At 35.9% G+C, this 57,671-nt stretch carries 41 protein-coding genes (1 of these 41 cut by a window edge); 16 read left to right on the forward strand and 25 right to left on the reverse strand.

All coding sequences use genetic code 11. The features are described 5' to 3' along the window. Positions 1-43 carry the 3' portion of a radical SAM family heme chaperone HemW gene (gene hemW / locus ACN0U3_RS02185; protein WP_417264967.1) on the forward strand. Its footprint begins 1,079 nt before the window's first position, so 43 of the gene's 1,122 nt are visible here — the last part of the coding sequence; its start codon lies off the left edge, out of view; its stop codon occupies positions 41-43. 30 nt (positions 44-73) lie between these two features. On the opposite strand, the gene ACN0U3_RS02190 is transcribed toward hemW, so the two are convergent. Further along, positions 74-2,239: a PKD domain-containing protein gene (locus ACN0U3_RS02190; RefSeq protein ID WP_417264968.1), complete on the reverse strand. Its 2,166-nt coding sequence runs from the start codon at positions 2,237-2,239 to the stop codon at positions 74-76. A 399-nt stretch (positions 2,240-2,638) separates the two neighbouring features. Between ACN0U3_RS02190 and ACN0U3_RS02195 the strand changes: the two genes are divergently transcribed. From ACN0U3_RS02195 to ACN0U3_RS02205, 3 genes are read left to right on the forward strand one after another with little or no spacing between them, the layout of a single operon-like run. Further along, positions 2,639-3,976, forward strand: a complete 1,338-nt coding sequence (locus ACN0U3_RS02195) for a hypothetical protein (RefSeq protein WP_417264969.1) — start codon at positions 2,639-2,641, stop codon at positions 3,974-3,976. Further along, the gene (locus ACN0U3_RS02200; RefSeq protein ID WP_417264970.1) at positions 3,966-5,378 is read left to right on the forward strand and encodes a GDSL-type esterase/lipase family protein; all 1,413 of its coding nucleotides are present in this window, start codon (positions 3,966-3,968) and stop codon (positions 5,376-5,378) included. The genes ACN0U3_RS02195 and ACN0U3_RS02200 overlap by 11 nt, the downstream gene beginning before the upstream one ends. Beyond that, on the forward strand, positions 5,379-7,043 hold the full coding sequence (locus tag ACN0U3_RS02205; protein WP_417264971.1) for an MBOAT family O-acyltransferase: 1,665 nt from the start codon (positions 5,379-5,381) through the stop codon (positions 7,041-7,043). A 22-nt stretch (positions 7,044-7,065) separates the two neighbouring features. Here ACN0U3_RS02205 and ACN0U3_RS02210 read toward each other — a convergent pair whose 3' ends face one another. The 3 genes from ACN0U3_RS02210 to bcp form a co-directional block, all read right to left on the reverse strand. Beyond that, positions 7,066-7,863 carry a hypothetical protein gene (locus ACN0U3_RS02210; protein ID WP_417264972.1) on the reverse strand — a complete coding sequence of 266 codons (798 nt, stop codon included), beginning with the start codon at positions 7,861-7,863 and terminating at the stop codon, positions 7,066-7,068. A 75-nt stretch (positions 7,864-7,938) separates the two neighbouring features. Continuing rightward, positions 7,939-8,976 (reverse strand): recombinase RecA, encoded by a 1,038-nt coding sequence (recA, locus tag ACN0U3_RS02215; RefSeq protein ID WP_299202147.1) that lies wholly within the window; start codon positions 8,974-8,976, stop codon positions 7,939-7,941. Positions 8,977-9,055: 79 nt separating this feature from the next. Next, a complete protein-coding gene (gene bcp / locus ACN0U3_RS02220) occupies positions 9,056-9,520 on the reverse strand; it encodes a thioredoxin-dependent thiol peroxidase (protein ID WP_417264973.1) in 465 nt (154 codons plus the stop codon). A gap of 207 nt (positions 9,521-9,727) precedes the next feature. Between bcp and ACN0U3_RS02225 the strand changes: the two genes are divergently transcribed. Then, positions 9,728-10,876: a hypothetical protein gene (locus ACN0U3_RS02225; RefSeq protein WP_417264974.1), complete on the forward strand. Its 1,149-nt coding sequence runs from the start codon at positions 9,728-9,730 to the stop codon at positions 10,874-10,876. Between the two features lie 168 nt (positions 10,877-11,044). Continuing rightward, positions 11,045-12,874: a sodium:solute symporter family protein gene (locus ACN0U3_RS02230; protein ID WP_417264975.1), complete on the forward strand. Its 1,830-nt coding sequence runs from the start codon at positions 11,045-11,047 to the stop codon at positions 12,872-12,874. On the opposite strand, the gene ACN0U3_RS02235 is transcribed toward ACN0U3_RS02230, so the two are convergent. Further along, on the reverse strand, positions 12,871-13,791 hold the full coding sequence (locus ACN0U3_RS02235) for a TIGR01777 family oxidoreductase (RefSeq protein WP_417264976.1): 921 nt from the start codon (positions 13,789-13,791) through the stop codon (positions 12,871-12,873). The genes ACN0U3_RS02230 and ACN0U3_RS02235 overlap by 4 nt on opposite strands. A gap of 143 nt (positions 13,792-13,934) precedes the next feature. On the opposite strand from ACN0U3_RS02235, the gene ACN0U3_RS02240 reads away from it, so the two are divergent. Together ACN0U3_RS02240 and ACN0U3_RS02245 are read left to right on the forward strand one after the other, a co-directional pair. Next, entirely contained in the window at positions 13,935-14,309 is a 375-nt protein-coding gene (locus ACN0U3_RS02240) for a rhodanese-like domain-containing protein (protein ID WP_299202137.1), read from the forward strand. A gap of 126 nt (positions 14,310-14,435) precedes the next feature. Further along, entirely contained in the window at positions 14,436-15,119 is a 684-nt protein-coding gene (locus ACN0U3_RS02245; protein WP_299202136.1) for a lycopene cyclase domain-containing protein, read from the forward strand. 110 nt (positions 15,120-15,229) lie between these two features. Here ACN0U3_RS02245 and ACN0U3_RS02250 read toward each other — a convergent pair whose 3' ends face one another. The 3 genes from ACN0U3_RS02250 to ACN0U3_RS02260 all read right to left on the reverse strand — a co-directional run bounded on the left by ACN0U3_RS02250 (position 15,230) and on the right by ACN0U3_RS02260 (position 16,340). Then, positions 15,230-15,550, reverse strand: coding sequence for a single-stranded DNA-binding protein (locus ACN0U3_RS02250; RefSeq protein ID WP_299202133.1), 321 nt, complete (start codon positions 15,548-15,550; stop codon positions 15,230-15,232). 28 nt (positions 15,551-15,578) lie between these two features. After that, positions 15,579-15,905: a single-stranded DNA-binding protein gene (locus ACN0U3_RS02255; RefSeq protein WP_299202131.1), complete on the reverse strand. Its 327-nt coding sequence runs from the start codon at positions 15,903-15,905 to the stop codon at positions 15,579-15,581. Between the two features lie 78 nt (positions 15,906-15,983). Further along, a complete protein-coding gene (locus ACN0U3_RS02260) occupies positions 15,984-16,340 on the reverse strand; it encodes a single-stranded DNA-binding protein (RefSeq protein ID WP_417264977.1) in 357 nt (118 codons plus the stop codon). Positions 16,341-16,767: 427 nt separating this feature from the next. Between ACN0U3_RS02260 and ACN0U3_RS02265 the strand changes: the two genes are divergently transcribed. Together ACN0U3_RS02265 and trxA are read left to right on the forward strand one after the other, a co-directional pair. Next, positions 16,768-17,775 (forward strand): T9SS type A sorting domain-containing protein, encoded by a 1,008-nt coding sequence (locus ACN0U3_RS02265; RefSeq protein WP_417264978.1) that lies wholly within the window; start codon positions 16,768-16,770, stop codon positions 17,773-17,775. Between the two features lie 129 nt (positions 17,776-17,904). Then, positions 17,905-18,261: a thioredoxin gene (gene trxA, locus ACN0U3_RS02270; RefSeq protein WP_299202125.1), complete on the forward strand. Its 357-nt coding sequence runs from the start codon at positions 17,905-17,907 to the stop codon at positions 18,259-18,261. A gap of 86 nt (positions 18,262-18,347) precedes the next feature. Here the strand turns inward: trxA and mfd are convergent, their stop codons facing one another. Next, positions 18,348-21,704 (reverse strand): transcription-repair coupling factor, encoded by a 3,357-nt coding sequence (gene mfd / locus ACN0U3_RS02275; protein ID WP_417264979.1) that lies wholly within the window; start codon positions 21,702-21,704, stop codon positions 18,348-18,350. Between the two features lie 664 nt (positions 21,705-22,368). Here mfd and ACN0U3_RS02280 point away from each other — a divergent pair. Then, complete coding sequence (locus tag ACN0U3_RS02280) at positions 22,369-24,939, forward strand: adenosylcobalamin-dependent ribonucleoside-diphosphate reductase (protein ID WP_417264980.1); 2,571 nt, start codon at positions 22,369-22,371, stop codon at positions 24,937-24,939. Between the two features lie 704 nt (positions 24,940-25,643). After that, the gene (ileS, locus tag ACN0U3_RS02285; protein ID WP_417264981.1) at positions 25,644-29,054 is read left to right on the forward strand and encodes an isoleucine--tRNA ligase; all 3,411 of its coding nucleotides are present in this window, start codon (positions 25,644-25,646) and stop codon (positions 29,052-29,054) included. Between the two features lie 174 nt (positions 29,055-29,228). Here the strand turns inward: ileS and dusB are convergent, their stop codons facing one another. Continuing rightward, complete coding sequence (gene dusB, locus ACN0U3_RS02290; protein ID WP_299202114.1) at positions 29,229-30,224, reverse strand: tRNA dihydrouridine synthase DusB; 996 nt, start codon at positions 30,222-30,224, stop codon at positions 29,229-29,231. A 139-nt stretch (positions 30,225-30,363) separates the two neighbouring features. On the opposite strand from dusB, the gene ACN0U3_RS02295 reads away from it, so the two are divergent. Next, positions 30,364-30,996 (forward strand): hypothetical protein, encoded by a 633-nt coding sequence (locus ACN0U3_RS02295; RefSeq protein ID WP_299202112.1) that lies wholly within the window; start codon positions 30,364-30,366, stop codon positions 30,994-30,996. Between the two features lie 57 nt (positions 30,997-31,053). After that, positions 31,054-32,901, forward strand: a complete 1,848-nt coding sequence (gene asnB / locus ACN0U3_RS02300; RefSeq protein WP_417264982.1) for an asparagine synthase (glutamine-hydrolyzing) — start codon at positions 31,054-31,056, stop codon at positions 32,899-32,901. 312 nt (positions 32,902-33,213) lie between these two features. Here asnB and alr read toward each other — a convergent pair whose 3' ends face one another. From alr to ACN0U3_RS02320, 4 genes are all read right to left on the reverse strand, one after another. Continuing rightward, a complete protein-coding gene (gene alr, locus ACN0U3_RS02305; RefSeq protein ID WP_417264983.1) occupies positions 33,214-35,493 on the reverse strand; it encodes an alanine racemase in 2,280 nt (759 codons plus the stop codon). Continuing rightward, positions 35,490-36,065, reverse strand: a complete 576-nt coding sequence (locus tag ACN0U3_RS02310; protein WP_417264984.1) for a thymidine kinase — start codon at positions 36,063-36,065, stop codon at positions 35,490-35,492. The genes alr and ACN0U3_RS02310 overlap by 4 nt, the downstream gene beginning before the upstream one ends. Positions 36,066-36,369: 304 nt before the next feature. Then, a complete protein-coding gene (locus tag ACN0U3_RS02315; protein ID WP_417264985.1) occupies positions 36,370-38,025 on the reverse strand; it encodes an SBBP repeat-containing protein in 1,656 nt (551 codons plus the stop codon). 203 nt (positions 38,026-38,228) lie between these two features. Continuing rightward, complete coding sequence (locus ACN0U3_RS02320) at positions 38,229-41,384, reverse strand: ATP-binding protein (RefSeq protein ID WP_417264986.1); 3,156 nt, start codon at positions 41,382-41,384, stop codon at positions 38,229-38,231. 244 nt (positions 41,385-41,628) lie between these two features. On the opposite strand from ACN0U3_RS02320, the gene ACN0U3_RS02325 reads away from it, so the two are divergent. Then, positions 41,629-41,838 (forward strand): hypothetical protein, encoded by a 210-nt coding sequence (locus ACN0U3_RS02325; RefSeq protein ID WP_299202097.1) that lies wholly within the window; start codon positions 41,629-41,631, stop codon positions 41,836-41,838. A 280-nt stretch (positions 41,839-42,118) separates the two neighbouring features. On the opposite strand, the gene lysS is transcribed toward ACN0U3_RS02325, so the two are convergent. The 3 genes from lysS to fumC all read right to left on the reverse strand — a co-directional run bounded on the left by lysS (position 42,119) and on the right by fumC (position 48,061). Beyond that, positions 42,119-43,834 carry a lysine--tRNA ligase gene (lysS, locus tag ACN0U3_RS02330; protein WP_417264987.1) on the reverse strand — a complete coding sequence of 572 codons (1,716 nt, stop codon included), beginning with the start codon at positions 43,832-43,834 and terminating at the stop codon, positions 42,119-42,121. Positions 43,835-44,058: 224 nt separating this feature from the next. After that, a complete protein-coding gene (locus ACN0U3_RS02335; protein WP_417264988.1) occupies positions 44,059-46,176 on the reverse strand; it encodes a zinc-dependent metalloprotease in 2,118 nt (705 codons plus the stop codon). 487 nt (positions 46,177-46,663) lie between these two features. Continuing rightward, a complete protein-coding gene (gene fumC / locus ACN0U3_RS02340) occupies positions 46,664-48,061 on the reverse strand; it encodes a class II fumarate hydratase (RefSeq protein ID WP_417264989.1) in 1,398 nt (465 codons plus the stop codon). Positions 48,062-48,130: 69 nt separating this feature from the next. Here fumC and ACN0U3_RS02345 point away from each other — a divergent pair, with 69 nt between their 5' ends. Further along, entirely contained in the window at positions 48,131-48,292 is a 162-nt protein-coding gene (locus ACN0U3_RS02345) for a hypothetical protein (protein WP_299202086.1), read from the forward strand. Between the two features lie 119 nt (positions 48,293-48,411). Here ACN0U3_RS02345 and ACN0U3_RS02350 read toward each other — a convergent pair whose 3' ends face one another. The 8 genes from ACN0U3_RS02350 to ACN0U3_RS02385 all read right to left on the reverse strand — a co-directional run bounded on the left by ACN0U3_RS02350 (position 48,412) and on the right by ACN0U3_RS02385 (position 57,460). Beyond that, positions 48,412-49,713 carry a peptidoglycan DD-metalloendopeptidase family protein gene (locus tag ACN0U3_RS02350; protein ID WP_417264990.1) on the reverse strand — a complete coding sequence of 434 codons (1,302 nt, stop codon included), beginning with the start codon at positions 49,711-49,713 and terminating at the stop codon, positions 48,412-48,414. Then, positions 49,706-50,518 carry a DUF4292 domain-containing protein gene (locus ACN0U3_RS02355; RefSeq protein WP_417264991.1) on the reverse strand — a complete coding sequence of 271 codons (813 nt, stop codon included), beginning with the start codon at positions 50,516-50,518 and terminating at the stop codon, positions 49,706-49,708. Before ACN0U3_RS02355 ends, ACN0U3_RS02350 begins: the two co-directional genes overlap by 8 nt. Next, entirely contained in the window at positions 50,499-52,235 is a 1,737-nt protein-coding gene (locus tag ACN0U3_RS02360; RefSeq protein ID WP_417264992.1) for a tetratricopeptide repeat protein, read from the reverse strand. Before ACN0U3_RS02360 ends, ACN0U3_RS02355 begins: the two co-directional genes overlap by 20 nt. Then, positions 52,235-53,245 (reverse strand): sugar phosphate nucleotidyltransferase, encoded by a 1,011-nt coding sequence (locus ACN0U3_RS02365; protein ID WP_417264993.1) that lies wholly within the window; start codon positions 53,243-53,245, stop codon positions 52,235-52,237. The genes ACN0U3_RS02360 and ACN0U3_RS02365 overlap by 1 nt, the downstream gene beginning before the upstream one ends. Positions 53,246-53,248: 3 nt before the next feature. After that, a complete protein-coding gene (dut, locus tag ACN0U3_RS02370; protein WP_417265105.1) occupies positions 53,249-53,683 on the reverse strand; it encodes a dUTP diphosphatase in 435 nt (144 codons plus the stop codon). A 190-nt stretch (positions 53,684-53,873) separates the two neighbouring features. Then, complete coding sequence (locus tag ACN0U3_RS02375; protein WP_417264994.1) at positions 53,874-55,352, reverse strand: oligosaccharide flippase family protein; 1,479 nt, start codon at positions 55,350-55,352, stop codon at positions 53,874-53,876. An 84-nt stretch (positions 55,353-55,436) separates the two neighbouring features. Beyond that, positions 55,437-56,432, reverse strand: coding sequence for an LLM class flavin-dependent oxidoreductase (locus ACN0U3_RS02380; protein WP_417264995.1), 996 nt, complete (start codon positions 56,430-56,432; stop codon positions 55,437-55,439). A gap of 251 nt (positions 56,433-56,683) precedes the next feature. Continuing rightward, positions 56,684-57,460 (reverse strand): enoyl-CoA hydratase/isomerase family protein, encoded by a 777-nt coding sequence (locus ACN0U3_RS02385; RefSeq protein ID WP_299202069.1) that lies wholly within the window; start codon positions 57,458-57,460, stop codon positions 56,684-56,686. Positions 57,461-57,671 lie beyond the last annotated feature (211 nt).

Here is a 57,671-nt window from a genome sequence, read left to right on the forward strand (position 1 = left end):
ACTACAAGCCGATCACATTGCTGCAATGTTATTTATTGATTAATGAATACATGCAGTGTGCATTTGCATTCCATTAGCGCATTAAGCTAAAGTTTCCATGGTGTATCTCTCCAATACTCCGATGATTAACATATTCGATTCTCCAAAGATAAACACCGTCTGGTGACACTTGTCCACGGACCCTTCCATTCCATCCTTCTTTTGGATTGTTTGTTTTGAATATCACTTCTCCCCAACGATTGTAAATAGTGAATTCATACTCTGTAACATCCATGACAACAGGTTTGAAAATATCGTTGAATTTATTTCCATCTGGAGTAAATGCATTTGGAACATAAAGCGTTGTATAAGGCTCGACAAAAATCACTCTTGTGGCGGTATCTTTACACCCATGTTCATTGGTAACCACTTGGTACGGATAATGATTCCCTCCTTCTAAATAATGGAAAGTCAGATTGCGTTCAGTAGTGTCGACTGTTGGAGTTAATTGATAAAAATGTTCATCGCTATCGATACTTTGGTCTGTAAAAGTAATCTCGGTTTCAAAAACGTTGGTATGTGCAGGAGTAACAGTAAAATCAGCAACTGGAGAAGAAAAGACCTCTACTAAGTCCGGTTTGGTCATTGATAAGGCAGCTATACAGCCAACATCAGTTGATATGGATAAAGTAACGTCGTAGACTCCAGGGGTTTCATAAACATGAGTTGGATTTTGTTCGTTTGATGTATTACCATCACCAAAATCCCATAAATGAACCATTGTCGCATCTGCCGTGCTGCTATCAATAAACTGTACTTTTTTTGGAGCACAAAATAAACCAGGTTCTAAATCGAAGTTAATTATAGGAGGACTATGCACTTCTATTGTGTCGGTGTATTCATCTATACAATCATTCCATTGAACTGTATAGGTGACAGGATAAGAGCCCGGAGAATCAAAAACAACCCCATTAACATCTTCTGTTGTTACATTGTTTTGGTTTGCATTATCTCCAAACACCCAATTAAATGTAGATCCACTTTGATAATCACCTTCTCCCATGAAGTTAAAGGAGTTGTTGGTCACACATTGGGGGTCTTGAGGATCAAAGAACACGTTCAAATTTGAATACACATTGAAGATTTCAACTGAAGTATCTGCACAAGATGTATTGGGATTAACAATCATGGTAACAGTATAACTTCCTTCACTAGGGAAAGTATAAGTTGGATAATAAAATTCACTTGTAGCATCTGGGTCAGAAGGGACTCCAAAGTCCCAATAAAATGTGCTACCGCCAACACTATTGTTTTCGAAGTTTATTGTGAGTCCATCGCATAAGCTATTATAAGAGTACATGTCTTCTTGGGGAACAATTTCTGCGGTAACATTTACAATACAATCGAAAACAGTAAATAAAAAGTCACGACTTGTACTTCCAATAAGTACTCCATTTCTATATTCTTTAGCAACTATGCCGACTACAAATTTTCCCAGTAAACTAGGGTCGGCAATAAGTTCACCCGTATTTGGATCAATGGACGTAGGACCTAAAGCTCCAAAAGGTTGGTTCGGGCCGAAGCCAAGCTCCCAATTAATGTTGTCATAGGGTGGGAAGTTGGTTGGTACCGGCATAGGGTCGCCAGGAGACCCACCATTAAACGGTGTGTTGAATTCGTATACGAGTTGATCTCCATCTGGATCTGTTGCAGAATGATCAAAATATAAGGTTTCGTTATTACAAAGTAAAAGTGGAGGGTAGTTGTCAAAACGAGGACTGCTATTGCACACCACCCCACTATTTGTTCCAGGTATTGTTGTAGTAATTGTTAAACCCAAGCCTCCAGGGTTTAGTAGGTTTAAGATATCTGCTCCCCTACAACATCTTTCATAAGCTAAGATATATCCTTCAGGTAAGGGTGGAAGAGTAATTACTCTAGTATAAATTGCCTCCTGAACACAAATGTCTGTTGGTGCAGATACACATGGGTTGCTAAAAGTAACCGGTACAAAATCAATTTGTGGTTGAGTTATACCTTTGGTATCCACCCTTTCGTTGTTTAGCCTGTTAAAAATGCCTAAGATAATTTGATTATCAAACTCAGCTCCGTCACTATTACAATCCCGATAAACTTTTACAGTAATTTTATATTGGTCATTTCCTAAACAATCATAATACATCTCACCTCCAACTATATGAGAAGCCAAAAGCTGAAGCGGAAGAATGAGTATTAACAATATGGTTAGTAGCCTTATCATAAATCAAAAATACATAAAATGGTGTATTTGACCTAGTTTCATTTTTGAATAAATATATGGGTCTATTTTTTATTTATAGATAAACTGTATTGATTACACGAGATTGCAACGATTTTTTGGGAGTCTTAATGGCAGGAAGGTTAATCTTTGTAGATTCAGCTGAATATTAATAATTATAGTGTATTTGAGGTATGATGTAACCCAACAGAATACTGTTGAAAACTAAACGAATGGATAGAATAAACAGGTATTTCTTTACTAAATTTGTGGAGTATGCAAAAATCGTATAAGCCGTTTCATATTGTACTGTTCATTTTGGGCTGTCTCCTTATTTTGGGGCTCGTTTCATATGCAGTGCCTTCTGGGAAGAAGGATATCCTTGGATATGAATTTCGATTTTTGTCACAACACAAGTTGCTCAAAACAGAAACGCGTCAAGAAGTTAATGTAGATTCACTTTTCGCAGACATTGACACTTCAATAGTAGAAGATATCGATCTTTCTGACTCAATTGATGAACCCAAAGGGAAGATTAAAAACTATAAAGTAACGACAGAAGATCTGCTGGCTTTTTCTGAAGGAGGTAAAGAAAAGTTTAGACTTTTTTTCAATAAACTAAAGGCTATCGGTTCCCATAAAATAAGAATATTACATTATGGTGATTCTCAGATAGAAGGAGATAGGGTGACTTCTTTTTTAAGACAAAGGCTACAAACCCAATTTGGTGGATATGGCCCAGGATTTATTCCTGCAGTTAATGTTTACAATACCGTAACCTACACTCAAACCTATTCAGAAAACTTTCAGCGTTTCACCAATTTCGGTGGTCAGTCCTTATCCACGAAAAGATATGGGATTATGAACTCAGTAGGTCGTTTCACACCTGAGTACAGTGATTCAATCAACCTAGATAGTTTGGAGATAGTTAGTGCTTGGATGGAGGTTGAGCCTGGACCTTATGGTTATAGTAGGGCTAAAACCTACAAAAATATCATTGTACATTATAGTGATGCATTTACAGCTTGTGAAATTAGAGTATGGAAAAACGGAGAATTGGTCAAAACAGATTCTTTAATAGCAGATGGGAAATACCATAAGTTCAACTATGCTTTACCAGATTCACCAGGTAAAATTAAGATTGAATACTCTTCAAAAATAAGTCCGAATATATTGGGCTATTCTTTAGAAGGTAATGGAGGATTACAAGTAGACAATATTGCAATGCGTGGTTCAAGTGGAACTTTTTTTGGTAAAATTGATCAAGGTTTAGCAAAAAGAATTTACGATGAACAAAATGTAGAATTGTTCATTATGCAGTTTGGAGGGAACGCTGTTCCATACTTGAAAGATACGGCAGCAGTCGAAAGAGCCAGTAGGTATTTTAAAGGTCAACTGAATGTCATCAAACGACTAAGACCAAACGCTATGATCATTGTGATTGGCCCAAGTGATATGTCAACACTTATTGAAGAAGAATTTCGGACTTATCCATTATTGCCATTGTTTGTAGACCAGCTTCGTAAGGTAACCAAAGAGATTGATGGTGCATATTTTGATATGTATTCTGCCATGGGTGGAGAAGATGCAATGGCTGCTTGGGTAGAAAAAGGATTAGCAGGTCAAGATCATATACATTTCACCCCAAAAGGAGCAAGCATAGCTGCGCAGAAATTCTATGATGCCTTTATGACCACTTACAATAAACTAACGACAGTCAATGATTCAGATGAAGAGTAAAGTAAGCACGACAATTTTAATGTTCATTTTGATGTTCAATCTCTATGGGCAATCAACAACGGAAAGCATAAAGGACACTTTGTCCCTTCAAGTTCACGATTCTATTCAGGAAACACTTTTAAGCAGAACAAGTGATTCTTTAAATGGTTACCTCAATGAGCCTTTATTCGGAATTATTGATACTTCGGTGCAAAGTCAGTATCCATTTATTCACTTCGATCGAAATCACTATCAATTCTACACCAAGGAGAGTCCTCAGTTTGAACATTTGTTTTTTAAACTTCAACAAATGGTCAAAACAAAAAAGGGAAAATTAAACTTTTATCATATCGGTGGTTCGCATCTTCAGGCCGATATTTATTCTAACGATATGCGACAATACCTACAACGATATTGGGAAGGTTTGCCAGGAGAAAGAGGGTGGGTTTTTCCTTTTAAAATGGCCAGGACGAATAACCCTTGGAACTATGGTTTTACCTCAAGCAACGAATGGGAAGGATATCGTTCTGTAATTCATCGACCAGATTCAATTGAATATGGATTGTTGGGCGTTGCAATAGCCTCTTCAGATTCATTGATTAATTTGTCGTTTAATTATAAAGGAGCGAATGAAAACTCACCAATAGACCACATCAGGGTGTACCACAACAAAGGTGAATTTCCATATAAAATCACTTATGATTCGGTGAAAAACCCTGTTATTCGACAATTTACTAACGAACGACTCGGAATTACAGAGACCTACTTTAAAAAAGCTTTTACATCTTTCGATGTTCGATTTACAAAGATAGGTGACTCTACAGTTTCTGATTCTGTGCGTAATGCACCTCTTCAAATTTATGGTTTTGAGTTGAAAAATAACGAGCCAGGTATTGCATATACTTCCATTGGAGTAAATGGTGCAGGGTTATATACCTATAGAGACAATGAAAATTTTACAGAACAATTATCTCAATCTCCACCAGACTTTTTTGTTTTTTCTGTGGGGACCAATGATGGTAATGTTCCTTATGATCGTTTTAAGCCTGAGGAGTTTGAAGCTAATTTAGAAGGTTTAATGAAAAAGGTTTTGAGGGCTAATCCTAACTGTGCAATATTGTTAACTGTGCCAAATGACTCCTATTACAGACGCAGGTATTTAAACAAGAATATTGATAGAGAACGTACTGTGATGATGAGGTTAGCCAAGAAATATCAAATTCCAGTTTGGGACCTTTATGGAGTAATGGGAGAATTAGGTTCTTCTAAAACTTGGCAGTTGAATAAATTGATGAAAAGTGATTTGGTGCACTTTACAGTTGATGGATACCATTTAAAAGGTGATTTGTTCTTTGAAGCCTTTCTGAAATGGGTAGAGCAAATGGAAAACAAACCCCGAACAACGATTTTAAAACGAAATTAGATGCAACGCCTACTGGATGTTTTTTCTTTGGAACCTGTTGACTTTACCTTTTCAAGGTTAGATTTCTGGTTGTTCTTTTTGGTGGTGATGATTTTCTTTTCATTGCTACATAAAAATAAACTCGTACGTAGTATTTATTTGACTGCTGTGAGTTTGTTCTTTTATTATAAAACTTCTGGACTTTCTGTTTTTATTCTTGTTTTCACCTTGGCTACCAATTATAGTTTAGGCCATCTTATCGTCAGTCGAACAAAGCAAATCTCTCGAACAGCTTTGCTAACAGCAGGTGTTGTGTTGAATGTGCTGGTCTTGTCTTATTTCAAGTATGCCTATTTCTTTACGACTTCCTTCAATGAGTTTTTCCATACCAACTATGAAGTCTTTAATTTGATTTCGTATTTCCAAAATGGGTTTAGTTCTTATGGCCCAAACAATGTTTTTGACCGACTATTGCTTCCTGCAGGAGTTTCTTTCTTCACCTTTAGTTCTATCGGTTATATCGTAGATGTTTATCGGAAAGATGTGCCACCGATAAAAAATGTCTTTCATTATTCATTCTTTATCTCCTTTTTTCCGCACTTGATTTTAGGCCCCATTGTTAGAGCAAAGGAATTTGTTCCTCAAATCAACAAGCCTTATACTTTGACCAAACACGAGTTTGGGTGGGCGATCTTTCAAATACTAAAAGGAATTTTTAAGAAACTTGTTTTAGCAGATTACATTGCTGTACATTTTATCGATAAGATTGTAGATTCACCAGAAGCTTATCCAGGCTTTGTTAGTTTGGTGGCTATTTTTGCTTATTCATTACAAATTTATGGTGACTTCTCTGGGTATACAGACATGGCAGTTGGAGTTGCACGATTAATGGGTTTCAAGTTGATGAAAAACTTTGATTCGCCTTATAAGTCACTTAATACCGCTGAGTTTTGGAGAAGATGGCATGTTTCTCTTGGAACATGGTGGAAAAATTATCTTTACATTCCTTTAGGCGGAAATAGAACGGGTGGCTTTGCTTCGATTACTACTATTACAATAATTTTTATTTTCCTTTTCTTTTTCACCAAATGGTTCTGGTTGTTGTATGTACTTCTCGCATTCATCACGATTTATTTTACAATCATTTGGTTATTTCCCAAGGCAAAAAAAATTATTTATCGTGATATGAATCTTATGATTACGATGGTAGTTGGAGGACTTTGGCATAACCCGAATCAAAATTATTTAATTTGGGGAGCGCTCAATGGACTGGGATTGGTTTTTTATAATCATTGGAAAAAAATATCTCCTTATGAGAATTCTAATCATTGGATGGTTAGGGTTTGGAAAATATTCTCCACCTTCACCTTTATGACGATTGCAAGGATATGGTTTAGAGTTGAGGGAAAATCAGAACCTTTCGATTACTTTAATCATATGGTGACAAAATTTGAATGGAGCACATCGTCTTTTATTTTAATGTGTAGTACCTTTTCTATACCGCTGATTATTCTTGTTTTGGGACTGGTGTTGCATTGGCTACCTGATAGAAATGAAACCTGGTTAGAAAACAAATTTTCTAAAACTCCTTTTGCGATTCAGATGGTAGCCAGCTGTGTTTTTGTGATAGGTGTATATCAGCTCGTTGCGGATACTTCTAAACACTTTGTTTACTTTTATTTTTAAAACAAAATAAGCTTGTATTTGTTTACAAAGGGAAATGAAACGGAGAATGGTATTTAAATTCGTAACCATATTCCTTGATTAATTTTTCGCATTCAATGGTTTTGTAAGGTTGAGCTTTATCATTAAAGACAGGAGGTGTAACTTTTAATTGCTTTGCAGCGAAAGTGTAATATTCTTCTTTCGTTGGGTGTTGTTGTGAAGAAGCATTGAATACTTCACCCCAGATGTTGTTTTTAATTATATGGTTTATAATTCCCATGCAGTCTTCTAAGTGGATTAGATTTACGGGTGTTTGTCCGCCATTAATTTCTCGTCCCGACATATATTTTGCAGGATTTCTTTCCTTCCCCACTAAGCCAGCCATGCGAATTATTGTTAGTCTTTCTTTTGCAAACTCTGATAATTTTCTTTCAGCATTGATGATAAAGGCAGAGTTTCTTCTTGTTATTTCTAATTCTGAATTTTCATTGACTTCTGTATTATTGTTTGCATAAACTGAAGTTGAACTTATGAAGATGATTTTAGCGTCGCGCTTAACATTTTGAGCAATATGCAACATAAACTTCGCATAGTTTTCTTTCAAACCAGAAGGTGGGATGTTTAATAGTAGAACATCAATTTTGTTGAGCCATTTTAAATCTTTCTCTTCCTGTTTGTGGTCCAATAAATGCGCACTAATACCTATGGATTCTAATTTTTCTATCTTTTCTTTGGTAGTTGTACTCCCAATTACAGTTTTTTCTTCTTTTATCCAATCTTGGCCTATAGATTCCCCTAACCAACCACAGCCAATAACACCGTATGTCTTTTCTCTACTCATTATTTTTATTTATATGTTTCTAAAGATAAAAAAAGGTGTGGACGAATCCACACCTTTCACATAAACGATATGCAATTACACTTGCTCCCGTTTAGAAGCAAGAGCTTCTTTAATTTTATCTTCAAGTTCTATCATCATCTCTTCGTTGTCTGCGATGATCTGTTTTACAGCATCACGACCTTGTCCAAGACGTGTTTCTCCATAAGAGAACCAAGAACCACTTTTCTTTACAATGTCTAAGTCTACACCTAGGTCAAGAATTTCACCCACCTTAGAAATTCCTTCTCCATACATAATGTCGAATTCAGCTTTTCTAAATGGTGGAGCGACTTTGTTCTTCACTATTTTAACCTTAGTACGGTTTCCGATTACTTCGTCACCATCTTTAATTTGACTCGAACGACGGATGTCAACACGTACTGAAGAATAGAATTTCAAAGCGTTACCACCAGTAGTTGTTTCAGGGTTACCGAACATTACACCAATCTTATCACGCAATTGGTTAATAAAAATACAGCATGTACCTGTTTTATGAATAGAACCTGTTAGTTTACGCAATGCTTTCGACATTAATCGTGCTTGCAGTCCCATCTGGCTATCGCCCATTTCTCCTTCAATTTCAGCTTTTGGGGTAAGCGCAGCTACTGAATCGACAATTAAGATATCGATAGCTCCCGATCGAATTAGGTTATCTGCAATTTCTAATGCTTGCTCTCCATTGTCTGGTTGAGATATAATGAGGTCATCAGTGTTTACACCAAGTTTTCTTGCGTAGAACTGGTCAAAAGCATGCTCTGCATCAATAAATGCAGCGATACCTCCGTTTTTTTGAGCCTCTGCAATGGCATGAATTGCCAATGTAGTTTTACCTGATGATTCAGGACCATAGATTTCTATTACACGTCCTTTAGGATATCCTCCTACGCCTAATGCAATATCTAATGTTACTGATCCAGAAGGGATAACTTCTACATCTTCAACGGCTCCATCGCCTAATTTCATTACTGAACCTTTCCCGTAGGTCTTGTCCATTTTGTCCATAGTAAGTTGAAGCGCTTTAAGCTTATCTTCATTTACTTTTGCTTTTTCTTTTACTTTTTTTGTTTCTGCCATATCGTTTATTTTTAGCAAATTTAGGTTAGTAGATCGTAATCTTTTTACGTTCTTAAAAAATTATGTTGTTTGGATTGATTTATTGTTGAAATAGACTGAGGATTTCTTCTGCATGTGCCTTAGTTTTAGGCTTTTTAATTATATCGTGAATTTTTCCTTCTTCATTAATTAAAAATGTAGTCCGGTGTAATCCATCATACTCTTTTCCCATAAACTTCTTTGGCCCCCAAATTCCATAAGCGTTTATTACTTCTTTATCTGTGTCTGCAATTAAGGTAAAAGGCAATTCATGCTTGTCGATGAATTTTTGGTGACGTGTTTCATCATCAGGACTAACGCCTAAGACAACGATGCCTTCTTTTTTAAGTTCTGCAAAATTATCCCTTAGGTTACAAGCTTGATTTGTGCAACCTGGAGTCATGTCTTTCGGATAAAAGTACAGTGCAACTTTACTTCCTTTGTAGTCTGAAAGTTTAACTTCTTTTCCGTTTTGATCTTTCGATGTGAATGTTGGAGCAAGATCTCCTTTTTGTAAATCCGTCATTTTGATATTTATTTAAACATTGTTTTGACAATATTATAATCAAATGTAATAAGATTTTTTAAGTATTGTCGTTTTATTTGTAATTATTTTTTATTCTTAAAAAGTACCTTCCTTATATAAGTTAATCAAAATTATTAATTCACCAATTAGAAATCGAAAAGGAATGAAAGTTGTAACTTTGGAGGACGATTACAAAAACATTACAAGATGAAATTACTATTTGGAAGCTTTCTTATTTTTATGGTATTAATTATTTCTTCATGTGGCTCTTCTTATAAAGCGGTGGCCTTTAAGAAAATGAGAACCCCATTAAACCCTCTTGCACATAAAGGGGTAAATGAATATACTCCTGTTGCTCATATTGAGTATGCCCAGCAGGCTTTGTTGGCTAGAGAGCATTACAATAGAGAAGTGCAAAAACGTACAAAAGAGTATGAAGAGGCGCTAAAACGTTACAATGAAGCAACAATTGTTGAACGTATTACGCAAGGTTTGGTAAAACCTGAATTGATTCTCCCTGAAGCTCCCTTCATGCCTTATATAATCAATTCAGCTGAACTAGAGAACAAGATCAATATTGAAGGAATGCAAAAAAGCACAGGAAACGGATTGATGGTAAACGTGTATGTAGAAGACTTTCAATACAGTAAGTTGACCATTAACGATACGGTTAAAAAATCTGTTAAGGATGGTGTTGAACAAATTGATTCTATTTACTCGGCATCGGCTGAAGTTTTTCAACCATTAAGATTGAAGGTTGTAGCTCCAAATGGAGAGTCCTATAGCAACCAAATTACCACGAGTCGAAAACCAAAAAAAATAAGTACTCAGAATTTCTACACCCGTCATAAGGCAGAGAATAAAATCTATGAATTGATTCATAAAGAAGAGCAAAACCTTTACCTCAGCAATGTAACTACGGTAAATCGAGTACTCAACGATCAATTTGGAACGCAATTAGTCAGTTATACTGTACACCTTTTTCAAGTTAATTCAGATAAGCATGATTACAGTGATTTAAAACAAGCGAATATTTTGGCTCAAATAGGATTTAAACAGCTTCATGAAAATCCGAACAAGGCCTATGAAAACTTAGCGCAAGCGTATGGAATTTGGAAAGCAGCATTGAAAGAACATGATAGTTATAAAAAAGCCAGAATTAATGATAAGGTGAAACAAGGTTTGTTGATCAACTTATTGGCTACAGCAACTTTTACGGACAACTGGACAGAAGTTGTAGAGTTTAACACTTTGCTTGAAAATATGAAGTTAACTGGAGCAACAACGACAGAGTTTAGACGTTTAAAAACAATTCAAAATGATCTAAAAAAACGTCATGATGCCATCAGGAATTAAACTTAATTTTCGAACACAGGATACAAAAAATATATCTGACAGCTGTTTATGTTGTTCCCAAAATTAGACTCGACTTTTTCAATCTTACAGAAAATAAATTCTAATTTTAACCGAAAATAAATCAAATTGCTTTTCACATAGGTTGAGTAAGCAGAAGATAGCGCTATTATGACATTAACAGCTTTAGATTACGGAATAATTCTTGTCTTTTTTTTGGCCGTAATAACAATAGGAATTGTTGTTTCTAAAAAGTCAGGGAAAAGCAGTTCAGAATTCTTCTTGTCAGGAAGGAATATGCCGTGGTGGCTTCTTGGTTTTTCCATGGTGGCTACAACATTTTCAACAGATACGCCAAACTTTGTTACTGATGTGGTGCGTAAAGATGGAGTTTCAGGGAATTGGATTTGGTGGGCTTTTCTTATTACTGGTCTACTTACAGTTTTTGTTTATGCCAAACTTTGGAGGAAGTCAAACGTAGAAACCGATATGGAGTTTTATGAACTGCGATATGGCGGAAAACCTGCAAAGTTTCTTCGTGGATTTAGATCTGTTTATCTTGGATTGGCATTTAATGTCTTAGCCATGGCTGGAGTTACATTGGCGGCAATTAAAATCGGTCAGGTAATGCTAGGACTAACTTCTTTAGAAGTGGTGGGTATTGCAGGAACAGTGACAGTGTTCTTTAGTGCAGTTGGTGGATTTAGAGGAGTGATTTACACAGATTTTCTACTGTTTTTTGTAGCTATGGCTGGGTCTATTGGAGCAGCCTATTATTTGGTTAATCTACCTGAAGTTGGTGGTATGGCCGAATTAATGACTCATGAGAATGTTCAAGGAAAATTGGCAATGTTGCCCAGTTGGAGTGATAAAGAGAAGTTTATTACCATTTTAATTATTCCTTTGGCTGTTCAGTGGTGGAGCTCATGGTTTCCTGGTGCCGAACCAGGTGGTGGAGGTTATATTGCACAACGTATGTTGGCAGCTAAAAACGAGAATCACGCTGTGGGTGCAACTTTCTTTTTTAATGTCATGCACTATGCGCTTAGGCCATGGCCATGGATCATTGTTGCTTTGGCTTCGTTGGTTGTTTTCCCTGATATCGCAAGTATTCAAACAGCTTTTCCAAATGTAGAAGAAAGCAAATTAGGTCACGATTTAGCTTATTCTGCAATGTTAACAATGCTTCCGGCTGGACTACTTGGTTTAGTGCTAGCCTCTCTTGGTGCTGCCTATATGTCAACGATTTCTACACACCTGAATTGGGGCTCGTCCTATATCGTTCACGATTTTTACAAGCAGCACATCAATAAAAATGCGAGTGAAAAAGAATTGGTGCGCGTAGGAAGACTGTCGACTGTCGTGTTAATGATCATCAGTACCATTGTAGCACTTTTGTTGAATCATGCGACTCAACTTTTTGATATCATCATCATGTTTGGAGCCGGTACCGGATTGGTGTTTATTATGCGGTGGTTTTGGTCTAGAATTAATGCGTGGAGTGAAATTACAGCCATGTTTGTCTCAGGAATCATTTCGATTTTGGTCAACTTTACTTTTATCGGTACATGGTTGTTTGGAGAAAAAGTAGACAATGTCTTTCATGAAGGAGTTTTTGTAGCTTGGATGCAATATCCTTTTGTTGTGTTTGCCACTACAGTTTGTTGGTTGTTGGTTACCTTTTTAACACCAAAAGAAAAAAATGAGGTGTTGTTTAATTTTTATAAGAAAACTCAACCTGGTGGACCCGGATGGAAAAAGGTAATCAAAGCAGCAAAAGATCAAAACATTGATATTGTTGAAAGTAAAGAGGCGTGGACAGTACCCACTGGAATATTAGCGGTCTTGGTTGGAACAGTTGCTGTTTATGGCGCATTATTCACAACAGGTAAATTTATTTATGGAGAATATCAAAATGCAGGACTGTTTTTGATGATAACACTTCTGGCAGCATTTACTTTAATGTTCTTGTGGAGAAAGTTGAAAGGAAAGGTCTTTTAATCTTTTTCCTTTTGAACATAAATGTAATCTAAAGCTTCATCAATTGTTTTGTGTTGGAATTCAAATCCTGTATTTAATATTTTACTATTGTCAATTCGTACACCTTCCAAAACAAGTGAGGACATTTCACCAAGGACTGTTTTTAAGACAAAGCCAGGAACATTAGGCAGCCATAAAGGTTTTTTTAAATACGAAGCCACGGCTTTGGTTAACTTTTCATTCGAGATGTTTGCACTTGATGCATTAAATACGCCATCGAGTTGACTGTTTACCGCATGAACATAAATCCGCGCAATATCCTTCAATGTAATCCAAGGCATCTTTTGTTCACCCGAACCTAATGGAGCACCAATATAGTTTTTAATTGTTCCAGAAATTTTTGGTAATGCTCCTCCTTTTTCTGTCAAAACAACTCCTGTTCTGACTTTAACAACTTTTTGTTGAGGAGAAAAAAGATCTGCAACTTCTTCCCATCGCCTTACCACTGTAGAAAGAAAATCTGTTCCAAAATCATCACTTTCTTTATATATCTTAATAGGATCCTCATATCCGTAGCAAGTAATTCCTGAGGCAGAAATATACTGTACTAGAGCTGGGGTGTTTTGGCTAATTTCATGGAGAAATTGAGTTGGTTTTATTCGAGAGTTAAAGATGGCTTCTTTTCGTTTGTCGCTCCATCTTTTGTCTGCTATACCAACTCCTACAAGGTTGATGATGACCTGGACACCTTTAATTGCTGCCCGATCAATCTCTTTGTTTTTGGGGTCCCAGTGAAAATAAGGAGCCTCTGGATTTTCTTGTCGGGTTAGAATTCGCACCTCATGGCCTGATTTTTTGAGTTCTTTTTGTACTTCCTGACCAATTAGTCCTGAACCACCTGCTATTAACACAATGCGCTTTGACACCTTCTTTTCCATTTTTATTGTTGTTCCAATAACGATTTGTAAATTATTGCGGAGACAAACTTACAACTACTATTTCGTTTCTTCTAAAAAAAAGTAAAATGAATAGGATGTAAGTCATAACTTGTCTATTTTTGAATAAACTAAAATTATTTGATATGAAAACTACATTGACATTATTGATTGCAATATTCATGGTCTCAACATCTTCTTTAGTTGCGCAAACGGAATCTGAAAAGAAGTTTGAAAGCGTCTCTAACGAGAAGTTTCAGGAAGCAATTGAAACAGGGGAATATATTTTAATCGATGTAAGAACGGTTGCAGAGTATGAAGCTGGACATATTGAAGGAGCAAAATTATTAGATATTAATTCTGATTATTTTGATGAAACATTAAGTAACATGCCGAAAAATCAAAAGTTTCTTGTTTACTGTGCTTCCGGAAACCGAAGTAAAGCAGCAATGGATAAAATGAAATTATCTGGATTTACCCATGTTTTAGAATTGAACAATGGTTATCAAGGTTGGGAGTAAAATCCGATGAATTAAATACCGTAACTGTATTGAAAAATCATTAGTACTTCCTTTTAGTGCTAATGGTTTTTTTCTTTACTAGAACCTACGGTGACGATGTTTTATCGTTTTAAAGAATACATAAAAATGAATTTATACTTATGGATTAACGTTTTAACCGTTGTGGTATTGTTGATTTTTTCATTCAATAAAAAAGTCCACTTCTATACCCATTGGAAGACATTGGCGCCTGTCATTATCTTTGTATGTAGCTTGTTTATTGCCAGTGATATTTACTTTACAGACCTTGGTGTTTGGGGTTTTAATATGGACAGTTTAACAGGGTTGTTATTCTTTAATCTTCCCATCGAAGAAGTGCTCTTGTTTTTTACAATTCCATTTGCTAGTGTATTCGTTTATGAATTAATTAAAGCCTATTTTTCGAAGTACTCTTCAGTACGTGTGTCTTATTATTTTTCCTTTCTGTTCACACTGTGTTGTTTTATTCTGGCCTTTGTGTATTACGAAAACACCTATACGTTTTCTGCAATGTTGGGTGCAGGTCTACTAAACTGGATCGTTTATTTTGGGTTTACTCCAAGATGGTATCCTTACTTTGTAATCTCTTACCTATTTCTTCAACTTTTTTTATTGCTTGTAAATGGCTTGATTGTTCATTTAGGAAAAACAATGGTGTGGTATAATGAAAATGAAATCATTGGATATAAACTGTTCTCAATTCCAATCGAAAGTCTATTCTGTAACTTTATGATGTTCTTTTCTATTGTTATTGTTCATGAATACTTACGTAAGCTATGGGAAAAAACATAAAAAGGTACGTAGCTTTCTACGTACCTTTTATGAACTTAACCAAAAACCGATGGTTGCATACCGTTTGATTTAGATGGTTATGGATTAAGTCAATTAGCGAGAGATTTGTACTAACTCAATGCTACGGCGTTTTTTACTTCTATCGAAGTGAATGATCTAGACTCACCATTCTTGGATAAATACTTGTTGGTAACAAGTTTTCCAGTAATTGCAAGCTGAGTACCTTTTTTTCCTGACTTCGCAATGTAGTTTGCAGTCGGACCCCAAGCATGTATGTTGTGCCAAAAAGTTTTATCTTTTTTGTTTCCTTCTTTGTCAACATAACGCTCGTTAGTTGCCAAAGTAAAACGCACTTTCTTCGCACCGCTTTCAAAGTTTGTAATTTCAGGATCGATGCCTATGTTTCCGATTAATTGAACTTGATTTCTCATAACTTTTGATTTTTAGGTGAATAATTAATTATAGTATAATCATATCATTGATTTCTATTTCAGTGTAGGATTGACGCTGACCATTCGCATTGTAAAAACGTGATCTTAATCTGCCCTCTATGGCCAAAGCCTGACCTTTTGAACCTAGTTGTTCCAATACAGGAACCCATTTCCCCCAAGCAGTAACACGATGCCAATTTTTTAGATTCTTGGTATTGCCCTTCTCGTCTAGATAGGTCTCTTTTGTTGATAAAGAAAAACGTGCTATTTTTCTGCCGTCAGCGATTTCTAAAAAGGTTGGGTCAGAAGACATTTGACCAATTAGATTTACGTGATTCATTTGTTGTACTCTCATGATGTTTGTGTTAAGGATGAATAATGTTTTAAGAAGTGCCCAAGAGGCGCTTGAGCACTTCTTTGTTTTTTTAGATGATTACTTGTTTTTAACTGTGCTCTTGTCACGGTTTAATACCATAAACTCACGCATTGTAACTTCTGTTTTATAGCGTTTTTCACCTTCTTTCGTTTCGTAAGAATCGTTGACTAACTTTCCTTCTAAAACAATTTCAGATCCTTTTTTGAGCAACTGCTTGCAAAGTTCTGCGGTCTTACCCCAGGCAACTACATTGTGCCATGTAGTATTTTCTACCCATTCGCCTTTCTTGTCTTTATAAGCCTCGTTTGTTGCTACTCTAAAACGTGCAAGAGAATTCTTATCACCGAATTGTGTGATTGCTGGATCTGCACCTAAACGACCGATTAAACTAACTGTGTTTCTTAATGTGTTCATGTCTGTAAATTTTAATTAATAATAGTTTGAACTGTTTCTCAAGCTGACTCTCAGCCATCGACACTGCAAAGGTGGGGTAAGTCCTAAATCAGATTCGGTTATTTGTCGCTTGTTGTCGAATGTCTTTCGCTTGTAAGTGGTTAAAACCGTTTACAGCACTTTAAAATAAGAGTTGTATGAAAAAATAAAAAAGTGAAGATTTTTGATGTTTTTTTGGTGTAGTATTTTTTTAACACCAATAACCCGATAAAATGAAGTACTATTATTAGAAAGCGGAATGGTAATAATGTTGAAAATGAACAAAAGGCCTTTTCATTTGCATAAGCATCAGAGAGATTAGCGAAACCTGTTTCTATGTAACAAATGTTATATACGCCTTAATGAAGTTTAGTTATATTTGCACTCAATTTTAAATTATGCATGCACAATGATTAGATTTTTTATTACTTTATTTTTTGCTATAGTCATTAGCTTTAGCCTTACAGCTCAAAATCATTTTACAACCTCTGTGGAAGTTCAAGGAAATAAGACAATAGTGATTGAGTTAATCACCACAGGAGTTGAGATAAATGGAAGTACAACACCTCCATATACTTGTCCTGATGGCTATAATTATAATGTCCTTTTTGATTACTCCATCAAGGCTTATAATAATCAAGGAAAAGAAGTTGAGTTTAAAAATATTTATACTCTTCAAGGTGTTTTTATTTGTAATAATGAAACTTCTTTTTTTGACCTACCCAACTCTCTAGATGAAGGGTCTGGTAAAACTGTTGGTAATATTTGGAAAGGTGATTCTGATTGTAATTCTGCAACAGTGGAAAGTTTATATTGTAATGAAATTGTATTTGAAATTGAAATGAAAGGTTATGACGGAAGTCGTTATATTACTGTGCCTGGGACTTCTTTACTCCCCATCGAACTCATTACTTTCGATGCAATCAAAAAAGACCGTCAAGTTGAGCTTTCATGGAAAACAGCAACAGAGACAAACAATGACTTTTTTACAATTGCGCGTTCTGTTGATGGAAAGTATTGGGAAGATTTACAATACATCGAAGGTGCAGGTAACAGCGTACAAGTTCAAGAGTACTCGTATACAGACGATGCACCTTACGCAGGGATTTCTTATTATAGGTTAACACAAACAGATTTTGATGGAACACAGAAGACCTTCCCAATCGTTTCAGTTGAACAAAAAGACTTAGAGGTCTTACAGGCTTATCCAAACCCTGTGGTTCATACAGTGACTTTAATGGGTGTAAAAGAAAATCAAGCTATACGTATATTTAATGCTGTCGGTATAGAAGTAACTGAAAACACGCAGTTTTCAATTTCTCCATCAAAGAAAACACTCATTAATATGAATGATTTGCCAAAAGGTGTGTACTATATTGTAAATGGAGCAAAACAAATTAAAGTGCTTAAGCAATAATTCAAGAGAATGATAATGAAACGAAGCCAGAAAGAGGAAACTTTTTCTGGCTTTTGAGTTTATGTAAGTTACATGAGTTACACACATTCTATAGTAAAATTCGGACCTTTGTTCTTAAAGATTAAGATTATGGCAACAATAAATTTAACAGCAGAACAATTTAAATCGGATGTGTTTGATTATACAACTGAAAAAGAATGGAAATACAAAGATGATGTCCCAGCGATAATAGATTTTTACGCAGACTGGTGTGGACCATGTAAAATGGTAGCACCAATTTTAGAAGAACTTTCTGAAGAATATGCAGGAAAAGTAAAGATCTACAAAGTAGATACTGAAGTGGAACAAGAATTATCAGCAGTCTTTGGCATAAGAAGCATTCCTAGTATGCTTTTCATTCCAACAGGTGATAAACAACCAATGATGCAAGCAGGTGCTTTACCAAAGAACTCATTAAAAGAGATTATTGAGAAAGAGCTTGTTTAATTTTGAACGATGAATGTTGAACGATGAACGATGAGTTATGAATGATGGTGCAATTCATCGTTCATAATTCATCACTCCTCATTACCCTACAACTCCTCATTAACCAAAGGCATTACATTAGTAACCATTTCCAACGCAATATCTATGTTCTTCACATCTGAAAAAATCAACCTTAGCTTATCGTTTTTCTGATTCATTTTTACGCCTCTAGGATTCGTTTGAATATAGTTTAATACTTGAGTAAAAATAGGACTTTGATAATAAATATGCTCAGGATTTTCATGGAAGTATCCAATCATTTTTCCTGATTTAATTATTAATCGCGTAAATCCAATTTCTTGTGCTTTTCGGCGTAAGCGAATAGATTGCAACAAGTCTTCAACTACTAATGGAATTGGTCCGAAACGGTCAATTAATTGATTTTCGAATTGCTTCAATTCTTCTTCTGTTTGTAGACTGTCTAACTCTTGATATAGCGCCAATCGTTCAGATACATTGTTTACATAATCGTCAGGAATACGAATTTCCATATCCGTTTCTAATACGCATTCTTGGATAAATTGTTGATAACTATCACTATTTCTGTTCTCGAATAAGTCTTTGAATTCAGATTGACGTAATTCATCTATGGCTTCGTTGAGTATTTTTTGATACATGTCGAATCCAATGTCTGCAATGAATCCACTTTGTTCTCCTCCTAGTAAGTTTCCAGCACCACGAATGTCTAAATCTTTCATCGCGATGCTAAATCCTGCACCTAAATCTGAAAATTGAACCAAGGCATTCAATCGTTTTTGTGCCTCAGAGGTCAACATGTTGTATCGTGGTGCAATTAAGTAACAGAATCCTTTTTTAGTGGATCTTCCAACACGTCCACGCAATTGATGCAAGTCACTTAAACCAAAATTGTTGGCTTTGTTGATGATTATCGTGTTGGCGTTGGAAATGTCAATTCCAGATTCAATTATTGTAGTGGCCAGTAGAACATCGTATTCATGATTGATGAAGTCCATCATGATTTTTTCTAACTTCTTTCCATCCATTTGACCATGACCGATGGCTACACGAACACCTGGACATAATCGCTGAATCATACCTGAAACTTCTTGGATGTTTTCTAATCTATTGTGAACAAAATAAACTTGTCCTCCACGACTAACTTCATAAGAAATCGCATCTCGAATAGCTTCTTCATCAAACTCAATCACTTCTGTTAAGACAGGTTGTCGGTTTGGTGGAGGAGTGTTGATAATGCTTAAATCTCTTGCCCCCATCAATGAAAACTGCAGTGTTCTTGGAATTGGAGTAGCGGTTAAGGTTAAGGTATCAACCGTTGCTTTTAAAGTTTTCAATTTATCTTTTACAGACACACCAAACTTTTGTTCTTCATCAATAATGATAAGCCCCAAGTCTTTAAACTTAACATTCTTTCCAACGATTTTATGTGTTCCAATCAGGATGTCAATCTTACCATCCTCTAAATCTTTTAGCGTTTCATTGACTTGTTTTGTCGATTTAAATCGGTTAACATAGTCTACACGTACTGGAAAATCTTTTAATCTTTCTTTAAAACTACGGTAATGTTGGAGCGAAAGAATTGTAGTGGGGACCAAAATCGCCACTTGTTTTCCATCCGTTGCTGCTTTAAAGGCAGCACGTACTGCAATTTCTGTCTTACCAAACCCAACATCTCCACAAATTAAGCGGTCCATTGGTGTGTCTTTTTCCATGTCCTCTTTTACAGCTTCAGTAGCTTTCAGTTGGTCTGGCGTATCCTCATAAATAAATGAAGCTTCAAGCTCGTTTTGTAGGTATGTATCAGGTGAGAATGCATATCCAGGTCTGCTTTTCCTTTTGGCATAAAGTTGAATTAAGTCGAAAGCAATTTCCTTTATTTTCTTTTTGGTTTTATTTTTCAACTTAGCCCAAGTCTGTGTGCCTAACTTATTCATGGAGGGAGCCGTCCCGTCTTTTCCAGTAAATTTGGAGATCCGATGTAAAGAATGAATAGAAACATAAAGTACATCATTGTCTTTATACACCAAACGAATTGTTTCTTGCTGTTTTCCATTAACATCAATGGTTTCAAGACCACTAAAACGTCCCACACCATGGTCAATATGTGTTACATAGTCTCCTTTTTGAAGGTTGTGCAACTCTTTTAAAGTCAGTGCCTGCTTTGCTTGCCTAAAACCTTCTTTTAATCTGAATCGATTGTAGCGTTCAAAGATTTGATGGTCGGTATAGCACACCAATTTAAGTTCTTCGCTGATAAACCCTTCATGAATTGCAATATTCATTGGGGTGAATTCAATGTCAGCCTGAATATCGTTGAAAATATCAACTAAGCGTTCAATTTGTTTTGGTTGGTTTGAAAAGATGAGGTTTTTAAATCCTAATTTTTTTCTTTGCTTTAAATCTTCGGTAAGCAAATCAAAATTCTTGTTGAATGCAGGTTGTGGTTTATCATTGAATTGAACCACTAATGCTTCTTTGTTGGTATAATCAGGGCCCCATTCTATGTGTGAAAAAACCTGAGCTTCTTTTTCCCATTCAGTAGGATGAAAATATAACTCTGAAGGCTTGCTGTGTTTCACACCTGTATCAGGCAGTTCAGAATATACTGTTGCCGCTTTTTTGTATTCTGTTTCTAATTGGCCTTTAACTTCTTTAAATGAACTTAACCAAACGGTGGTTTCGGAACCAACAAATGAAAGGAAACTTCCGTTTTCGGTGTGATCTAAAGACAAAGTAATATTTGGAACAATATGGAAAAACGCATGTTCTTTAATCGAAAGCTGTGAAACAGGGTCAAAAGTTCTAATGGTTTCCAATTCGTCACCAAAAAACTCAAGTCTAAAAGGTTGATCGTTTGAATATGAGAAAATATCCACTATTCCTCCCCGAATAGAAAATTGACCGGGTTCATATACAAAATCTACAATGTTGAATTCGTGCTCTAATAAAAACTCATTTAGAAATTCGATTTTATATTCTTTACCTTTTTCTATTTTAAAAGAATTGGTAGAGAGTTTTTGTTTTGTAGGTACCCTTTCAAATAGTGCTTTGGGGTAGGTAACAATCCATGAATTTGGCGACTTTGTAATCTTATCTAATGCTTCCGCTCTTCCAACCACATTTGCATTGTCTGTTTCTTCTAACTTATAAGGTACTTTATAAGATGCAGGATAAAAAACAATGCGATCATCTTCGGGATAAAGTCCTTGCAAATCGTTGAGAAAGTAGGCTGCTTCTTCTTTGTCCTGCAAAACGAAAAGATGATGGCCAGGAACTTCTTCTGCAACAGCACTCGACATAAAAGCTTTGCTTGCACCAACTACACCTTTCCATTGAATTTTTGCAGGACGATTTTGCAACTTCTGGATTGAAGTCAGTACGCCTTTAGATTTTTTAAACTCTGCTTTTACTGTCTTTATATTCATGCTTTATTCGATTGGAGTTGCAAAGTTAAGCTATCTATTACTTTATTCATAACTTAGGAAAACAGCTTGTGTTAAAATGTGTCTGAAGAGTAAAAAAGATAACCCTGTATCCATTCTGGTGGTGCGTTTTGTTTCAGGACTTAAATTTTATACTAATGATAAGGGGTTTGGAGCTTTTTTATGGGGTAATCAACTGTGGTACAGTGGTGTTGATAAATGAACTCTAGATTAGGGTAAATTTATCTAAAACTCTTTATATATCTATTGTACAGAAGATTTATTTTGTTAAAGGAGCAGTAAGATGCAAATTATTTTAATACGTTTTACATTTATTTACTCATTTTATCCATAGGTATTTGTTGATAGAATTTTTTGCGGGCTTATTAACAAGAATTTAAAGTTTTTAAACACACTTTTTTAATGTAACTTCCTTTGTAGATGTGAGGTTTCAAATTGAACAAATTTTATCGAAGATTAATGTGCACAAAAAATGTGAATAACTAAAAAACGATAAAAATCTATTGCTCCTTTTATGTCAATAAAAGTTTCTAATTTTATACCAGATTTAGGAATCAGTATTGTTTTTTTGAAAACTAATTAGACCCCCTCAATCTTACCAACTATAAATTTGAATTTTACATAAACATTAAAAACACATAGTAATATGAGCGAAAGACTGGCACTTAAAACTCAGGAAACAAACGACTTAAAGATCTATTCTCAAGAGGAGGTTTTAAAGTCTGCAATTGAATATTTCAAAGGAGACACACTAGCAGGTGAGGTTTGGATGAAGAAATATGCATTGAAAGATGCAATGGGGAACTTATACGAAAAATCCCCTGATGAAATGCACAGACGTTTGGCCAGTGAGTTTGCCCGTATTGAAGCAAAATATCCTAATCCAATTAGCGAAGAAGAAATTTATAATGTAATTAAGGACTTTAAATACATCGTTCCTCAGGGGAGTCCAATGGCAGGAATTGGAAACAACTTTCAATACGTTTCAATTTCTAATTGTTTTGTAATTGGAAACGAAAAAGATGAAGACTCTTATGGTGGGATTTTAAAATTAGACCAAGAGTTAGTTCAGTTGATGAAAAGAAGAGCTGGAGTTGGTGTGGACTTGTCTTTTGTTAGACCAAGTGGTTCGCCCGTTCAAAACTCAGCTTTAACAGCAACAGGTGTTGTTCCATTTATGGAGCGTTTTTCTAATTCAACTAGAGAGGTTGCTCAAGGAGGACGAAGAGGTGCTTTGATGGAATCAATTGCAATTGATCACCCAGATTCTGAAGCGTTTATAGACGCGAAAACTATAGCAGGAAAAGTTACAGGTGCCAACGTTTCTGTTAAGATTTCTGATGATTTTATGAAGGCTGCTTTAACGGGTGGTGATTACACATTAACTTACCCTGTTAAATCTAAAAACCCAACATTTACTAAAACAGTAGATGCTAAGAGAATTTGGGATAAAGTAGTGCATAATGCATGGGCGTCTGCTGAGCCTGGAGTGCTTTTCTGGGACACTCTAATTAATGAGTCAATTCCTGATTGTTATGCAGATTTAGGTTTCGAAACAGTATCAACAAATCCTTGTGGTGAGATTCCATTATGTCCTAACGATTCCTGTCGTTTGTTGGCGATCAATTTATATTCATATGTAAACAATCCGTTTACGGATGAGGCAGAGTTCGATTTCGAATTGTTTGATAAGCACGTGATTATGGCTCAACGAATGATGGATGATTTGATTGACTTAGAGCTTGAAAAGGTGGATAAAATCATCAATAAGATCAAAAATGATCCAGAATCAGAAACGGTTAAAAGTACAGAGTTGAATCTGTGGATGCGTATTCGTGAGAAGTGTGAGCAAGGACGTAGAACAGGTCTTGGAATTACTGCTGAAGGTGATATGTTAGCAGCACTTGGTATTTGTTATGGAACAGATGAGTCTAACGACTTCTCTGAAAAATTACACATGAGATTGAAGCACGGTGCTTTCTTGTCTTCTAGCATTATGGCTGAAGAAAGAGGTGCATTCCCAATTTGGGATGCAGAACGTGAGGAGAACAATCCTTTCATGTTACGTATTAAAGAAGAAAATCCTGCACTTTACGAACGTTTGGTTCAAAACGGGAGAAGAAATATAGCTTTATTGACTATTGCACCAACAGGTTCAGTTTCTATTTTAACGCAAACGACTTCTGGAATTGAGCCAGCATTTATGGTTTCTTATATGAGAAGAAGAAAAATCAATCCAGATGATAAAGATGCTCGTGTTGATTTTGTTGATGAAGTAGGTGACTCATGGCAAGAATATCCTGTATTCCACCACAAATTTGAGACCTACTTAATTGCAAAAGGATACAATATTGATGATGTTCGTAAAATGGATCAAGATCAAATTGCTTCTATAATTGCAAAATCACCATACCATAAAGCAACTTCAAACGACGTAAACTGGGTGAAGAAAGTAGAGATGCAAGGACGTGTGCAAAAACACATTGACCACTCTATTTCGGTAACTGTGAATTTACCAGAAAATGTAACAGAGGAGATGGTAGGTCAGGTATATAAAACAGCTTGGGAGTCAGGTTGTAAAGGTGTTACTGTTTACCGTGATGGATCGCGATCTGGAGTCTTGGTTTCAAACAATGATAAAGAGAAAACTGAGGAGAAAACAACAAACTTTGATGACCACCATGCACCAGAACGTCCAGAGCGTTTGGAGGCAGAGGTTGTTCGTTTCCAAAATAACTTAGAAGAGTGGATTGCTTTTGTTGGAATGTTAGATGGTCGTCCTTATGAGATCTTTACAGGCCGTAGAGATGGATTTAATGGAATTCCGAATGATGTTAAACAAGGGTTTATTCTAAAAGTTAAGAGCGATGAAAGTAGCCGTTACGATTTCCAATATGTAGATAGAGGAGGATATAATGTAACTGTAGAAGGTTTGTCTAGATCATTTGATAAAGAATACTGGAACTACGCAAAAATGATTTCAGGTGTACTTCGCCATGGAATGCCACTTCTTCATGTTGTTGACCTAGTAGGCTCATTGAACTTAAGTGATGATACATTAAACACATGGAAAAACGGTGTGACACGTGTGGTGAAGAAATTTGTACCAGACGGAACGCAAAGTAAAAACGAATGCCCAGAGTGTAAGCAGAAAAGTGTTCAATTCCAAGAGGGTTGTTTAACTTGTACTAACTGTGGACACTCTAAGTGTGGTTAATTTTTGACTAAGCCTTGAACGGATTTTATGGTTTAGCCTTAAATTGAATAACATTATAAATGATCAAAACACGAACTCAAATTTGAGTTCGTGTTTTTTATTTTTAAATGCGTATCCGATATTTTACCAGTAATTTTAGAGTTAAACTTCAATCCTCCATTAAAACAGAGTTTTATGAAACATGGTATATTATTAATTGTCAAAATATGACAATGTTTAGGATCCATGAGGCAAGAAATCCGTGATTATCCGCGTTGCTGCTAAGCATCTGTGTCATCAGCGTGCCATTAACGCTATCGATTTAATAATTACGAATTGGGGAATTATGAACGACTTTAGCCCTCAGCGAAGCTAATTACGAATTATGTGCTTCCCTAAATAGGTGTTTTACTCTCTGCGCAACTTTGCGCAACCTCTGTTGACTTTGTGGTTAAAAAAATCCGTAAACATCCGTGTCATCTGCGTTCCAATGCAGCGCAAACCATTTGCCAAGGAATAGGGCTTAAGTGGTTTCACTACTGGCAAAGATCCCGATAGGCATATTATTTTATTACCCTTGTGTAAATTGAAATGTATACCTGTATTTCTATACAACATCACCAATAAATCTCATAAAATTCATGAACTCAAGTTCAATGACTAAATGGTTTAAGTCATTCCGATAAAAATGCTTAAATTTGCAGCCTGCAAAACAACGGCAAATTATGAGCGCAAAATATCCAGAGTACAAAGGGTTGAACTTACCCCAAACAGCTGAAAAAATCGCTGAAAAATGGAAACAAGAAAATGTTTTCCAAGCTTCTATTGATTCGAAAGATGATGATAAGACATTTGTATTTTTTGAAGGTCCACCTTCGGCAAATGGGTTGCCAGGAATTCACCATGTGATGGCACGTTCTATTAAAGATATTTTCTGTCGATATAAAACCCTAAAAGGTTACAAAGTTAACCGTAAAGCGGGATGGGATACACATGGTCTTCCAGTAGAACTTGGGGTAGAAAAGGAATTGGGAATTACCAAGGAGGATATTGGGACTAAAATTTCTGTTGAAGAGTATAACGCAGCATGTAAGAAGACCGTAATGCGTTACACCGATGTATGGAACGACCTTACTGAAAAAATGGGGTACTGGGTAGATATGGATAATCCATACATTACCTATGAATCAAAATACATGGAAAGTGTGTGGTGGTTGCTTGGTCAGTTGTACGAAAAGGATCTAATCTACAAAGGATATACAATTCAACCATATTCTCCAAAAGCAGGAACAGGTTTGTCTTCTCATGAATTGAACCAACCTGGGTGCTATAGAGACGTGAAAGATACTTCTTGTGTTGCTCAATTTAAGGTGAAAGAAGAAAGTAAAGCTGTTTTTGGCGAGTCCTACAAGAATGAAGATGTTCACATGATTGCATGGACCACAACGCCTTGGACATTGCCTTCAAACACCGCCTTAACAGTTGGAAAGAAAATAGAATATGTAATTGTAAAATCATACAACCAATATACATTCGAACCTATTAATGTTGTGCTTGCCAAAGCTTTATTAGGAAAGCAATTCACCAAAAATTTCTTTAATGTAGAAACGGTTGAAGAATTGAAAAACTACAAAGAAGGTGATAAAAAGATACCTTATTTGATAGGAGAAAGTTTTACAGGAGCAGATTTAGAGGGGGTCCGATATGAACAATTGTTACCATACGCACAGCCAATGGAGAACCCTGAAAATGCTTTCCAAGTTATTTTAGGAGACTTTGTAACAACTGAAGATGGAACCGGAATTGTGCACACTGCCCCAACTTTTGGTGCCGATGATGCCTTGGTTGCCAAGCAATCAAACGTTCCTGGAATGTTGGTTCCAGACGAAAATGGCAACCCTGTTCCATTGGTAGATTTACAAGGGAAATTCCGTCCAGAAATGGGTGAATTTGCAGGAATGTATGTGAAAAACGAATACTATGAGGATGGCCAAGCACCAGAAAAATCAGCCGATATTCTTATTTCAATTAAATTAAAAGAAGAAAATAAAGCGTTCCGTGTTGAAAGATACGAGCACAGTTATCCTCATTGTTGGAGAACTGATAAACCGGTTTTATATTATCCGCTAGATTCATGGTTCATTAAAGTGACGGACAAAAAAGACCGCATGATTGAATTAAACAAAACCATCAACTGGCAACCCGAATCAACTGGAACAGGTCGTTTTGGGAAATGGTTAGAAAACTTAAACGATTGGAATTTATCCCGTTCACGTTACTGGGGAATTCCAATTCCAATTTGGAGAACCGATGAAGGTGAAGAATCTATTTGTATTTCGTCAATTGGACAATTAAAAACTGAATGTGAAAAAGCAGTAGCTGCTGGGGTGATGAAGAGCAACCCGTTGGCCGACTTTGACCCATCAGATATGTCCAAGGAGAATTATGATAAAGTTGATTTACATAAAAATTATGTGGATCAAATTACCTTGGTTTCTGCTACTGGGAAACCAATGAAAAGAGAATCAGACTTAATAGATGTTTGGTTTGATTCTGGTTCTATGCCTTACGCACAATGGCATTATCCCTTTGAAAACAAAGAATTAATCGACGAGAACAAAGCTTTTCCTGGAGATTTTATTGCAGAAGGAGTAGACCAGACTAGGGGGTGGTTCTATACGCTTCACGCAATTGCAACAAGTGTATTTGATTCTGTAGCTTATAAGAATGTGATTTCAAATGGACTTGTTCTAGATAAAAATGGACAGAAAATGTCGAAACGTTTAGGGAATGCTGTTGATCCATTTGAAACCTTATCAAAATATGGTCCGGATGCAACGCGTTGGTATATGATTACTAATGCTGCCCCTTGGGATAACCTTAAGTTTGATACAGCTGGAATTCAAGAAACGCAACGTAAATTCTTTGGAACACTTTATAATACGTATTCTTTCTTTGCGTTGTACGCAAATATTGACGGGTTCTCTTATAGCGAAGACCGTATTCCAACTGAAGAACGACCAGAAATTGACCGCTGGATTATTTCAAAGCTGAATTCCTTAATTGAAGAGGTAGATGCTTCTTTTGACACTTACGAACCTACAAAAGCAGGTCGTTTAATTCAAAACTTTGTTAACGATCAATTGTCTAACTGGTATGTGCGTTTATGCAGAAGACGTTTCTGGAAAGGAGATTATACAATAGATAAAATCTCTGCTTACCAAACATTATATGAATGTCTAGAAGCTGTTGCTATTTTAAGTGCACCTATTGCTCCCTTCTATTCCGATGAATTGTTCTGTGATTTGAATAAGATCTCTGGAAGACACACGGCAACTTCTGTTCACTTAGCAGATTTCCCAAAAGTAAACGGGGCAGATATTGATCAAGAGCTGGAGGCACAAATGGAAATCGCGCAACAAGTTTCTTCAATGGCTTTGAGTTTACGTAAAAAAGAAAAAATACGTGTACGCCAACCGTTGCAGAAAATCATGGTGCCTATTTTAGACCCAAGTTTTAAATCGCGAATTGAACACGTAAAAGATTTGATTTTATCTGAGATCAATGTGAAAGAATTGGTGCTTCTTGAAGATACTACAGGTGTTTTAACAAAGAAGATTAAGCCAAACTTCAAAACGATTGGACCTAAATACGGAAAGCAAATGAAAGCTATCGCAGGTATGGTAAATGCTTGGGGAGATGCTGAGATTGCTTCAGTAGAAACAAATCAAGGCTGGAAAGGTGAAATTAATGGAGAAAACATTGTTTTAGATATTAATGATTTTGAAATTGTAACAGATGACATTCCTGGTTGGTTAGTAACTTCGGAAGGAGGGATTACTGTAGCGATGGACATTACAATTAGTTCAGATTTAAAACAAGAAGGAATTGCTAGAGAACTGGTCAACCGAATTCAAAATTTTAGAAAAGAAGCAGGGTTTGAGGTGACGGATAAGATTTTTATTTCAATCGAAACAACGGATGAAATTAAAGCCGCAATTACCAAAAATAAGTCCTATATCGCTGCTGAGGTGATGGCACAAGACATTGTCTTGGGAACAGCTAAAGGTCATGTTTATGACGCGGACATTGCTGCCGAAGGAGATTCAAAAATTGGACTTGAAAAAGTAGTCTAAGGGTTAACGCAGTTAGTGTTAAAAGTGTTGGTTAAATGGTTGATTCGAAGTTAATTTCGAATCAACCACTTTAAGATAAGCTTAAAATCAATTAAAAAGCTGGTTTACAAAATATTAACGCATAAAACTGACCAAAGTCATACTATACTACCGTTTTGGCTACAGTATAGTAAATTATACCAAAAGTTCTACCCCTTTAAATTTTTCAGCCACTTCGTCAAGTGTATCGTAAACCTCATTTAAATCAAAAGTGGTGACGAGTTTAGAGCGGTAAGCTTTGAAGTGAGGAATACCTTTGAAGTAATTTGAGTAGTGGCGTTTCATCTCTACTATTGCGAGTTTTTCACCCTTCCATTTTACACTCATTTCTAAATGACGACGAGCAACTTCTACACGCTGGTCTAATGTTGGTTTAGCAAGATGTTGTCCTGTTTGCTGATAATGCTTAATCTCGTTAAAAATCCATGGATATCCAATAGAGGCGCGTCCAATCATAATACCATCCACGCCGTATTTTTCCTTATACAGTACGGCTTTTTCTGGTGTGTCTATATCTCCATTACCAAAAACAGGAATGTGCATACGCGGATTGTTTTTTACTTCAGCAATCAAGCTCCAATCAGCTTCACCTTTATACATTTGTTTTCTGGTTCTACCATGAATAGAAATACCTTCGATTCCTACATCTTGTAAACGTTCTGCAACCTCTACAATGAATTTAGTGTCTTCATCCCAGCCTAATCTAGTTTTTACGGTAACAGGCAAAGAAGTGCTTTTAACAATTTCTGCTGTCATCTTTACCATTTTAGGAATATCTTGTAATATACCTGCTCCAGATCCTTTGCAAGCTACTTTTTTTACTGGGCAACCGTAATTGATGTCTATAATGTCTGGATTGGTTTTAGCAGTGATTTCTGTCGCTAATTTCATGCTTTCGATATCATTTCCAAATATCTGAATTCCAACAGGCCGCTCATATTCGAAAATATCGAGTTTTTCAACGCTTTTGACTGCATCACGGATCAAGCCTTCGGAAGAAATAAACTCCGTGTACATTAAGTCAGCACCATTTTCCTTACACAAAGCACGAAATGGCGGGTCACTTACGTCCTCCATTGGAGCAAGTAACAAAGGAAAGTCTCCTAATTCTATATCACGGATTTTTACCATAGTGCTGCAAAATTACATCTAAGTTTAACAACAGCAAAATAGAATGTAAACAAAGCATCGAATTTTTCAATTACATTACATTCACCGTTTTTGAATAAAGCCATAGAATTGTTTATTTTTGATGATATATATAAAGTTTATGAAACGAATTACGATATTTCTTACCTTGTTTAGTTTAATTGCTTTCTCTTGTGAAAAGATTGAAAAATTAGAAGATGATATTGTACACAAAGGATTCAATCCATATATCATTCTGCAACCAGCAGATAGTGTGGGGCTAATATCTAACAATAGCTGTGAAAAACCATTTCCTTTTCCTTCAGACTCTTTAGTCTCAGAAGAGTTTGATTTCAACCATGATGGTGTACAGGATTTTAGAATAACTTTTGAAACTAATTACAGCCAGTTAAACCCATCAGATTCATGCTTGAATTATGGGTCAAGAATAAGTATGAAAAGTTTGGGAATGGGAAATGAAATTTACGTAAAAGATAAAAACACTAAAGAGATAATGATTTATGAAGAAGGAGAAGATATAATCAATACCTCCGTTAAATCATCAAATTTTGCCATTCTATACTTAGATACAGTTTCTACAAATGCTGAATTAGATTTGACGGAAGGAAATAAATTTATTGGGTTCAAATTGATGAATGGTAATTATGGATGGTTGAGGTTCTTCTATGAGAAGGAAGTATTCATGTTATCGGTTATGGATTATGCTTACAATAATAACGTTAATTTGAAAATTAAAGCTGGACAAAAAGAATAAGCGTTTTGGCTTTAGTGAGATGGTTTTAAATTTACGTCTTTTTTTCAAAGAATAACTATGTGTGGAATTACTGGAATTGTAAATAGAAGGGCGAATGTTAAGCATGACCATCTTGCTCAAATGACCGACTCTATTGCTCATCGCGGGCCTGACGCAAAAGGTCTCTTCGTTAATCAAAATAAAACATGTGGTTTAGGACATAGGCGCTTAAGTATTCTTGACCTAAGTGAGGCAGCTAACCAACCTATGCACTCTTCTTGTGAAAACTATTCTTTGGTCTATAATGGAGAGCTGTATAATTACAAAGCCCTTCGTGCGCAATTAGAACAAGAAGGTCATGATTTTAAAACAACATCGGATACTGAAGTTGTTCTGTACGCTTTCATAACCTGGGGACCAAAGTGTGTAGAAAAGTTCAATGGAATGTTTGCTTTTGCCCTTTGGAATGAAAACACAGAACAATTGTTTTTATTTCGTGATCGATTAGGTATCAAACCATTGTTTTATGCCTGGGATGATGAAACCTTCTACTTCTCATCAGAATTAAAAGCTATTGCTCCTTATATTGACCGAACAAAATGGGACGAAAAAGCAATTCAACATTACTTTAGACTAGGATATATTCCTTCTCCACATACGATTTATGCAGCTGTTAGAAAGTTAGAAGAAGGGAGTTATTTGCAATTGGACAAAGCTGAATTAACCATTCATAAGTATTGGATTCTTGAAGAAAAAGTAAGTAAAAGCACGCTTACCAATGAAAGTGAGGCCAAAAAACTATATCACAAACTCTTGAAAGAAAGTGTAAAAAGTAGACTTCAAAGTGATGTTCCTTTTGGAGTGTTTTTAAGTGGCGGAATTGATTCTTCGGCAATCGCAGCTGTGGCTCAATCACTTTCTGATCAACCTATTTCTACCTTTTCCATCGGATTTGAAGAAGCTTCATTTAATGAAAGTAGATATGCAAAAGAGGTTGCAGAACATTTGGGTACAAACCACCATGAATTTACGCTAACACATCGAGAAGTTCAAGACTTAATTGCTGAAATTCCAAGTTGGTACGATGAACCTTTTGCTGATGCTTCGGCTTTACCAACCTATTTGGTTTCCAAAATGGCCAGTGAGAAAGTTAAAATGGTATTGACAGGAGATGGGGGAGATGAACAGTTTATGGGGTATGGAATGTACACTTGGGCAGATCGCTTAACCACCTTAAAAACGATGCGTTGGTTTTTAAAGAAAGGATTAGCGGCTTCTTCAAATATAAATAAACAACGCGCAAGTCATTATTTTGATTTCAACAAAGATGAACATTTGCCTTCTCATATATTTTCTGTTGATCAAGGCCTGTACAACTCCAAGCAATTGAAACATTATTTCCGTTTTCAAGAAGAATATTCGCCTTTACAGTTGGGTAAAACCAAACGTCCTTTGTTGGTGAGTGAACAGCAGTCTTTTTATGATTTAAAATATTATTTACCAGGTGACTTATTAACTAAAGTTGACAGGGCAACTATGCAAAACGGTTTAGAAGCTAGAGTTCCATTGTTGGACCACCGCTTGGTAGAATTTTCACTGAACTTGGATGAAAAACTCAAACGAAAGGGAGGTGACAGCAAATATTTATTGAAAAAAGTACTTTATGAATATATTCCAGCAGCGTTTTTTAATCGGCCAAAATGGGGCTTTGGAATTCCATTAAATTTATGGTTAAGCAATGAATTGAAACCACTGTTGGATCAATATGTGAATGAAGAAGCATTATCAAAATATTCCTTTTATAAAGTGAATGAAATAATGGAGTTGAAAAAACAATACCTAGAAGGAAAGACCTATTTGTTTAATCAACTTTGGTTGGTGATTATGTTTAATATGTGGGTTGAAAACAGAGTGGAGAATGGGTGAGGATAGCGGAGAAAGTCAATTGATAATGAAGAATTGGTGATTTTTACTTTTGAAATTCAGTTGCCCCTTCAGGGCGCTGGCAAATGTTGTTAATTCAGCCCGTTAGAAAGTAGAAATTAATTTTCTAGGCTAACTAAGCACCAACTTTAAATTTTGTTTTAATACCAGCATTCCTTCATCAATTATCGGTTCCTTAATCTCGCCCTGAAGGGGCAACTATATTCTGAAAAACACATAAGCTCAATAGCTATCACAATCAAAACTCAGTCTCAACTATCACTCGTTAACCATTAATAATTAACAATTAAAACATTATCTAAGATAAACCCTTGATACCCTTTTATTTATGCTCGTCATTACTTCGTAAGGAATTGTGTTTAAACGTTTTGAAAACGTCTCAATATTGATGTTTTCCCCGATAATTTCAACCTCATCACCTGGTCGACAAGCGGTATGACTTACATCAACCATCGTCATGTCCATACAAACATTTCCGACAACAGGACAGCTAACGCCATTGATAAAAACAGCACCAACACCATTGCTTAGACTTCGTCTAAATCCATCAGCATATCCAATGCGCAAGGTGGCAATTTTCATTTCTTGCTTTGCAGTAAAAGTTCTACTGTAACCAACAGTTTCACCTGCTTGAATAGTTTTGATTTGCGAAATCGTAGTTTTCCAGCGAATGGTTGGTAAAAGCTCATCTTTTTTAGCGGTGGAAGTATATCCAAACACGCCAATCCCCAATCTCACCATGTCAAATGCAGCAATTTTCCCAAATTTACTTGTTCCTTCACTGTTTAAGATGTGAAATAGAATGGGGTAATTCAGTTCTTCTTCAATTTGCTTTTTCATCGCCTTGAAACGTTGAATTTGCATCAAGCTATAACTGTCGTCAGTGTTATCAGCATCAGCTAAATGGGAATAGACCGATTTTACTTTTACTTCAGGTAAGGTCTTTAACTTCTCTAGTAGCTCAGGCAATTCATCTGGGTAAAAACCCAATCTATTCATTCCTGTTTCTACGGTGATGTGTATCGGAAAGTCAGTGATTTTATCTTGTCTTAATCTCTTGCAAAAAGCCTCTAATTGCGCTACAGAAAAGAGTGAAGGCTCTAATTGAAAACGGATAATGTCTTCAAAAGCATCAATTTCCGTATTCATAATAAGGATAGGAAGAGTAATTCCATTTTCTCGTAATGTTGTTCCTTCATCTGTGTATGCAACACCTAGATAATCTATTCCTAATTGTTGTAGAAAGTGCGGGATATTCACATCACCAGTACCATAAGAAGAAGCTTTTACCATCACCAAGGTCTTTGTTTCTTTTGGAAGCTTTTTCTGAAAGGTTAGAATATTGTGCTCAATGGATTTTAGATCGAACTCTACCCACGTTTCATGTTTTCTATTTTTAAACAGTAAAACCGTTTCCTTCAATCGCGAGCGGTAAGATCCTTTGAAAAGAATACTTGAATTTTTTACCTCAAGCAATTCTTTTGGAACTTTGTTGTCCTTTATTAGAAAAAGTTGAGTAGGAGCATAGCTATTTACGACATTAAGGATGGCTTGTTTTCTTTTTTCCTCGACAAAGGAAAGGTCCAATACAACAATTTTGTCTTTGCGTTCATCTGAAGAAAATTGATAAGAAAGTGCTTGTTCTAAAGCGTCTATATCAATATTGTAAGAATCATTAATGATGAGGTTGTTGTCTTGTCCTTCAAAGACTTCCATTCGATTAGAAAGTACAGGAAGATGGTGTACCTTTTTTAATAGTTTCCCTTGATCAACGCCCAAGAAATTTGCAACATGCAATGCGATGATTCTATTGTTTGGGTAAGAAAGTTGTGAAAAATCTATCGTTTTCCAATCCTCAATATCTATCAGCTCTGCATTGACTTTATTTCTACGTAGTTCGCTTTTATGTTCACTTAAAGCAAAAGTGATGTTGGTGTATTTGAATAATTTTAAATGTTCTGCTGCATGTACTTTTTGTGATTCAAAGTTATCAGCATAAAAATGTCCAATACCTGTATAAATACCCAAAGTCGGAGAAACCATATCTTCGATATACTCCATTTCGTTGGGGTGGGAAATATCCGCTTCGATAATTGCAAAATCGTGTTGGTCGGTCATTTCCAATAATGACATGGCTACTCCAATTTGAGAATTAAAACTTTTCGGACTGCGAATGATATTGAATTCATCAGCCAATAAAAAGTAAAGCCATTCCTTGATGGTCGTTTTACCTAAACTTCCTGTAATGGCCAATACCGGATAGGAAAATTGATTTCTGTGATGTTTAGCAACCTGTTGAAGTGCCCTTAAAGTATCGTCTACTTTTATAATTGTTGCATCGTTAGGTAATTCAACTTCTTGACTTACCACAAAACTTCGAATTCCTTTATCGTAGGCTTTTTGTAAAAAATCGTGACCATTTCTTCGACCATTTAAGGCAAAGAAAACACCATTTCGACTTGTGTTAATCAGTCTAGTATCGTAATATATAATGTCGATTGGATGTTCAGGCTGTGATGAAGCATCACCTGAAACTATTGCGACTAATTCTTTATGTGTAAGATTTAACTTCAATGTTTGATTTTATTATAACACCCTCTGCACAAAGGTTCATATTCTTGGACTGCGCCAACCAGAACTTGTTCTTTCTCTTTTGTTTTACGGTGCGAAAACTGTGCTAAGTTACCACAAGACATACAAATTGCATGAACTTTTGTAACATATTCAGCGGAAGCCATTAAAAAAGGCATAGGTCCAAACGGTTTAGCTTGAAAATCCATGTCGAGTCCTGCACAAATAACGCGTACTCCGTTTGAAGCAAGATGATTAGCAACCCTAACAATATCTTCATCAAAGAACTGAGCCTCATCAATGGCTACAATTCTTTCAGAAGACCAATGGTTTAAGATTTCTTTTGCTGTATCCACCTGAATGGCCTCGAAAGTAGCACCGTTATGGCTTACCACACATTCTTCACTATAGCGTTTGTCTATTCTTGGTTTAAACAACAACAAGTCCTGACCAGCAAAATTAATACGTCTCAATCTACGAATTAACTCTTCAGTTTTGCCCGAAAACATTGATCCGCAAATTACTTCTATCCAACCACGGTACTTCCCATCTTCTGGGAATTGCTCTAAAAACATACGCTACTTTTGATTTGCTACAAAAATACAAAGTTGTGGAAGTTTTTGGTCTTTTTTTGTAGGGAAGAAATTAAAAGTTATACACGTGGAGGAAAACAGTGGTAGGTTAAAAAAAACGGGACATCATTTGAGATTGTCCCGCTTGAATACGCTGTGCAATGTTATTTACAGTTTTTTTTCGAATTCTTTTTCCATTGCTGCTTTGAAATCTGCTTTTAGCTCATCAGTAGAGTATTTCTCTTCTAATGATCTTTTCCTTAAAGACTTTAATATTTATTAAAATTGAGCTCAATAATTAATTTCTCTATTCTTTCACTATTTTAAAAGTAGAAATTCCATCTGTTGAAAACACTTTCATAATGTAAAGCCCTTTATTAAATTGCGAAATGTTAATTTCTGTTGATTGATTATCAAAAGAAAATAGTTTTTTGCCATTCAGGTCATAAATTTCTGCTGATTTGTAATTACCATTTATATGTAATTTACCTTTAGAAGGGTTAGGATAAATTGATAGAAGCTTTTGTTTGTTTTTGGTCATGGAAGCAGACGGATTTTCTAATTTGAGTATATAAAGGTCATATCCACCAGACGACGTTAATATTTCACCTCCATTGACTTGGTCGAAATTTCCGCTATTTTGAAAAACACCTGCAGTATATAAGTTCCCTGAGTTATCGCAAAAAATGGAAGTTCCAGTTATTATTTCTTCTCCTCCAAAACTTTTTGCCCAAACAAAATCTCCAGAAGCTGTTAATTTAAACATGAAAGCATCATAGCTGTTTGTCTCCGATGTTAGGTTGTAAACGTCAGGTCCAGGGTTAAAATCTATTGTTTGAGCGAATCGACCTGTACCATAAATATTTCCATTTGGGTCCAGTGTGATGTCATATCCGGATCCATAACCATTACTGCTGCTTCCAAATTGCTTAACCCACACAAATTCGCCATTTGAATTTAATTTTAAAACAAATATATCATTCATAGCTGTTAGGTTATGCTCTCCAGGTCCTGGATCAAAATCAACAGTGTTTTGAAACTGACCTATTGTGTAGTTATTTCCATCGTTATCGGTAATGATAGAATACCCAATATCAAGACCAACTCCTGTATCTCCTAACTCTTTTGTCCATAAAAAGTTTCCATTAGCGTCTACTTTTGAAATAAATATTTGGTAATTACCAGAACTCCATGTTCCTCCTGTAAAATATATATTTTCATATGAATCAACAACAATACTTTCTCCCGTATCATAACCAGCGTTTCCAAGTTGTTGAGCCCATTCAAAATTGCCGTTAGCATCATATTTTGTAATAAAAGCATCAGTGTTTCCTGCAGAAGTCATGTTATAAGTTCCACTTCCTGGGTCAAAATCTACAGTACCTCTAAATTCCCCTGTAGTATAGATATTTCCATTACCATCAATTGTTAATGACTTAATTCCATCTGCTTGAGAACCACCGAAACTTTTAGCCCAAACAAATTCACCATTTGAATTTAATTTTAAAACAAACGCATCCCTATCACCATTAGAGGTTAAATTATATGTACTTGAATCAGGATTAAAATCCGAAGTACCAACAAAACTTCCTGAAATATAAATGTTTCCATTTACGTCTGTTGCCACATCAGATCCACCATCATTCGCCACTCCACCTAGGCTCTTTGCCCACAAAAAACTTCCATTTTCATCCAGTTTTGAAACAAAAACATCTGGAGAGATATATGGGGGGGTAGTGTATCCACTTGATGAGAGTTCAAATGTTCCAAGTCCAGGATCAAAATCTACTGTACCCATAAAGGAGCCTGTATAAATAATATCTCCAGAATTATCAACATGAATGTCTCCTTGGAATTCGTCATAATTGCCTCCTATCCTCTTTACCCAATCAATAGATGATGTTTGAGCTACTAAAATGACAGAAGGTACGTAAAAAATTAAAAGTGTAAATAATTTCTTCATAATATTTAGATTTAATTTAACATTTAAATCTTTACAAAAATCATGCCTATTAGTCAGACCCACAAGGGTTTAACCTGGTCAGGGTGTTCTAATATGGAACAAGTTTTGCCTAATATATTATGAAAAATAAAAAACGTTTATTTGAATTATTTATCATTTTGAAAGGTCTATTTTCATGGATGACTGTAACAATCTATATTGATTTATTTCATCCTCTCCTCCCTAAATTTAGATGGAGATTTTTTCACTACTTTTTTAAAAGCCTTACTAAAATATCCAGGATCTTCGTAACCAACTTTCCATGCGACTTCGGCAACGCTATATCCTTCTAGTATAAGTTCCTTAGCCTTTTCTATTCGAACAGTTTTAATGAGAGCAGCTGGTGTTTGATTAATTAAAGCCTTGATTTTTCTTGTTAATTGACTATTGGATAGGCACATTTCATCCGCCAAGTCGTTGACCCCATATAACACCTTATCTATGTTAGTACTAATTGTTGTTTCAATTTTTTCAATAAACTCTTTATCTAATTTACTGAGAGATTTAAACGATTTTTCTTTAGAAATTTTGGTAGCGTGTGAAAAAGCCCTTTTTAAAGCTGATTTTAGCTTTAATATGTTTTTAACTCTAAGCCTAAGCTCCTTAATTGAAAAAGGCTTTGTGAGATAATCATCAGCTCCTATTTCTAGACCTTCGATTTTATCATCAAACGAACTTTTGGCAGTGAGTAATATTATCGGAATATGTGAAGTTAACATATTCTCTTTTAGTTTTCTAACCAAGGAAACACCATCTAATTCAGGCATCATAATATCACTAATGATGAGGTCTGGAAGATACTCTTGCGCTAGTTTTATTCCAGTTTTGCCATTGTCTGCTTCTAAATAACGATACTGATTTCCAAGATTTTGGGTGATGAACTTTCGTATTTTAAGATGATCTTCAATAACTAAAACAATTGGTTTTTCCTGGCTTAATTCGACTCTTTCTGAATTTCCTGTTGATTCAAATGGCTGTTCAATATGTGTTGGTGCGTTTATTATATCATCCGTTTTGATTTCATTGGACAATAGTCTTTGTGCTTCCTTATTAGATTTAAGTCGAACAATAAAAGTTGCACCTTTTCCCTCTTGCGTTTCTATTTTTACCATACCACCATGCAATAAGGCCATTTCTTTTACCATTGCTAGACCTATTCCCGATCCTTCATACGCCTTTTGACGGGTCTGGTTAGCTTGATAGAAGCGATCAAAAATAAACTCAGTATGTTCTTTTGCAACGCCAACCCCTGTATCAATAACTTTTATTTCAATAAATTCAGTGCCCTCATTGTGCAATTCTACATTTACTTGACCATTTTTTGGGGTAAACTTTAATGCGTTAGATAATAGATTCGATAAAATTGATTTTATAGCCTCTTCAGAATAAATAAAATTTTCCTCCTTGAAGTTGGAGTCTGTCAGGTTTTTAAAATTGAGATCAATATTCTTTTGATGGAAATAAGAATAAAAGAGATTTAGCGTTGTATTTATAAAATCAATTAAATCACCGTTTTGGGTATATTCTAATCGATATTGTTTGTTTTCGATTTTTGATAGTTTCATGAGCTGGTTGATAAGCGCTAATAAATTATTACTTGAATTTTGAATCTCCTTGAAATGTTCTTCTAGACCTTCATTTTTATGCCTTTCACTTAATATTTCAATATTACCTTTAATTAAACTTAATGGAGTTCTGAATTCATGCGTTATATTGGTGAGGAATCTGGATTTGAATTCTTCCATTTTTTCAAGTTCATCAACCCTTTGTTTTTGAAGTTTTACATTCTTCTTTTCAAGTTTTATGTTTTTTCTATTCAAAAAGTAAAGTCGGATAAACACAAGAAATAAAATTACAGCCACAGCAAGGCCGATAAATAAATAATTCCGTCTTGATTTTTCCTGCTCTAATTTTGCTTTAGCTATTGCTTCTCTCTTTTCTTGTTCATATTGGTTTATTGTTTTGCTTGTTAAGTAGATGTTCTTATCAACTGCTTTAGAAAAATGAGCGTACTTTTTATAATGTTGAAGAGCTATATCATTATTGCCGTAAACCTCTTCTACATGAGATAGGTTTTTGTAAATAAACGGTAATTGTTCTGTTATTTTTGAATTTAAACAAAAATTTAGAGCCTTCATCAATATGTTTTTACCATTGTGGTGCTGGCCTTGATGGATGAAGCAAGCTGCAACAAGAATTTCAGCTTCCATTGCGGCATAACTTAAGTTTAATTTTTCAGCATAACCTTGACTCTCTTTGGCAAAATCAATCGCTTTATCAAATTGTTCAATCTCAAAATATAGTTTTGCAAGTTCTAGGGTAATATCTGATTTTTCTTTTGAATTATCAATAGTTTTGACAGCGTCAAAAGCGTTTAAGAGCAATTGTTCTGCTTTCTTATAGTTTCCTTGAGCAAGATAAATCTCTCCGTCCTTTCTTGTGGTAATTACATCAATAAGTCGATTCTTTTCATGTTTATAGAGTTCCTTATTGCGCTGATTATATTGAAAAGCTAAGTCAAAACTTCCAATGTCTTTATAAATATCAGAAATCTTACTATTGGTGAGTTTTTCTCCAGATTTGTTCTTATCTATTTGATAATGTTTAGCCGCAATTATATAATGTTGAACAGCATTGAGTCTATCGCCAATCTCTAAGTAACATAAACCAATATTTCCGGCGGCTAATGCTATTCGATGATTTACATTAATGGTCTTAAAGATGTTGAGTGCTAACTTGAAATGATAAATAGCTTTTTCATAATCTCTTTTCCAATAATAAGTGTAGCCCATTAAATCGTAGAAAAAACCTATTCTTATAGAATCTTGGTATTTCTTACTAATTGCCAGACCTTTTTGATAATAATGTAAGGCTTCAACAGTATCTTTGAGTTGAATACTATTCTGACCCATGAAACGATAAATAAACCCCAACTCTTCTTCTTGATGGTTATTTTGTAAACTTATCTCAGCTAAAAGCAATGTTTTTTGAGACTTTTCAAATAGACCTTGATCAAAATATATAGAACCAAGAGATGAAAGTGCTGAAGATTCTGCTTTTTTGAAATTATGATTTTTCGCAAAATGCATAGCTGACTCAGCTATCGCTATTGCTGTGTCAAATTGTTTTAGGGTAGAATACAGTCGGGCAAGTTCAGCCAGTTGAAAAGCATAGTCAGCATTTTTTTTATCAGGGTTGATCTCTTTTTCAAGTTCTTTAATCTTATTCACTTGAATAGGTTCAAACACGTTCTCCTCTTGAGCAAAGAGTTCGAAAACAAAGAAGGCGAGTGAAATTATGAGCAGGATGGCTTTTGTCAAAATCTACATTTTTTGATTTACAAAAGTAATTATAGTAATTTATATTTTTTGATATGAAACATGAAAATAGTAGCGATAGAGGTATGGTATATAACCGTTTGATAGAGAGATAGATGTCTTTAGAAGTGTTGGTTTTATGAAAGAGTAATGCGTTAAAATCACCAATTAATGACGAAAAATCACCCCATTGAGAACTGTAATTAGAGGTAGTTTTGCGGCACTGTTTAATTTAAAAATTGATGAAATGAAAAAGGTATTTTTAGTAATGGCATTGGGAAGCTTCACGTTGTTTACTACCTCCTGTCTAAAGAAAGAACAAGGATGTTACACCCAAAATGGTGGTTTATTATACACTGAAGAACAGCACAAAGCTGAGGCAGCAGAAAATGGGAACCAGTATGGTTTTGTTGAACAATGTGAAGCATTGGGTGGAAAAGTTCAAGAAATTGATTAATAATTATTAACCTACCACTATCGTCCGTCTTAAGTTAATACTTGAGACGGATTTTTTGTTTTAAACGTAAATGAGTTTATTATCTATTTACATTATCCCTTTACTTAAATCTAAGTAGCTACCTCAATACTAGAAAGTATTGTGTTGTTTACAGATTTCGAATTAGGCGTCATACATTGGTATATCGATGTAAAACCCACTCTATATATCTCTTATTTATCTAGTTTTGAGGTAACCACTCATTATATTATATAAAAGCCTTTTGAGTCACTTTATTGCTTTATCCAATCATCTCGATTGTCAAACCATTTGTGTCTTTTGTCACTTTAGCCAATCCATTTTTGGTTAGACCTTTCACGCCTTTATCCCATTTTTTGTTGCTTAATCCAGCTTTTTCTTTCAAAACATTAAGATCCATGGTTTGCTCTTTGGCTAACAAATCAAAAATGAGTTGCTCATCTTCTTTTAATTCAGGTCCTTTCTTCGCTCCGAACTTCTCTGGTTTCATTTGCGGGAAGAATAAAACTTCTTGAATTGCTGGATTATCAGTTAAATACATAATTAAACGGTCCATCCCAATTCCTAATCCTGCTGCAGGTGGCATTCCATACTCTAAAGCACGTAGGAAGTCTTGATCAATCATTTCTGTTGCTTCATCATCTCCTTTTTCGGCTAAGCGAACTTGTTCTTCAAAACGCTCTCTTTGGTCGATAGGATCGTTCAACTCTGAATAAGAATTGGCGATTTCTTTTCCACATACCATCAATTCAAAACGCTCTGTAAGCTCAGGGTTGTCTCGGTGAGATTTACACAAAGGAGACATTTCTTTAGGATAATCTGTAATAAAGGTGGGTTGAATGTAGTTTCCTTCACATTTCTCACCGAAGATTTCATCAATTAATTTCCCTTTCCCCATTGTTTCATCAACGTCAATTCCAAGATCTTTACATGCTGCCCTTAGTTCATCTTCAGATTTTCCGTTAATGTCAAATCCTGTAAACTCAAGAATAGAGTCACGCATGGTAACTCTTGCATAAGGTGCTTTGAAATCAATTTCTTGACCATTAAAAGTTGTTTTGGAGCTTCCATTAACGGCAACAGCACAATGTTCTAAGAGGTTCTCTGTAAATTCCATCATCCAGTTGTAGTCTTTATACGCTACATAAATTTCCATTGCAGTAAATTCTGGATTGTGAGTTCTGTCCATCCCCTCGTTCCTGAAGTTCTTTGAGAATTCATAGACACCATCAAATCCACCTACGATTAATCTTTTTAAGTACAATTCATTGGCAATTCTCATGTATAAAGGAATGTCCAAAGCATTGTGGTGTGTAACGAATGGACGTGCAGCAGCACCGCCAGGGATAGGTTGTAAAATTGGCGTTTCAACTTCCATATACCCAGCGTCGTTAAAGAAATTACGCATTGCTGTATAGAGTTTACTTCTTTTTACAAAAATGTCTTTCACGTGTGGGTTTACCACTAAATCAACATAGCGTTGACGGTATCTTAATTCTGGGTCTGTAAACGCATCGTGTACTTTCCCATCTGCATCTGTTTTTGGAAGGGGTAGCGGTCTCAAAGATTTTGAAAGCATGGTAAACTCTTCTACTTTAATAGAAATTTCTCCTACCTGTGTTTTAAATACCTTTCCTTTGATTCCAATAAAATCACCTAAATCAAGTAGTTTTTTAAATACATCATTGTAAAGTGATTTGTCTTCTCCTGGACAAATTTCATCACGGTTAAAGTACACCTGGATTCGCCCTGTATCATCTTGTAAATCTCCAAAGGAAGCTTTACCTTGGATTTTACGTCGCATTAAACGACCTGCTATAACAACTTGTTTGTCTTCTTCGTACTTCTCCTTGATCTGTTTGGCTTTATCCGTCACAGGGTATAATGCCGCAGGATATGGATCTATTCCGTATTCACGTAATTTTGTCAACGTTTCTCTACGTTGTAATTCTTGGTCAGACAATTCTAAATTGCTCATAGCTTTTAATTAACCGATTTAAAATTTATTTTAATGTGTAAAGATAGTTATTATACTAATTTATCTTCATAATCTAGTATTATTTAATACTAAATATTGCTTTTTAAAAAGTGGGTAAAACATTCCTTTCTTGCTTCAACTCTATCACATAGCACTGATTAAAAAAATAGTGCATAAAAAAAGCGGACAATCACTTGTCCGCTTTAATCACAAGTGTGTATTTTTTATTGAATTACTAATCTCTTAGTTTGCTTCATTCCACCTACGTTAACGTTGATAAAATAAACACCAGCATCAATAGTGTCAATGTCTAGCATTACTAAGTTTTGACCATTGTTAGCTTGTACTGTATGTGATTGGATGTTTTGTCCCATCATATTGACTAATGATACGTTTACATTTTGGTCTTTTTCCAAAGTGAAAGACACATTTGCAATGTTGTCTGCAGGGTTTGGATAAACATTAAATGCTTTCAGTAATTCGTGGTCCTCAAGATTTAAAGAAGGTTCGTTTGAAGAACTACCTGAGTAAATATTAATGTCGTCGATATAGAAATTATTACCTCCATCAGACTCGAATTCGAATTTCACTCTAAAGTCATCAACCCAATAAGACGAAGTTACGTTCGCCATGTGAACCGTTACCCAGTCCGCAGGAGAGCTAGGTGCCCAATCACCAGAAGCCACAATGTTTCCAAGGTTACTCCCTTTTAGTGTTTTACGCTGAACCCATGACTCACCACAAGAATTGGTGATAAATACCCTTAACCATTCTTCGTTTGATGCAGATCTTTTTCTATATGCATAACGGAAACTTAAGGTTACTTGACTAGAAATTGATGATAAATCAATAGGTTGAGATATAATGGCGTCTTTATTACCTGCTGCTTGACCAAAGTTTCCTAGTTTTGCAGAGTGGTTTCCTGTATGTCCAACTGATGTTGTGATATCAAATGCCGCATTATTTCCTTGATTCTCAACCAACCAAAAAGAATAATCGATATTGTTAGTTCCTTCAAAGCTTTCTGTAAAAGGCAATGATGCAGCATCGTTTAAAACAGTAATAAACGCTGTTTTTGTTTTTGATTCAGTTGAAGAACCGTCAGAAACAGTTAGTTGAACTTCATATGTTCCAGGAGTATTGTAGGTAATCGCTGGGTTTTCTGAAGTAGAAGTTGCTGGACTTCCGCCAGGGAAACTCCATTGTCTTGAAGTAACTGCATTATATGACAGGTCATCAAAAGTTACCGTCTGTCCTTGACAAACTACTTTATAGTCAGCATCAAAATCTGCTGTACAAAGTACTTCTGGAAGACTCACACCTGTTGCTGCAAGGTTTGCCGCTGTGTGGATGTTGTTTCTTCCTCCTGTAGAACTATTTAGAGCTGCATGCATACGTGCTTTTTGTCCTTCTGTAAACATTTTAGAGCAGTAAGAATACTCCATAAAGTTTTCAACGTTGTCTAGGTTTCCATCACATGTTGTTCCACTTAGGTTACAAGTTGTCCAACCTTTAGTGAGTGGTGTATCAGCAACTCCGTCATCAATATTACAGTTTGATTCAATACCTGGATCATTAGAATCTCCCCATAAATGAGGAAGGTTTAACCAGTGCCCAACTTCGTGAGTTAATGTGTGTGCACCGTTTGAACCTGAAGTACCAATACTTCCCACATAATTATGAAGGACATGGATTCCATTACTCATGCTTCCACCCAACCAGTTGTTTGGGTACATTGTATAACCTGCGGCTCCACCTATATCTTGGGCGACAAAGATGTTAATGTATTTGTTTCCTGGCCAGTTTCCATGTTCTGCTTGAACCGCAGAAACTCTATCTGAACCATCTCCACCGCTGGTAGCACTTGAAAAAGTTCTTGTAATTCCATTGGTGCAGTTCCCAGAACCATCTTTTTTAGCTAGTTTGAATTCAACTTGAATATCTGCAACACGACTTTGAAATTCTGGAACGACTTGAAATGCGCTTGCGTTTAATTTCTGGTAATCGTCATTCATGTGCTGTAGTGCATTTAACACCTGCTCATCAGAAATGTTTTCAGGCCCACCTTGGTGAATAATGTGAAAAACGACTGGGATAGTATAGAGAATGACATCCGATTTTTCAACTGTGTTTGAAGTTGAAATTGGATTGTTGGCGATGTATTCTTGTATAAACAGTTCATTCGCTTCTTTTTCTGCTAGGTATTGAGCTCTTTCTTCTGGAGATAAAGCGTCCACGAATTCTTTTGTTTTTTCATCCGTGTGGCAAGGATATGGCTCTTGAGCATAAGTCGCAGAGAATGCTCCAAAGGCAATTGCAACGGATAATAATATTTTTTTCATAATTGCGTTTTAATAATAAATTTTTAGCGTCTGTAATATACAGCGTTTTGGAAGATTTTACCTTTATCATTCTTTAAACGGTTCTATTTGTTGATTAAGTGACCGATTCAAAAGAAAATAAACGTTAAAACATAAATTTAAATCTTTTTTTCTAAACGAACTGTGCATTAATTTATATATAGAACACAAAAAACCGTCTATTGTTTGAATCCTAAATCTCATTCCATAAACTGTCAAGCTTTTTATTGCCTAAAGCCTTTCTTTATTTGAATTCTAATAATTAAAAAAGGCTGCTCCAAATGGAACAGCCTTCATTTTCACCTTTATTGGTATCAGAAAAAGTTAAAACTTTGCTCCCGACAGGTCTCGGGAGTTGTGCATCTCGCTTTAGCTTCTAAAAATCTAATGGTCAACTACTTTTATAACCACAGAATTTTATTCCCATGTGAACCTATGGTACTTTTAGTCCATAGTGGTTCAGTTTCAATTAGTGATTTTCTCCTGTCATTTTCTTTGGATCAACCCATTCATCATATTCTTCAGATGTTAGGTAACCTAGTTCTAAGGCAGATGCTTTTAAAGTAATTCCTTTTTCATGTGCGTTTCCTGCAATCTCAGCTGCTTTGTAGTAACCGATTTTTGTATTTAATGCTGTCACCAACATTAACGAGTTATTGACCAATTCATCAATACGGGCTTGATTTGGCTCAATACCAACAGCACAGTTGTCTGCAAATGAAACACATGCTTCTCCAATCAATCGTGCTGATTGTAATAAGTTTGCAGCCATCATAGGCTTGTAAACGTTCAATTCGTAGTGACCTTGCATACCACCAACAGTAACCGCAACATCATTCCCCATAACTTGCGCTGCAACCATAGTGATTGCCTCCGCTTGGGTTGGATTTACTTTTCCTGGCATAATTGAAGACCCAGGTTCGTTTGCTGGGATGATAATTTCACCAATTCCTGAACGCGGTCCAGAAGCCATCATTCGGATATCATTTGCAATTTTGTTGATTGAAACAGCCAATTGTTTTAATGCGCCATGCGTCTCTACCAAAGCATCGTGTGCAGCTAAAGCTTCAAATTTATTTTCAGCAGTAACAAATGGTAATCCAGTAAATTCAGCAATTTTTTTTGCTACCAATTCAGCATATCCTTTCGGAGTGTTGATTCCTGTTCCAACTGCAGTCCCTCCTAATGCAATTTCTGCTAAGTGCGGCATAGTGTTGTCAAGCGCTTTTAGCCCGTGGTCTAATTGTGCCACATAGCCAGAAAATTCTTGGCCTAATGTCAATGGTGTTGCATCCATCAAGTGCGTTCGACCAATTTTCACAATGTCTTTAAAGTCTTTTGCTTTTTGGTCTAAAACATCACGTAAGTGTTTCACCCCAGGAACAGTTGTTTCTACAATACGCTTGTAAATCGCAATGTGCATTCCTGTAGGGAAAGTATCATTTGAAGATTGTGATTTGTTTACATCATCATTAGGTTGGAGTGTTTTTTCTCCTTCTCCTAATTTGTTTCCGGCTAAAACATGAGCGCGATTCGCAATCACTTCATTTGTATTCATGTTTGATTGTGTTCCAGAACCTGTTTGCCAAATTACTAATGGGAATTGGTCATCGTGTTTTCCAGCAATGATTTCATCACATACTTGAGCAATTAAATCTCTTTTTTCTTCAGTTAGAACACCCAGTTCACAATTGGTATAAGCAGCAGCTTTCTTCAAATATGCAAATCCATGGATAATTTCCAATGGCATTGAAGCTTCAGGACCAATCTTAAAATTGTTTCTAGAACGCTCAGTTTGAGCACCCCAATACTTGTCGGCAGGTACCTTAACCTCACCCATTGTGTCTTTTTCCACTCTATATTCCATAATATATCGTTTTTTATTAAATTATTTTTTACTTTTACCGCATAATATAGATTACAAAATTAATATATCATGAGTATTTTCGGTATTGTTATGTTTATTTTAATTGGAGGTATGGCTTTTTGGCTATTATTATTCCTTATGGCATTCGCTGTTCCTTATTGGATTACTCTAGGTGCTATTGAACAAATGCGTCCTAAGAAAGTTTTTGACGACGAGGAAGAAAAAGCTTAATAGGCTTTTCGTTAAGATAATATTTCTGGGAATTCTTAAAGGGTTCCCTTTTTTTGTTGAGTAGATTCTACCTTTATTCGATAAACTAAACACCTAGTACAAAAAAACTTTACCTAAGGTTATTTTGCGATCCACAAGTTTGGGTTTAATTGACTCACTGAATTTCCTTTTACATGATGTACTTCAAAGTGAGCAACAGAAATATCGCCAGTAGGGTTAGGCAATAATGAACCAATGGGTGTTTTAGTTTCTACCATACTTCCTTTGGTAACATATACATCCTGCAAATTGGAATATACCGTACGGTAATCACCATGTTTGATAATTACCACTCTTCCAGCTCCAGGAATATTTATGACACTTGTCACCTCACCTTTGAAAACCGCTAGTACGTTTGCATTTTTTGGGGTGCTGATATCAATTCCATTATTTTGAGTGTAAACATTTGGCAAAGTCGGGTGCTTGTTTTTCCCATAGTCTTGACTAATGGCTCCGCTTTCAACAGGCCATGGTAACTTTCCTTTATTAGAAGCGAAGTTTTCACCAATGAGCACGCTTTCAGCAGTAAGTGAAAATTCCTTTTCTGGTTTTTTAGGCTTTTCAACTGTCGGGGTATTAGCAGCTTTTCTTGCTTCTTCAGCTTTTCTACGTGCTTCAGCTTCACGTTTTTCTTTGGCAATTCGTGCTTTTTCTGCAGCGATTTCCTTCTGAATGGCAGCAGCAATTTCTTGTTTTAACCTTTCCTTATCCCTTTCCTGCTTCTCTAATTCTTTAAGTAATTCGTCCTCTTGTTCTTTAAAACGCTTATATATTTCTTCTTTGGCTTTTTTAGTTTTAACAATTTCTGCACGTTCAACCTTCTTTTGGTCTGCTAGCTTGAGTTGTTTTTCTTTTTCGAGGTCGAGTTCCTTTATTTCTTCTTTTAATAAAACTGTGTTTTGTTGAATTAAGCGCATTTGTTTCTGCTGAATCTCTGCTAATTTCTCAAGGTATAACTTTCTTTTTAAAGCCTCCTCAACTGTTTTTGCGCTAAAAATGAACATCAAATCACCATATTTATTACGTTTTTTGTAGGCATAGAGTAGCAATTGGGCATATTGCTTTTTGAGGCGTTCAATCTCTGCATTGAGCTCTTGTATTCGGCCTTCTTTCTGTTCGATTTTTAGTTCTGAAGAACGAATTTGATTGTCTATGTTGCGCAAGAGCTGTTCACGAAATTCGATTTGACGTTCAATAAGATTAACTTCCTCTAAGGAAAGACGTGTGTTTTTCTTCGATTTTTCTAGAAGTGTCTTCGTAGATGCAATTTGTTTTTCTAATGTGGCTTGTTCATTTTTGAGACGTTGAGACCCAGACTGTGACCACACAGGGGAGGAGACAGCAAAAAACACTATTAAAAACAAGAATACAATCTTATTCACACCTTTCATATTTATTCGGTATCGCTAAATATAATACTCTTGGTTCATTTATAATTGACTTATTGTATTTAAAGTCTACATAAATATCCTCTCTTGGGGTTTTAACATTGATGTCCCCACTTGTCGGAATACTATAATTGTCAATCATTTCTCGACCGAAATAGTTAACAGTAATTGTCGTTGTGTCTTTCGGACTATCAATAACCAATCGTCTTAAAGACTTGGTGTCATTGCTTAAATAATAACGAATCAATACATCGTCATCTGCGTCTAAACGGCGAATGTTCCTTTTGGGCTGAGATGAAACGATGTAATTGTAGGGGTCTTTGATTTGGTGATATTCTACATTTGAATCCCAGGCAATAGGCATTCCCAAAATCAATTCCTCGATGTTTTCATGCTTAAAATCAACATTGAAGGTCTTTTTTAAGTAGGTCATTCCTTCTTGAATGTAGCAGTTATTTCGTTTATCAACAATGGTTAAGGTGTCTGGAGTAACCATGGTATTGTAAATAGGAATACGTGCAAATGTGATTAGGGCGTGAAAAGCACTATCTGTTCGCATACGGATTGAAGTCTTGAAGGACACATTGTACTTGCTGTCAGAATATTTGGAACTTAACTTTGTGTAGAAATGCTCCGGACGTTCTTTAGAAAGGCTGTCTAGTCGATTAATCAACAACTCTTCCTTTACCTTTGGTAACTTGTGTGTGTTCTCTTCATCTGCGCTTTTCTTCGCGCCACAAGAAGCCAAAGAAATCATCAGAACAGCTGAAAAAATCAGTTTAGTTATATTTCGGAGCATAATATGTAACTTCTTTTATTTTTTTGGATAAAATCCTATTTCTAGATTCGTATGTTTGTGCTTTTTCCCATGCTTCTATTGCACGTTGAGAAGCCTTATTTTTAATATACAAATCACCTAGTAAATCATACAACTCTGCATTGTTCAACAATAAATCAATTCCTTTTTTTAGGGACTTTATACCCTCTTGAATTTGATTACTATTTAATGCTACAGTCGCTTTAGCCTTGTAATAGTTAGGGTTTTTGTTTTTATCTGGAATATGCTCTAATAATTCTTTTGCAACATCTTGAGCTATATTGGCTTTCGCTAGACAAAATGCATAGTTGATCTTAATGTTTGGATTATCAGCATCTTTTGTTAAAGCTTTTTCAAAAGCAACAATTCCTTTTTTGTATTCTTTTTTGTGAAAATAAACCTCTCCCTTTCGCATGCTGTAAAGCGCAGACTGAATTTCATTTCCTAATAGGTATAGTTCTCCAGCTGCCAATAATTGAATCGCTTCATCTGGTTTGTTTGTTGCTAATGCACCCTCTGCAGCAGAATAGTAAGTGAAAGGCATTGTCGGAAATAAGTCGATGGCCTCCATTCCATCTTTGTATAAAGCTTCATACTCCAAATAGTCACTTTCGAAGTTTAATAACTTTAACCAAACCTCGAAATTGTTGGGGTTGACCTTACTGGCTTTTTGGTATACTGCTAATGCTTCTTTACTTTTCTTTAGGATTTCACAGGAGTTTCCATAATTCAATAAGACAAGGTCGTTCTCCGGAAAGCTAGCATACATCATTTTTGTCGCCATGATAATCTTGGGGTGATTTAGCGCAAGGTGTTTACTCATTTGGTCGAGAATAGATAGTTGTTGATGTACGTTGACATCTTTAAACGAGAAAACTTTAGGAGCAATCTCTATAAACTTATCGACTTCGTTTTGTTCTAAATAATTATTGGCCAATACAAAGTGAGCAATACCATTGTTAGGGTCGTTGTCAATCAATTCCTCAATCATGTCGATGGCCTTGTTGTTTTCGCCTTGTTGTTCGTAATAGCTAATCACACTTTTTAGTACCTCTAGGTCGTCTGGAAACTCTTTTTTCAGTGTTAGAAGGGTTTCTTCTGCTTTCACAGTGTTTTTCAACTCTGTGTATAAATCGGCTTTCATGATGGCCAATTCTGGAACAATTCCAGTTTGTTCTTGAAGATTGTTTAGTTGTTCAATTGCAGCTTCATATTTTTTATTGAATATCAAAACCTTGCTGTAGCCATAAATGAAGTCTAAGTTTCTTGGTTCACGCGCGCACATTTCCCCAAAAAGCAATTCGGCCTCTTCAAAGTTTGCTCGTTCTGCATAGATGTAGGCCAATTCTTGGAGGTAAACAGTGTTTTCGGGGTCTAAATCATAAGCTTTTTTAAAGTTTTCAAGAATGGCTGTACTGTTGTTTTCAGATTTGGCAATCTCTGCCAGTCCAAAATAAACGGCATCATCGTCTTGCTTTTCTTTAAGACATTCGTTGAATAACTTTTTGGCTTCGGTATAATTGCCGGACATTTTCTCACGAACGGCTTTGTGAAACAGTTCGATATAAGGATGGTTTTTTGATGAAAGCACCTCAATATCATCTAATGCCTCTTCTTGAAGCGATTTGTTCTTTCCCCTTTGACCTATAGCGGTCAAGGAGAAGAACAGAATAAATGATATGAGGAAAAAATTTTTCATTAAATATCCATTGTGGTATAATCTCCAACACTTAAGTCTTGCGGAGTTTTATTAATATTCGAATGATTACCAACCATTGAATCTTTAAGATTTATGTTTTTTATGCTTGCATTAGCTTGAACAATAGAGTTTTTGATGATACTTCCATTTACCTTTGTGCCTTGCCCCAAAGAAACATGAGGTCCAACAACGCTATCGTTTAAAACAACATCCTTGCCAATAAAACAAGGAGGGATAATAACACTGTTGTTAATTTTAGCTGATGGATCAACAAGTTCAATGTTTTTTTCTCTATCAAACTCTAAAACACGCTGATTGGCATTTACAGTCACAACTTTATTTCCACAATCTAGCCATTCAGTCACTTTTCCAGGCTTGAAAATCTTGCCTTTTTCAGTCAATCGTCTTAGGGCATCAGGAAGTTGATACTCTCCTCCTTTGATGATGTCGTTATCGATGAGGTAATTTAATTCTGTTTTCAGGTCTTTCCCTTCTTTGAAATAATAAATTCCAATCATAGCAAGGTCTGAAACAAAAGTCTGTGGTTTTTCAACAAAGTCAATGATTTCGCCATTGTCATTCATTTTAACCACCCCAAAAGCACTAGGGTCTTCGATTTGTTTTACCCATAGAATTCCATCGTCTTTAGGGTCAATCTTAAAATCGGCCTTAAATAAAGTGTCTGCAAATGCGACAACGACAGGGCCATCAAGCTTTTCTTCTGCACATAAAACGGCATGAGCTGTTCCTAAAGGTTCAGTTTGGTGATGTATACTCCCTTTAGCGCCGAGACTCTCAGCAACTTTTATTAATTCTTCTTCAACCTCTTTACCAAAATCACCAATTACAAAAGCAATTTCGTCTATGGGTTCACTACAAACTCCTGCAATGTCTTCAACAAGACGGTGAACAATTGGTTTTCCACCTACAGGTACAAGTGGTTTAGGTACGGTTAAGGTGTGTGGTCTTAAGCGAGAACCTCTTCCCGCCATTGGTACGATTATTTTCATGATTTATTTTTTTCCTGTGCTTCCAAAACCTCCCTCTCCACGATCAGTTTCAGAGAGCTCATCGGTTAGTTCCCATTTGGCTTGCTTCACTTTCGAAAAAACAAGTTGGGCGATTCTATCTCCATCTTCAATAACAAACGGGTCTTGTGAAAGGTTGACTAAAATCACACCTATTTCACCACGGTAATCTGCATCGATTGTTCCTGGACTATTCAAAACAGTGATACCGTGTTTGATGGCCAATCCACTTCTCGGTCTAACTTGTGCTTCATATCCTTCTGGAATTTCTATAAACAAACCTGTTTTCACAAGATTTCTTTCTAAAGATTGAAGTGTAAAAGGTTCAGAAATATTTGCTCGTAAATCTACACCAGCAGAAGCTTTTGTTTCATATTGAGGCAAATCGTGTTTCGAACGATTGATGATTTTAACTTTCATTCTTCCTTTTCTGTTTGTTGTTAAATACTTAATGTAATTAAATAGATTGAATTCCATTTTTTTACAGTCTCCAAAAGTACTTTTTTTTCTTGAGAATCCTTTGAGTATTGACGGATTTATTCCTTTTAGTGTTGTGTGCTTTCAGAATGCTTTGTACTATTTACTCTAGGTTAACTGGTAGAGGTCAAACTTATGCTCGATTGGTTTTGGGCTTTTCCATCCAATAGACCAATGCAACATAGAGCAAGATAAAAAGATTGTGAATTACAAACTGTACTATTCCCGCCTCAATATTGATCCAAGAAAGAAGTAGATAAATTAAGACTGCAACAATACTATATAAACCGAATTTTCTTAAATTATAAGGGATTGGATAGTGCTTTTGACCGAGGAGGTAAGAAACAACCATTTGTCCGCCATAAACAATAAAAGTGGCCCAAGCACAGGCCATATAGCCATAAATTGGAATAAAAATAAAGTTTAATGTTAAGGTTAAAACCGCACCACCCATAGCGATATAAGCCCCAAACTTTGTTTGTCCACTGAGTTTATACCAAATACTTTGATTAATATAAATTCCTGAAAAAACATTCGCAAGTAGGAGTATAGGAACAATTCTTAAACCTTCCCAATAGGCTGGGTTTGGAATGAAATATTTGAATATGTCAAGGTTAAGTGCGACTCCGAGAAAACTCAAAAACACGGCTCCTACAAAGTAGTTCATCACTTTTACATAGGTTCTGTTCCTGTCTTTGTTTTTAGCCTGAGCAAAGAAAAAAGGTTCTGCAGCATAGCGATAAGCCTGAAGAAATATGGTGACCATCATGGCCAATTTGTAACTAGCACTGTAAATACCTACCTGAGACTCTGCTAAAGTCAAAGCAGCTTCAGTTCCTAACTCTCCAATCGAATTTTGATAGGTGAGGTGCTTGAGTAAAATACGGTCAACGGTTTCGTTAATGATGAAAGCGAATCCTGCCAATGCCAATGGAAAGCAGTACTTCACCATACTGCGTATAAGTTGAGTATCCCATATCCATTTTAACTTTAAAAAGTCTTTGTAAAGAATGGTCGGTTTGGCCAATGAAGCGATTAGGTTGGCCATCAGAATAAAACGTATTCCGACTGCTGGTTCATCTATATTTGGCTGAAAAACCAAAAGCATCAAGATGAGGTTCAGTCCAATGTTTAAGCCTATTCCTGTGAGCTGGACCAGTACGAATTTTTTTGCTCTCTCCTCGGCGCGTAATTTTGCCAAAGGGAGGGCTGATGTAGCATCAATAACAACGATTATTCCCAGTAGAATAATATATTCAGGATTGTTAGGGAAGAGAAGTTTATCGGCAATCACGCCATTGAAGAAAAGAATCAACAAAAGAAAAACTATGTTGACAACTATGATACTCAACATGGAATTACGGAAGATCTTTTCTTTATTTTCAGGATCATCAGAAAGAAACTTGAAGAAAGCGGTTTCCATTCCAAAAGTGAGCAATACCATTAGGAAAGCAATCCACGCATAGAGTTCAGAAACGACTCCATAATCTGAAGTGTTAACAAAAACACCAACGTACAAAGGAACCAATAGGTAATTCAACAAACGTCCAACGATGCTTGATAAACCGTAAACCGCTGTTTGTCCTGCTAATTTCTTTAAAGGGTTGCTCATTCCGATACAATATTAGCGCTAAGATAAATGGAATCTTTGGAATGCCGATTTTCTAATTGTTTTTTGTGATTTTTAATGAAAGTACTACTCTCCCTTCATGATCTCGGCGAAAATCTTCAAGGATTCTAAACGGTCTTTTTGATGGTATAAATATGAAGTGCTGATCAGTTCATCGACTCCTGTTTCTTTGATGAATTTTTCAGTTTGTTCTTTCACCTCATTCTTGTCACCAATAAAAGTATAGTTTAACATTTGTTGAAGTGCTGGGTGAATTCTCAATTGGCGAATATCATCGTTCATTTCAATTGGTGCTCTCATATAATCTAATTGTTGCGTGAGGACTCCCAACATCATTCTGTACATGCTTGTAGAACGGCGTTCTGCCTCTTCAGAAGTTGCAGCAGCAATTACGTTTATTCCGGCAATAGTATAAGGTTTGTCCAAATATTTTGAAGGTTGGAATTCATTGTGGTAAATAGCCAACGCTTTGTGTAATTGAGCAGGAGCAAAGTGACTTGCAAAAACGTAAGGTAAACCTTTTTGAGCTGCAAGATGCGCGCTGTCTGTACTCGATCCCAAAATATAAATGGGCACATTCACGCCTTCCGCAACAGTTGCGCGGACTTTTGTTGCTGACGAAGTGTTTTCAAAATAACCTTGAATCTCACTTACCTCATTAGGGAAGTTGTGAACCGATTGCATTCTATCACTGCGAATAGCATGTGCCGTTACTTGATCAGTTCCTGGTGCTCTTCCTAAACCTAAGTCGATACGGTTTGGAAAAAGGTTTCCAAGAGTTCCTAGTTGTTCAGCTACCAACAAAGGTGAATGATTGGGCAACATTATCCCACCAGAACCCACGCGAATTGAATTCGTTTTGGCTGCTATATGACCCATCAGTACTACAGTTGCAGAACTGGCAATGCTTACCATATTGTGGTGTTCGGCTAACCAAAATCTATGATAACCCAATTCTTCGGCTTTTTGAGCCACCTCAACACTGTTTTTAAACACCGTTTCATGTGTGGTATTGTCGTTGACCATTGCCAATTCGAGTATAGAATATTTTGTATTTTTCATAGTTTACTTTGTTAACTAATAGTAAGACAATTGAGAATAGGATTTGTTTAGGGGTTTATTGAATAGTTTCCGCTTAAATGAAGTCTCCCCCCCTTTGGAGGGGGAGAAAAAAGGATAATCAAACAAAAAATGCCGACACATCGTATCAGCATTTATCTTTTCTAAAATAGAAAGACTAATTATTTGCAAAGCTAAATTGATTTCGCCTCTTAACTCCCTACTCTTCCATAATCCTAAATAAAGCTTCAGCTTTATTTAAACTCAGGTTTTCTTTTCTCCACAAAAGCGGTAGTCCCTTCAACAAACTCTTCTGTTCCAAAACAATTTCCAAACTCAGCAACTTCTACTGCGTAACCATCCACACCGTCGGTGTAATTTGCGTTTACAGCTTTCATTGCCGATTTAATTGCATTTCCAGAGTTGTTGCAGATTTTACTTGCGATTTTTTCAGCCAAAGCCATTAATTCATCTTGCGCAACAACATGGTTTACCAATCCCCAATCTTTTGCTTCTTCTGCTGAAATCATTCCTGCAGTGGTAATCATTTCCATTGCTTTTCCACGTCCAACCAATTGTGCTAAACGTTGTGTTCCACCATATCCTGGAATAACACCTAATGAAACTTCAGGTAAACCGAGTTTAGCATTGTCAGAAGCCACACGAATATGTGAAGCCATAGCTAATTCTAATCCACCACCCAAGGCAAAACCATTCACTGCAGCAATTACTGGTTTAGATAAATTTTCAATAAAATCGAATAATTTCTTTTGACCTTCAGCAGCAAGTGCTTTTCCGTCTTCTGTTCCAAAATCAGCAAATTCTTTGATGTCTGCACCTGCTACAAAAGCTTTATCTCCGCTTCCTGTTAAGATGATTACACGGGTTCCCTTGTCGTCGTTAGCGGCTTTTAAAGCATGGTGTAATTCTTGAATTGTTGCTTTGTTTAAAGCATTTAACTGTTTTGGACGATTCACAGTGATGTAATGAATACGCTCTTTTTGTGCTGTCGTTATATTTTCGTAACTCATATTGATTTTTTTATGCTAAAATAATCAATTACGAATTACGAATAGTGGAATTACGAATTAAAATTATAATGACGAATTTGTTTGCAGCACTTCTTCCGTCAGCTGACGGAGAGATACAGAGGGAGGGTAAAACAGTGTGAGAAACAGAGCGAAAACGAAGAGTGGAAAACTGGTTAATCAATTACGAACGGCTTTAGCCCTCAACGAAGTT

This window comes from Brumimicrobium sp., from assembly GCF_048268645.1.
Taxonomy (GTDB): domain Bacteria; phylum Bacteroidota; class Bacteroidia; order Flavobacteriales_D; family Crocinitomicaceae; genus Brumimicrobium; species Brumimicrobium ulvae.

Excerpts from the sequence above, each read along its gene's own strand:
- ileS (WP_417264981.1), top strand. The coding sequence starts at position 25,644 with ATGAGCGCAAAATATCCAGAGTACAAAGGGTTGAACTTACCCCAAACA.
- ACN0U3_RS02345 (WP_299202086.1), top strand. The coding sequence starts at position 48,131 with ATGAGTATTTTCGGTATTGTTATGTTTATTTTAATTGGAGGTATGGCT.
- ACN0U3_RS02265 (WP_417264978.1), top strand. The coding sequence starts at position 16,768 with ATGATTAGATTTTTTATTACTTTATTTTTTGCTATAGTCATTAGCTTT.
- ACN0U3_RS02385 (WP_299202069.1), bottom strand. The coding sequence starts at position 57,460 with ATGAGTTACGAAAATATAACGACAGCACAAAAAGAGCGTATTCATTAC.
- dut (WP_417265105.1), bottom strand. The coding sequence starts at position 53,683 with ATGAAAGTTAAAATCATCAATCGTTCGAAACACGATTTGCCTCAATAT.
- trxA (WP_299202125.1), top strand. The coding sequence starts at position 17,905 with ATGGCAACAATAAATTTAACAGCAGAACAATTTAAATCGGATGTGTTT.
- ACN0U3_RS02315 (WP_417264985.1), bottom strand. The coding sequence starts at position 38,025 with ATGAAGAAATTATTTACACTTTTAATTTTTTACGTACCTTCTGTCATT.
- ACN0U3_RS02230 (WP_417264975.1), top strand. The coding sequence starts at position 11,045 with ATGACATTAACAGCTTTAGATTACGGAATAATTCTTGTCTTTTTTTTG.
- ACN0U3_RS02190 (WP_417264968.1), bottom strand. The coding sequence starts at position 2,239 with ATGATAAGGCTACTAACCATATTGTTAATACTCATTCTTCCGCTTCAG.
- bcp (WP_417264973.1), bottom strand. The coding sequence starts at position 9,520 with ATGACGGATTTACAAAAAGGAGATCTTGCTCCAACATTCACATCGAAA.
- lysS (WP_417264987.1), bottom strand. The coding sequence starts at position 43,834 with ATGAGCAATTTAGAATTGTCTGACCAAGAATTACAACGTAGAGAAACG.
- recA (WP_299202147.1), bottom strand. The coding sequence starts at position 8,976 with ATGGCAGAAACAAAAAAAGTAAAAGAAAAAGCAAAAGTAAATGAAGAT.
- ACN0U3_RS02375 (WP_417264994.1), bottom strand. The coding sequence starts at position 55,352 with ATGAGCAACCCTTTAAAGAAATTAGCAGGACAAACAGCGGTTTACGGT.
- ACN0U3_RS02365 (WP_417264993.1), bottom strand. The coding sequence starts at position 53,245 with ATGAAAATAATCGTACCAATGGCGGGAAGAGGTTCTCGCTTAAGACCA.
- ACN0U3_RS02260 (WP_417264977.1), bottom strand. The coding sequence starts at position 16,340 with ATGAACACATTAAGAAACACAGTTAGTTTAATCGGTCGTTTAGGTGCA.
- ACN0U3_RS02235 (WP_417264976.1), bottom strand. The coding sequence starts at position 13,791 with ATGGAAAAGAAGGTGTCAAAGCGCATTGTGTTAATAGCAGGTGGTTCA.
- ACN0U3_RS02210 (WP_417264972.1), bottom strand. The coding sequence starts at position 7,863 with ATGAGTAGAGAAAAGACATACGGTGTTATTGGCTGTGGTTGGTTAGGG.
- ACN0U3_RS02355 (WP_417264991.1), bottom strand. The coding sequence starts at position 50,518 with ATGCTCCGAAATATAACTAAACTGATTTTTTCAGCTGTTCTGATGATT.
- ACN0U3_RS02310 (WP_417264984.1), bottom strand. The coding sequence starts at position 36,065 with ATGTTTTTAGAGCAATTCCCAGAAGATGGGAAGTACCGTGGTTGGATA.
- ACN0U3_RS02250 (WP_299202133.1), bottom strand. The coding sequence starts at position 15,550 with ATGAGAAATCAAGTTCAATTAATCGGAAACATAGGCATCGATCCTGAA.
- ACN0U3_RS02255 (WP_299202131.1), bottom strand. The coding sequence starts at position 15,905 with ATGAGAGTACAACAAATGAATCACGTAAATCTAATTGGTCAAATGTCT.
- ACN0U3_RS02205 (WP_417264971.1), top strand. The coding sequence starts at position 5,379 with ATGCAACGCCTACTGGATGTTTTTTCTTTGGAACCTGTTGACTTTACC.
- ACN0U3_RS02380 (WP_417264995.1), bottom strand. The coding sequence starts at position 56,432 with ATGAAAAATACAAAATATTCTATACTCGAATTGGCAATGGTCAACGAC.
- ACN0U3_RS02335 (WP_417264988.1), bottom strand. The coding sequence starts at position 46,176 with ATGAAAAAAATATTATTATCCGTTGCAATTGCCTTTGGAGCATTCTCT.
- ACN0U3_RS02245 (WP_299202136.1), top strand. The coding sequence starts at position 14,436 with ATGAATTTATACTTATGGATTAACGTTTTAACCGTTGTGGTATTGTTG.
- ACN0U3_RS02200 (WP_417264970.1), top strand. The coding sequence starts at position 3,966 with ATGAAGAGTAAAGTAAGCACGACAATTTTAATGTTCATTTTGATGTTC.
- ACN0U3_RS02295 (WP_299202112.1), top strand. The coding sequence starts at position 30,364 with ATGAAACGAATTACGATATTTCTTACCTTGTTTAGTTTAATTGCTTTC.
- dusB (WP_299202114.1), bottom strand. The coding sequence starts at position 30,224 with ATGGTAAAAATCCGTGATATAGAATTAGGAGACTTTCCTTTGTTACTT.
- ACN0U3_RS02240 (WP_299202137.1), top strand. The coding sequence starts at position 13,935 with ATGAAAACTACATTGACATTATTGATTGCAATATTCATGGTCTCAACA.
- ACN0U3_RS02360 (WP_417264992.1), bottom strand. The coding sequence starts at position 52,235 with ATGAAAAATTTTTTCCTCATATCATTTATTCTGTTCTTCTCCTTGACC.
- ACN0U3_RS02225 (WP_417264974.1), top strand. The coding sequence starts at position 9,728 with ATGAAATTACTATTTGGAAGCTTTCTTATTTTTATGGTATTAATTATT.
- ACN0U3_RS02325 (WP_299202097.1), top strand. The coding sequence starts at position 41,629 with ATGAAAAAGGTATTTTTAGTAATGGCATTGGGAAGCTTCACGTTGTTT.
- asnB (WP_417264982.1), top strand. The coding sequence starts at position 31,054 with ATGTGTGGAATTACTGGAATTGTAAATAGAAGGGCGAATGTTAAGCAT.
- mfd (WP_417264979.1), bottom strand. The coding sequence starts at position 21,704 with ATGAATATAAAGACAGTAAAAGCAGAGTTTAAAAAATCTAAAGGCGTA.
- fumC (WP_417264989.1), bottom strand. The coding sequence starts at position 48,061 with ATGGAATATAGAGTGGAAAAAGACACAATGGGTGAGGTTAAGGTACCT.
- ACN0U3_RS02280 (WP_417264980.1), top strand. The coding sequence starts at position 22,369 with ATGAGCGAAAGACTGGCACTTAAAACTCAGGAAACAAACGACTTAAAG.